Source organism: Shewanella sp. Sh95, assembly GCF_001308045.1.
GTDB classification, from domain to species: Bacteria; Pseudomonadota; Gammaproteobacteria; order Enterobacterales; family Shewanellaceae; genus Shewanella; species Shewanella xiamenensis.
Genome location: NZ_LGYY01000060.1, coordinates 1 through 57,671 on the forward strand (window position 1 = coordinate 1; position 57,671 = coordinate 57,671).

Genomic DNA, 57,671 nt, shown 5'->3' on the forward strand with positions numbered 1-57,671 from the left:
GGTCGAGGTTACGGATAGAGATAGCGGGAGCGGCCATGATGAATTACCTGCAAAAGAGAGTAATAGATCAGAATGACCGATCGCCGTCAAGTTTTTTAAATCGAAAATTAGGTGCGGAATGACGGATGAGATAGTTCAGCAAGGAATAGATTCTGAACAGTACGATATTTTTAATACCACGGGCATGAGTTATGAGCAGTGGAACCAGCAGATGACTGAGCTGTATCGTAAGGCGGCTCATACGGGCGTGTATCAAGGTAAGTTTGAAAGCACTCAAATTGATGGACTGGCTTCAACGCTGCTTGTTGATAATGGCGATGTCTCTGTTGCTATGGTCGGTGGGCTTGAATATGAAATGATTAAGTTTAAGCAAACCAGTGATCCAGAGTCCGCTTCGGGCATTATCTCAGGTGGCTCGGGTGGCGATGATGTGGATGCAACCCGTGATCGAAGTGCAGCTTATTTAGAATTCCAAGTTGGCTTACCCGCGAATGTTGAGTTATCGGCCGCCGTTCGGTACGAGCGCTATGAACAGGAAGGATCGCTCACTGGTGCCCAAGGGCAAGTAGTTAATTCATCAACTTTTGATGCCGTAGTGCCTAAATTTGGTATTAGTTGGCGCCCCGTGGATAGCTTGTTACTGCGTGCCAGTTACGGTGACTCCTTCCGCGCACCCAATATGGGTGAAATGTTCTCTTCACAATCTTTAAGTTTTGAAAAAGCCGTCGATTCGCTTTGGTGTAATGAGCCAGGTAATGTGGATGCGGTTTATTGTGCGACCAGTAATCAACACAAAACTTGGTATGGTGGTAATCCCGACCTTGAGGCCGAGGAGGGTAACTCCTTGACGTTAGGTGGCGTATGGAATGCTACTGATAATTGGAATATCGAATTATCCTACTTTTCGATTGCCTACGAGAATAAAATTGAGTCGATAAGTGTGAACGACATACTGCGTGATGAAATTAAAAATGGTTCATCACCCTATGTTCACCGTGGTGCCGATGGCAAGATTGAATATATTGAAGCGGGTGTGCGCAACTTAGCGACGGTTGAAACGTCAGGTATTGATTTTGTCACAGCTTATAACCTAGAAACGGGGATCGGTGATTTCAACTTCAGACTCGATTTAACCCATGTTTTGGATTTTAAAAAGCAAGATAATGCCGAATCAGAAATGATTGATTATGCCGGGCTTACTGATTCGCCTGATTGGCGTGGTAATTTTGCAACCAGCTGGAAATATGACGATTTTTCTGCGGCCTGGACCGTAGTGTATATTGGTCGTCAATCGGCTGATTACTACAATCAGTTAGAAGAAACCGATGTTTACGTCGATTATTCAAACTACTTTAAACACAACATCCAGTTTGCCTATAACCATGCTTACAATGGTTCAATCACAGTTGGGGTGAATAATGTGTTTGATGCCGATGCACCAAACTTTTATACCTATGCTGATTACCGTGATGTAAACGTTGGACTGTATGATGTGTTGGGCCGTACTTACTATTTGAGAATTAACCAGAAGTTTTAAGTTATCCTTCTCCCTGGATAACTCAAACCTCCGCTTGCGGAGGTTTTTTTGCTTGTGGAATTTTGCTTGTGGAATATAGAGACGCTGCTTAATGACTCAGGCGCAGCTCATGGCGATGCTCATGCTGATAATGCTCGGCGCAGCTGCTGCAACGTTGCTCAGTGGGATCTTGAGTTAAGCGCTCGGCTTCGATTTCGGTTTCGCAATCTGAGCATAGGCCGTATAAGCCTAAGTCGAGTTGACAGAAGGCGGCATCGAGGCGGTTTAAACGACAAAATAGCGGATGTTCTGCGAGGTGACTCTGTGCCAGGCGGTCAATTAACTCGCCTAGGCTGAGATTGGCATAATGCGCCCCAAGTATTTCAATAAACTGAGGGAGCGCGCCGATTTCCTTCCTTAGATTAGCTTCAAGCTCTGACAATTCTTGTCTGATATGGGTGGTGCTCACGTAAAATCGCCTGTTTTATCTGACTCTGGACATTCAGTCTAATAGTTCCACTATCAACGACTATGATAAAGATCAAGTATCTGTCCGATTTGCAGGGATTTAGTGGTGTTTTAAATAAAAATTCACCACTTTCTCATGGGATTATCCTATGCGCCATCCGTGGTTATTCGCCAAGGCGCTGCTGCGCCTCTTCCAGCACTCGCACAATTTCCTCAGTAGTCTTATAGATGCGCAGCTCCCTAAACAGGGTGTCCGCCTCAGGGTATTGGCGATTTAAGTAACTAAACCATTGCTTAATTCGCGCCGGATAATAATCACTCTTACGGCCACTAAGCTCCCTTTGGGTATAACTGAGCATTAATTGTAACGTGTCAGCCCAACTGAAGGGCGTGGCACCGGTTTTTATGGTGTCTGCAAGATTGGGGAGCGAGATCGCGCCACGGCCAATCATGATGCTGTCGCACCCCGTCACTTCCATACAACGTTTAGCGTCGTCACTATTCCAAATCTCACCGTTGGCAATTACCGGTATTGGCAAACGTTTGCGCACTTCAGTGATGTATTCCCAATAAGCGGGCGGTTTGTAACCATCAACCTTACTGCGGGCATGGATAGCAAGCTCAGTTGCACCCGCTTCATAAACGGCCAGCGCATTTTCCATAAACAGGGATTTGTCTTCGTAGCCTAAACGGATCTTGGCTGTCACCGGATGCTCAGCGGGCACTGCTTGGCGCATGGCGCGCACAATATCGTGAATGGTATTAGGGTATTGCAGCAACACCGCGCCGCCATTACTGCGATTGACCATCTTGGCAGGACAGCCAAAGTTTGCATCTACACCGTGGGAGCCAAGCTCAATTGCGCGCATGGCGTTTTCAGCCATGCAATGAGGTTCTTGGCCTAAAAGCTGTACGCGGACTGGGGTACCTGATGGCGTATAGCCACCGCTCAGTAGCTCTGGACAGAGTTTAAGAAAGACCTTTTCAGGTAAGAGTTGGTCAACGACGCGCACAAATTCGGTGACAAGCAAATCGTAAGGGTTAATCGACGACAAAATATCTCGCATTAAGTCATCAACCACGCCTTCCATCGGAGCCAAAATTACCCGCACTGCTACAAACCCATATAGAGGAACAAAGGGCGTGCATTCTATCCTATTGGCTTGCTGTTACAAAGTGCGCAGAGAGGCTTGGCAACAATGACAACTATTTATGGCTATTTAATTGGCTAAATTCAGCTTCCTATCAGCATATTTTGATAATTTCTGTGATTTGGTGATATTTTTTGAAATGAAACTAAAGCGGTGCAGGTCTTTTGCAGTAAGCCAACGATAACCCTATTGTTGGTCACCATTAATCAATAAAAGGAAGCAAGAATATGAAATCAGTTAAGCAAACCGCGGTTGCAGTGGCATTAGGTACAGTGGTGGTTGGTTCAGCGTTTACTGTTAACGCGCAAACAAATTTATTTGGTTTTGAAACCATGGAATCAGGATATCAACTCGTTGGTTCTGAAGGTAAGTGCGGTGAGGGTAAATGCGGTGCAGATATGAAAAAAGCGGCTGCAGAAAAAGCTAAAGAAGGTAAATGCGGTGAAGCAAAATGTGGCGCCGATATGAAAAAAGCGGCGGCAGACAAAGCTCACGAAGGTAAGTGTGGTGAAGCAAAATGTGGCGCAGATATGAAAAAAGCAGCAGACAAAGCTCATGAAGGCAAATGTGGTGAAGGCAAATGCGGTGCTGATATGAAGAAAGCCGCTGAAAAAGTTGACGCTAAAACTGAAGCCGTAAAAAAGGAAGTCAAATAAGTTCAGTTGTACTTAGTGAGGTACTGCCCTAGCACATGGCCAGCCTATGCTGGCCTTTGTTTAGCAGCATCCAAATTAAAGGGGTTAAAGCAATGCAAGATCGTGGATTAGTTGGATTAGGGTTACGGCGTGAAATGCTCAGTGAATTTTGCCAATCGCTGCCGAGTGCTATCGATTTTTTAGAGGTTGCCCCTGAAAACTGGATGACGCTAGGTGGAAAATACGGTAAACAATTTAGACAATTAACTGAACAACATACCTTTTTTTGCCATGGTCTGTCGCTCTCAATCGGTAGCCCTGAGCCGTTGGATCTTGAGTTTGTTCGTCGTATCAAAGCTTTTATGGACTTACATCAAATTGATATCTATTCAGAGCATTTAAGTTACTGCTCAGGAGCTGGTCATTTATACGATCTGATGCCTATTCCTTTTACCGAGGCCGCCGTTAAGCATGTCGCTCGGCGAGTTAAGCAAGTCGAAGATATTTTAGAACGACCGCTTATTTTGGAAAATGTCTCCTTTTATGCGGCGCCCAGTGCGCAGATGACTGAGCAGGCGTTTTTGACTGCAGTGCTGGAAGAAGCCGACTGCAAACTCCTGTTAGATGTGAATAATATTTATGTTAACTCGATAAATCATCAATATGATGCGGCGGCATTTTTAAAGGCGATGCCAACTGAGCGGATTGCCTACTTGCATATCGCAGGACATTTTAAAGAATCAGAAGAATTATTGATTGATACCCACGGCAGCGATATCAACGCCCCTGTATGGGCGCTCCTAGATAGTTGCTATGCCATGCATGGCGTATTACCCACCTTGCTCGAGCGTGACTTTAATCTGCCGGCAACGGCGCATTTATTGGATGAAATTAATCAAATTCATACTTACCAAGCCCAGGCCAAAAAAAATCTAGCGAAGAGGATTGCCTAATGGATTTTAAGCAAGTACAGCAATCCTTTATCGATTATATTCGTGATCCTAACAATTCCGTGCCGATCGGTGTACCCATTGAGCGGATGCAGGTTTACCGAGAGCTATTTTTTAATAACGTGATGGGTTTTGTCTCTAATGCTTTCCCCGTACTCAAAAGCTTATACACTGATGCGCAGTGGCAAACCTTAGTGCAGGCTTTTTTTAGTCGACATGATTGTAAATCACCGATTTTTATCGATATTGCTGGGGAGTTTTTACAGTTCCTGCAGTTTCAATATTCTCCAATAGACATTGATCCGCCCTTTATGTTGGAACTTGCGCACTATGAATGGCTTGAACTAAGAGTGGCAACTGCGCAGCAAGATAGCCGCCAAGTCCTGATTGGTAAAGAGGGAATTACGCATCAAAATCTATGTTTAGCCGCAACGGCAACCGTGGCGCAATACCAGTATCCTGTGCAGCAAATACGGCAAGATTATCGCCCAGAAGATCCTCTGCCGCAGCCAGTGTTTTTTTGCCTGTATCAGGATGAGGCAGGTGAGGTAGGCTTTTTGCAATTAACACCTTTAAGCGCACAAGTACTGGGTTATTTAGCCGAAAAGGGGCAGAGCACCTTTGATGAAATGATTCAATGGTTGGTGTCGACTTATCCGCAAATGCTAACAGAGACCTTAACTCAAGGTTGTTTACAGTTACTCGAGCAACTAACCGCTAAAGGTATCGTACGCGGAACATAGAAAGACATGGTGCTTAAGTACGCAAAATAATTGTAATAACCATACAGAAAAAGGGTTTTTGTTGGTGTGGCAAACCGCTACAATGACGCCCGTTTTGTGATCTTAATCACTGTATGATTCCCGCGCACTTATCTACGCACACATTTGAGGAGCTGTAATGAGCAGTCAGCCATTTAAAGACCCATTTAACGTTATGTATTTTATTGGTTTTATTTTAGTCTTACTGTTGCCGACACTACCAGCAAGCCTGACTTGGTTAAAGCAATTAGGCTTAATTTAAGCAGGTTTTAATCTCAAATTGAGTATACTACTGGCCACTCTGAGAGTGGCTTTTGTTTTTGAGGTTCGAGGCATTTACACACTATGATTATTTACAAACTATGATTATTTACACGCTATGATATTGAAACGCGGTTTGTTTTTATTGATAGGCTGCCTTGCGCTGGGTCTTGGACTGCTAGGTATTATCGTGCCACTGTTACCGACGGTGCCGTTTATTTTACTCGCCGCTTTTTGCTTCGCCCGTTCAAGCACTCGTTTACATCAGTGGTTAATGACACACCCTTGGTTTGCTGATGCGCTCACCCAGTGGCAAGAGCACCGAGCCATGCGCCCAGGCCTTAAACGCAGAGCTATGCTACTCTCTGGCCTCAGTTTTAGTGTCAGTATTCTTGTTGTGCCAATCCTATGGGTAAAATTGTTGCTGTTAACCATGGCAATCGGGCTTCTCTGGTATCTGAAAACGATTCCTGAAATCGAATCCTAAGTACATTTGATCTAAGGCACAAATTGATAACCAATTCGTCACTTGAATACGCTGCTAGTTGCAACTCAAACCAAAGCGGCATAAGCTTTGTGCGAATTATTAAAGCTCGTCCACACTCGCTGTGGACGTTTTGTTTTTACTGCCAGCAATAAGCGTGGCGAAACGATTAAGTTAAATTAAATGGCTATGAATACAGAAACCTTATCCTTGATAAAGAAAAGCATTAAAACCATTCCTAATTATCCTAAGGAAGGGATTCTATTTCGCGATGTGACCAGTCTGCTGGAAAATGCTGCAGCCTATAAAGCGACTATTGATTTATTAGTTGAGCATTACCGCAACAAAGGCTTTACCAAGATTGTGGGTACCGAAGCCCGTGGTTTTCTGTTTGGTGCACCTTTGGCGTTGGAATTAGGTATTGGTTTTGTGCCAGTTCGTAAGCCAGGTAAACTGCCACGCGCGACGATTAGCCAAAGCTATGAGCTGGAATATGGCCACGATAGCCTTGAAATCCATACCGATGCGATTACCGCTAACGACAAAGTGCTAGTGGTTGACGACTTGCTGGCCACGGGCGGTACTATCGAAGCCACGGTAAAACTTATCCGCCAACTCGGTGGTGAAGTGCAAGATGCCGCCTTTGTGATTTCGTTACCTGATTTAGGTGGTGAGGCTCGTTTAACAGCCTTAGGTCTTGAGTTGGTTAAACTTTGTGAGTTTGAAGGCGAATAATTCTTCAGCCAAAGGCGCCTAGGGATAGTTTAATGGCATGTCGTTAATTGACATGTTATCTTGCAACTATCTCGGGGCGCGATCCCCTTTTTTGTACCAACATTCTTGTCATGCACATTGGGGAGTTCCATGTCATATCAGGTGTTAGCCAGAAAATGGCGCCCTGCCACATTCGAACAGATGGTCGGCCAAAGTCATGTGTTGCACGCATTAACCAATGCGTTAACCCAGCAACGTTTACACCATGCGTATCTTTTTACTGGCACGCGCGGAGTGGGCAAGACCAGTTTGGCGCGTCTCTTTGCCAAAGGTCTTAACTGTGAGAAGGGCGTAACGGCTTCCCCCTGTGGTGTGTGTGGCAGCTGTGTCGAAATTGCCCAAGGCCGTTTTGTTGACTTAATTGAAGTCGATGCCGCCTCGCGCACTAAAGTCGATGACACTCGTGAACTCTTAGATAATGTGCAATATCGTCCGACCCGAGGCCGTTTTAAGGTTTATCTGATCGACGAAGTACACATGCTTTCCCGCAGCAGTTTTAATGCGCTGCTAAAAACCCTTGAAGAACCGCCAGAGCATGTGAAGTTTTTGCTGGCGACCACCGATCCGCAAAAGCTGCCGGTGACTGTGTTATCCCGCTGTTTGCAATTTAATTTAAAGAGTTTAACCCAGCAGGAAATTGGTACTCAGCTTCAGCATATTTTAACCCAAGAGCAATTGCCCTTTGAGCACGAAGCCCTAACTCTGCTCGCCAAAGCGGCCAATGGCAGCATGCGTGATGCTTTAAGCTTGACCGATCAGGCCATTGCATTCGGTGGCGGCACGGTAATGCTTAACCAAGTGCAATCTATGCTGGGCAGCATCGATGAGCAGCATGTGCTGGGCTTACTTAAAGCCTTAACCGATGCCGATATTGGCGTATTGATGCAAAGCTGCGCCCAGGTGCTCGCCTATGGCGCGGACGCCCAAGAAGTGCTGCGTAGTTTACTGGAATTACTGCATCAGATTACCCTGACACAATTTGCGCCAGCCGCCGCGCAGCAATCCCTTTATAGTGCTCAAATTCAGGCCTTTGCCGAGCAGTTAGCGCCTGAACAAGTGCAGCTGTATTACCAAATTTTACTGACTGGCCGTAAAGACTTACCCCATGCGCCGGATCCTAAATCGGGCCTCGAAATGGCGCTGCTGCGAGCGGTGGCATTTGTTCCCGAAAAGCCAGTAAAACGTTGGCAAGTCGAAGACCCAGCTAAGGTAAGTTTGCCTTCTCAGCAGCCAATGTCTGCTTCGCCCACATCAAATATGCCCGCGGTAGAACAGACGGTTAATCAGGCTGTGGCTGAAAAAAAAACTTCGCTAACTTCCGCCGTTGATTCCCTAGCTTTGCCACAAGTTGCAGCAACGTCTGCGCTTGCTACGGCTTCACTCGTCGAAGCATCGCAACAAGCTTTATCCGATGAGGATGTTTTAGCTGTCGATGAGGATGCGGTTGATGAAGCGTTAGCACTCAATGCCGCATTGATTGCCGAGCAGAAAGTGATTTTAAGTCAAGCCCAAAGTCAGGGCTTTGGCGCAAATGTGGATGTTGTATCGAATACTGAGACAGAAGTAAGTGCTGTTTCTATGCCTGCATCAAATACTGATGCTGAGCATCATCAAGCCGCGGTTGTTGATACCGTTAGTGTTAACCTTAAGCCTTACGCCAACCAGTTAACAGAACCTACAGTGGCATTATCTAATGAAAATGATGTCGAGGAAGAGACTCAAACGAGTGTTAACGAAAGTGTAGATAAGTTAACGCCTGATGCTTATTCAGCTGAGTCTTACGGGCAATACGATTATGCCGCCGCGCCGCTGGATGCATATCAAGATGATTATGCGCAATTTATATCTGAGGAGCAGGGCGCATTCTCTGATATAGAAGATAATTCGTTTAATCGCGACAGTGCTCAGTCTATTGATCATAGTCATGTTGTGCATGAGTCCGCTGTTCATGGACATGCCGCTCAAGCGTCTGCGACACCAGCGCAAAAGTCGCAGTCTATTGCCGAAAGCTCTGCTTCAACAAGCCCTCTGGCTTCAACAACTCCTCCGGCTTCAACTACAGTATCCCTCGATGATGACGATATTTTATCGGCGGTATTAGCGGCGCGCGACTCTTTGTTATCCGATCTTGATGCGCTCAGCACCAAGGAAGGTGATGGAAAAAAGCTGGCAGCGGAAGTTAAGGTTAACCCCCCGAGTCAGAATGGCCATACTGCGCCAGTCTCTCACGCGCCAACACATAAAACGCCTTCAGTTGATGCTTCTATCGAGCCGCAAGTTGTCAGTAACGAGTCCGATAACGACTTTGAGCTGCCCTTTGACGACGATTTCGAGGCCGAGATCCATCTTGAGTCACTATCCAATGTCACGCCGACTCCGCAGTTTGAGCCAAACGATCGCCCGCCATGGGAAGAGGCGCCTGTCGTGGCAATGGATGAGGCAAGCCCATTGGCTGCTAGCTCACACCTACAAAGTGGCGTGAGCGCGCCGCAAAAATCAGTTGGTGCGGCAGTATCTGGGCATGCTTCGGCTCAAACCTCGACAATCGATACCGAAGTGGAAGAGATTAAGACTGATCTGCAACGCACTGAAGCAAATACCGTGCTGCAACCGTCTCAGACACAGGAATTATCACAGACGCAGCAACGGACCCAACAGTCACCGCCAAGCGAGACGGTTTCATCGGCGTCATCCACCGCATTAGCACTGGCGCAATCGATTACCGGTCATCCGCTCGATTTGCATTGGTACAAGCTCATGGCGAGCCTCGATATTGGCGGACGTGTGCGTCAGTTAGCGGTCAATTCGATTTGTCAGCAGCAGGCTAACCCTTTGCCATTACTGTTAAAACCCGATCAGAAACACTTGGCGGCGCAGGTGGCCATTGAGCAACTCGAGCAAGCCTTAACCGCAGCCCTTGGGAACCCAAGGCAGGTTGAGGTGGTCATAGGAACCGATCCTACGCGGGAGACGCCCTTAGAGATGCGTAAACGTTTTCACCAAGAGTTACTGCAACAGGCGCAGCAGTCGCTAATAATGGATGACAATGTGCAATGGCTGATTAACCGCTTTGGGGCTGAGCTTGAGAAGGATAGCTTGCTCTATCCGCCTGAACTGTTAAATCAGCGCAGCGGGCTTATTCCTGCGTTACCTGAGCCCGAGTAATATTTCCTCTATGTATATGCTGCGTGGAATGGCAGAGTTTGTTAAAAACGCGCTATCAAGATCATAAGTTTATCGATGGGATCGCGGCATTGATTGCCAATCCCATTTATTTCAGTAAGATTAGCCAGCTTAAAAGCTTGCGACTAACCCTAATAGAAGAGAAATGACTATGTTTGGAAAAGGCGGTATGGGCAATCTGATGAAACAAGCCCAGATGATGCAAGAAAAAATGGCAAAAATGCAGGAAGAAATTGCCCGCATGGAAATGGTCGGTGAGTCAGGTGCTGGTCTGGTTAAAGTGACCATGACAGGCGCACACACAGTGCGTAAAGTCGAAATCGACCCAAGCTTGATGGAAGACGACAAAGAAATGTTGGAAGATTTGATCGCGGCAGCCTGTAACGATGCAGCACGTCGCATCGAAGAGAATCAAAAAGCTAAAATGGCCGAAGTGACTGGCGGTATGCAATTACCACCAGGCATGAAAATGCCATTTTAATTGAGATAGACAATGAAATTTAGTCCACTGCTAGACGAGTTAATTCAGTCCCTACGTTGTTTACCAGGGGTTGGGCCTAAATCGGCGCAACGTATGGCGTTTCAATTACTTGAGCGAGACAGGAAAGCTGGGCTTAAATTAGCCTCTGCCCTGTCGAGTGCCATGAGTGATATCGGTCATTGTCAGTCTTGCCGAACCTACACTGAAGAAACGTTATGTCCGATTTGTGCTAGCCATAAGCGCGGCTCGTCTTCGACAATTTGTGTGGTCGAAACGCCAGCCGATGTGTTAGCCATTGAAGCAGGTGGACATTTTACGGGTCGCTATTTTGTTTTGCTGGGCCATTTATCCCCCCTCGATGGCGTGGGGCCTGAAGAGTTAGGCTTGGCGCTATTAGAGCGTCACTTAGCCTCTGGCGATGTTGCTGAGCTGATTTTAGCGACCAATCCTACGGTTGAAGGTGAGGCCACAGCCCACTTTATCGCCGATATGGCAAGGCGCCACAAGGTGCTGATCAGCCGCATTGCCCACGGCGTACCCGTGGGTGGCGAACTGGAATATGTCGACAGCACCACCTTAGCGCTGTCCTTCAATGGGCGTATCCCGCTGTAGCCTGTGATGGCCTAAAGAGTAAACCCGCTGGCCCTGTGCTCGCGGGTTTTTATTTTATGGCTGTATTTGTTTAGCGAACATGCCCTAGCGTGTCTAGGTCTAACATTCCTTTCTTCATTCTGACATAGGGATAGCGTAATTTCGGTTTGATACTGCCTTATTTTTCGCCATTTGATCTGTGATTTTATCTCCCCCCTTGAAAAGTGGATTTGCAGCCCCATTTTATAAAGCACTGAGCGTTTGCTTTAACCAAATTGCGTAACAAATAAGGAAAATTTCATGTCACAACAAGAAACTCATGGTTTTCAAACTGAAGTCAAACAGCTGTTGCATTTGATGATCCATTCTTTGTATTCCAACAAAGAAATTTTCTTGCGTGAACTGGTCTCTAACGCTGCGGATGCGGCCGATAAGCTGCGTTACCTTGCGTTGACCAACGACGCGTTATACGAAGGTGACGGTGAGCTACGTGTGCGTATCAGCGCAGACAAAGAAAAAGGCACTGTGACCATCGAAGACAACGGCGTGGGTATGACCCGCGATGGCGTGATTGAGCATTTAGGTACGATCGCCAAATCGGGCACCGCTGAATTCTTTAAAAACCTCTCTGGTGAAGCCTCAAAGGATTCGCAGCTAATCGGTCAATTTGGTGTGGGCTTCTATTCCGCCTTTATCGTAGCGAAAAAAGTCACCGTTCGTACCCGTGCTGCCGGCCATAAGGCCGATGAAGCCGTATTGTGGGAATCGGAAGGTGAGGGTAGCTTCACCGTTGAAACTATCACCAAGGCGAGCCGTGGTACTGAAATTACCCTGCACCTGCGTGATGAAGAGAAAGAGTTTGCCGATGAGTGGCGCCTACGCTCCATCATCACTAAATACTCAGACCATATTTCAATCCCAGTAGAAATGTGGCAGGAAGGCACCCCTGAGCGCGATGGCCCAGACGGTGAAAAAATTCCTGCAACCGAAGGCTATTGGAAGGTCATGAACAAGGCGACTGCGCTGTGGATGCGTAATAAGTCTGAGATCACTGACGAAGAATACCAAGAATTTTATAAGCATATTTCCCACGACTACACAGACGCTCTGCTGTGGAGTCATAACCGCGTTGAAGGTAAACAGGAATACACTAACCTGTTGTATATCCCTTCAAAAGCGCCGTGGGATCTGTGGAACCGTGACCGTAAGCATGGCCTGAAACTCTTTGTGCAGCGCGTGTTTATCATGGATGACGCTGAGCAGTTTATGCCATCTTACCTGCGTTTTGTGCAGGGTTTGATTGACTCAAACGATCTGCCGCTAAACGTGTCCCGCGAGATTTTACAGGACAATCACATCACCAAAGCGATGCGCACCGGTATCACTAAGCGTGTGCTGGGTATGTTGGAAAAACTGGCAAAAGACGATGCGGAAAAATACCAAAAATTCTGGGCCGAATTTGGTCAAGTGTTGAAAGAAGGTCCAGCGGAAGACTTTGCAAACCGTGAGCGTATTGCAGGCTTACTGCGTTTTGCGTCTACCCATACTGGCAGCGCGGCACCAACTGTGTCACTCGACGACTACATTAGCCGCATGAAGGAAGGCCAAACCAAGATTTACTATATCGTTGCCGACAGCCACGAAGCCGCGGCCAACAGCCCACACTTAGAACTGCTGCGTAAGAAAGGCATCGAAGTGTTGCTGATGTCAGAACGTATCGATGAGTGGTTAATCAACCACTTAACTGAGTACAAAGAAAAACAATTGCACTCAGTCACCCGTGGCGAGCTGGAATTAGGTGAGCTGGAAGATGCGGCCGAGAAGGAAGCACAGGAGAAACTCGCTGAAGAGTCTGCACCACTGATTGAACGCATTAAAGCGGCATTAGGCGCTAGCGTGGCCGATGTGAAAGTCACTTCACGCTTAACCGATACCCCAGCCTGTGTGGTCACGGGTGAAGGTGAAATGTCGACCCAAATGATCAAACTGATGCAGGCTGCCGGCCAGCCAGTGCCAGAGGTCAAGCCGACGTTTGAGATCAACCCTGCGCACCCATTAGTGTCGCGCCTTAATGATCTTCAGGATGAAGCCGCCTTTGCCGATTGGTCGAATCTGTTATTGCAACAGGCGCAATTGTCGGAGAAGGGCAGCCTAGCGGACCCATCTGCCTTTATTAAGCTGATGAACCAAATGTTATTGGCAAGCCTGAAGTAACACATTCGGGGCACTTGAGTAGAGACACAAGTGCCCCGATTCCGTTTTAGGCACCGCGAGTCGCATTATCCTAGGGCATTTCCCCGTAGAGGTGCCAGATTGGGAGTAAGGAAAACCATGGACAATATCCTCGATCTAACGAAAGACAATATTCAGCAAGTGGTTGATGCTTCGATGCAGCAACTGGTGGTGATGGTGTTTTGGGCCCAGCCACAGCCGCAGAGTGTTGCCATGGTGCAAACACTCGAGCAACTTGCCACCCAGCATGCTGGCCGTTTTGTGCTGGCGAAAGTGAACTGTGAAACTGAGCTGGAAATCGCGAACTATTTCCGCATTCAAGCACTGCCGACCACTTTAGTGCTCGATAAGGGCCAACCAATCGATGGCTTTGCGGGCATGCAGGAGGCGGCGCAGGTCAACACTATGCTGGAGAAACACTTGCCTCCGTTATGGCAATTGCAGCTTGAGCAAGCCAAAGCCTTGTTAGCCTTAAGCCAAGTATCGGCGGAGGATTTAACCACTGCGGCCGTGTTGCTGAAAGACGCCTATAGCGCCTCAAATCATGCTGCTGAGGTGAGTTTGGTGCTCGCCGATGTGTATTTGATGCAGGGTGAACTGGCTCAAGCGCAGACTTTACTCGAACAGATTGGCCTTGCCGATCAAGACAGTTATTACCAGAGCTTAAAGGCGAAATTAACCCTTGCCTTGGATGCGGCGGACACACCTGAAATTCGTGATTTACAGCAGAAGTTTGAGCATAATCCGCAAAATTTAGTGTTATTACTCGAACTTTGTAAAGCCTTGCATTCGGCTCACCGCGATGAAGAAGCACTTGCGCATTTATACGGTGTGTTATCTAAAGACTTGAATGCTGAAAATGGCAAAGTAAAACAAGTCTTTATGGAGATTTTAACCGCCCTTGGTCAAGGTAATAGTCTTGCTAACCAGTACCGTCGCAAGCTGTATACCTTGCTCTACTAAGGATAAAATTTGCCACAAAACTGCGATTTATTTGCGGTTTCTGAGGCTAAAGTCGAAGCTAAAAGCCTTCTCAATGGCGGTCAGATGTGCGAAGATCGCCGCCCTAAGAAGAATATCAATGCGAAAAAGAGGACTCTTGAGATGCGCATTATCCTATTGGGCGCCCCAGGTGCCGGTAAAGGTACCCAGGCCCAGTTCATTATGGAACAGTATGGTATCCCACAAATTTCTACTGGCGATATGTTACGTGCTGCTGTTAAAGCCGGTACTCCGCTGGGTTTAGAAGCGAAGAAAGTGATGGATGCAGGCCAACTGGTTTCTGATGATCTGATCATTGGACTGGTTAAAGAGCGTATCGCACAGGACGACTGTGCTAAAGGTTTCCTGTTAGACGGTTTCCCACGCACTATCCCGCAAGCGGATGCGATGGCAGCAAACGGTATCAGCATTGATCACGTGATTGAAATCGATGTGCCAGACGAAGAAATTGTTAAGCGCATGAGCGGTCGTCGCGTTCACCCAGGTTCTGGCCGTGTTTACCACGTGGTATTCAATCCACCTAAAGTGGAAGGCAAAGACGATGTGACTGGCGAAGACTTAGCGATTCGTCCAGATGACGAAGAAGCCACAGTGCGTAAGCGTTTAGGCATTTACCACGAACAAACTAAGCCATTGGTTGAATACTATGGCAAAGTGGCTGCTGCGGGTCACACTCAATACCATAAATTTGATGGTACTCAGTCGGTTGCGGCTGTGAGTGAACAGTTAGCCAGCGTGCTGAAATAAGCATCATTCGCTAAATTCGAGAACAAGTTCTCATATTAAGAAAAAGCCTGCGATTGCAGGCTTTTTTTATTGGCAACTGAATGTTAGCCTGCCGAGGTATTAGGCTGATAAAAGGTAACACATTGACTTCTCCCTCTCCTGCGTTTGGCGTGTTATTGGTCAATCTCGGCACGCCCGATGAACCCACTCCCAAAGCGGTTAAGCGATTCCTCAAACAGTTTTTAAGTGATCCTCGGGTCGTCGATTTGTCCCCTTGGCTGTGGCAGCCGATTTTGCAGGGGATAATCCTTAATACCCGACCCGCCAAGGTGGCCAAACTATATCAGAGTGTATGGACAGAGCAGGGCTCGCCGCTGATGGTGATAAGTGAGCAGCAGGCACAAAAGTTAGCCACGGATCTGAGTGCGACCTTTAATCAAACTATTCCCGTTGAACTGGGCATGAGCTATGGCAATCCTTCGATTGATAGCGGCTTTGCCAAACTCAAAGCCCAAGGCGCCGAGCGTATCGTCGTACTGCCGCTGTATCCGCAATATTCCTGCTCAACTGTCGCTAGTGTGTTCGATGCGGTGGCGCAGTATTTTGCTAAAGTGCGCGATATTCCTGAGCTGCGCTTTAGCAAACAGTATTTTGACCATGAAGCCTATATCGCGGCTTTAGCGCATTCGGTTAAGCGCCATTGGAAAACCCATGGGCAGGCCGACAAGTTGATTTTATCCTTCCACGGTATTCCGCTGCGGTATGCCACTGAAGGCGATCCCTATCCTGAGCAGTGTCGCACTACCGCCAAGTTACTGGCACAGGCTCTGGGATTAACCGATGGACAATGGCAGGTGTGTTTCCAATCCCGCTTCGGCAAAGAAGAGTGGTTAACCCCTTATGCTGATGAACTGCTGGCCGATTTACCCCGCCAAGGCGTGAAAAGCGTTGATATAATTTGCCCAGCCTTTGCCACTGATTGCCTCGAAACCTTAGAGGAAATTTCGATTGGTGGTAAAGAGACTTTCCTGCATGCGGGTGGTGAGGCCTATCACTTTATTCCCTGTTTAAATGATGATGAGCTCCATATCGAGCTGCTCAGGCAATTGGTACAAGAACAAGCTCAACCTTGGATACGCGCAGAGTGACGGTAAATTTCTCCCGTTGAAACCTAAACACGGCCTAGTTTCATGCTGATTTTATGGTAGAATCTGCGCCCTTTGTGGCTCGGGAGTGGATTTTTTATCTCTCTAGCCTAGACTCATTATTTTTAGGACACGATGAGCCAACGCTCGTTGTAATGCCCATTAGCATGGATGCCAGGAAAAGAGAGCCACTATGAAGTTTCCCGGTCAGCGCAAATCGAAACATTATTTTCCGGTCAAAACCCGTGACCCATTGCTTGAGCAATTAACGCAGCAACCTCAACCTTTTGCGACTTATATCAGCGGTATCGATCAAACCTTAGTGGATATCGAAGCCAAGGTAGAGGATGAGTTGCTCGGGCGTTATGGTTTACCCAAGGGTAATTCGACGCTTATCAATGATGAGCAAGCGCACGCCCTGTATACCGAGCTGAAACAAAACGGTTTGATCAGCGATGAGTTTGCGGGCGGCACTATTGGTAACACAGTGCACAATTATTCTATTTTGGCCGATGACCGCTCTGTGTTGTTTGGGGTGATGAGCCAAAATATCGAAGTCGGCAGTTACGCCTACCGTTATCTTTGCAACACCTCCTCTAAAGTAGACCTTAACTTCCTGCAACCCGTCGATGGCCCCATAGGTCGTTGTTTTACGCTGATTTCTGATTGCGGTGAGCGTACCTTCGCGATCAGTAAAGGGGCGATGGATAAGTTAACCCCAGAATACATTGATAAAGACGTAGTACAGGGCAGCTCTGCCTTGGTATTAACCGCCTATTTAATGCGTGCCAGCGGCGGCGACAGGATCACCGATGCGGCCATGTGCGCGATTGAATATGCCAAAGCAGCCGAAGTCCCTGTGGTATTGACCTTAGGCACACGCTTCTTAATCGAAGAAGATCCGGTTTGGTGGCAAAACTTTATCCAAGAGCATGTGACCATTTTGGCGATGAACGAAGATGAAGGCGAGGCGTTAACTGGGTTTCGCGATCCACTGCTTGCCAGCGAAAAAGCCCTCGAGTGGTGTGATATGGTGTTAACCACCGCAGGTCCCATCGGGCTTTACACCGCAGGTTATACCGATGATGCTGAAAAGCGTGAGACTAGCCATACACTGCTGCCCGGTGCTATCCCCGAATTTAACCGTTATGAGTTCTCGCGTCCTAAGCTCAAGAGTGACTGTGAAAATCCGATTAAAGTCTATGCCCATATTTCCCCTTACATGGGCGGCCCTGAGAAAATCGGCAACACCAATGGTGCGGGCGATGGTGCGTTGTCGGCGTTATTGCATGACTTGGCGGCCAATACCTTCCACAAGACCAACGTGCCAGGCTCAAGTAAGCATAAGCGTGATGGCTTATGTTATTCATCCTTCTCACAAATTTGTAAGTACGCTAACCGCGTGGCCTATGAGGTATTAGCGCAGCACAGTCCGCGTTTGTCCCGTGGGTTACCCGAGCGTGAAGACAGCTTAGAAGAATCCTACTGGGAAAGATAAACCAGCATAGGTTTCAGTTAATAAGGGCAATAGCGGCAAACCGTTATTGCCCTTGTTGTTTTTAGGCGCAAATAAATGATAACGTTAGGCGGTTTACCGCTCCCAATAACAGCGAATATTTAAGGTGGAATTTTCGGTGAAAGCGCAGATCTTAAGAGAAATGAAGGTACTCAAGGCGATTGAGCCTGAGTTTGAAGTGCAGCGCCGCGTGGCGTTTATTAAAACCAAGCTCAAAGAGGCCCGCAGTAAGGCGTTGGTATTAGGGATCAGCGGAGGTGTGGATTCATCGACGGCGGGGCGTTTATGCCAGTTGGCCGTTGATAGCCTCAATAGTGAACATCCCGAGGGCGGTTATCAGTTTATTGCGGTGCGTTTACCCTATCAAATTCAAAAAGATGAGCATGAAGCTCAGCAAGCGTGCCAATTTATTCAGCCATCCAAATTAGTCACAGTAAATGTGCACCAAGGTGTTGATGGCGTGCATCAAGCCACCTTAAGTGCGTTTGTTGAGGCGGGACTGAGTATGCCGGATGAGGCGAAAGTGGATTTTGTTAAGGGCAATGTTAAAGCGCGGATGCGCATGATTGCCCAGTATGAGTTAGCGGGATTAGTCGGCGGCTTAGTGGTGGGGACTGATCATAGCGCCGAAAACATTACCGGTTTTTATACCAAATGGGGCGATGGTGCCTGTGATCTCGCGCCTTTATTTGGCCTCAATAAACGCCAAGTGCGCCAATTAGCGGCCTATCTCGGTGCTCCTGAGTCATTAGTTTACAAGGCACCAACGGCGGATTTAGAGGACAACAAACCGCTACTCGAAGATGAAGTCGCGCTCGGGCTGACCTATGAGCAAATTGATGATTTCCTCGAAGGAAAGGTCGTTGATAAGGCTGTGGAAGAGAAGCTTATCAATATCTATAAGGCCACCCAACATAAGCGCCAGCCCATTCCAACCATCTACGACTGATTTTTATCACTAACCTTGGCATAGGCAATGCTATCTAAGTTTTCTTTTAAAGCACTCGGCTTATCTGGGTGCTTTTTTATGAAATTTTATCAAGCAGATACGTTTCGTAGATGCGAGCGTGTAAGTGCAATCAGGGCATTAGAGTATTGGCGGTAATCTAAGTAGGGCGTGAGTAGCACTGATATCGAGTGGGAAGATTGAGTCTGCATTATTGTCGTGATGTCTTGCAGTTTACCTTGGGAGGCTTGCATCAATTGCAGTACTGTTTGCTGGTTGGCGCTTTGCTGAGGGCCTGCGGCGATATGACTCTCGATAGCAATTCCTAATGCCGTCGCGGCAGCTTGCCCACACACAATATGAATATTGGCATGGGGCGATAGGGCACTAGCACCTATCAAGAGCATTTGGTGTTTTTTGAGTAATAAGTTGTCGCGATAGTGGCGCCAATCCTCACTGGGGGCGCAAATTTTGGCCATAATGGTGAAGATCTTACGCCAGTGGTTACCGTTTAAGGCGATGAGTTCTGCTATCGCGTTATCCTGCTCCCAATGCCAATATTCAGGCATGAGTGGGGGATTAGGGAGATAAAACGCATAGGACGCTGTGGCTGGACCAATATGCATAATAAGTAAAATTTGCGAATATCGAATAAAAGTAGAGCGGATATTAACCTAAATAGGGTAAACCGCCGAAACTAAAATGCCATCAAAACAAATCTTAAATATGAATATTGAGGTTTATTTTTATCTAACCGTATAATCTGCATGCGTATTTTATCGGAACCATGGGGCAGTAATGAAAGCCATTATCATAGGCTCAACTAAACATTTATTTTTCGCTGCCTTTTATGGCTGTTTAGGGATTGCTGTTGCCTTATTAGTGACTGGAATCTATTTTCTCAATGCTAAACCCGATCTGTCCCTCTGGCACACGACTGAGTTAAAACACGAATTCCACTACAACACTAAACTCGATAACTTTCGTGATTACATTGCCTTAGAAGATAAACTCTTTGCCGAGGTTGATAACAAAGTACTCAAAAAAGTGTCGGCGACAGATGCATCGCCCGTCAATCGTTATGTTAAAAACAGCCTTGCCGATCCCGCGAGATGGCCACAAAACTGGAATCGCAGTTTTGAATGGCCTAAAGCCAATGCGCCTTTTGGCGTATTGTTGCTCCATGGTATGTCAGATTCACCCTATGCCATGTCGAACGTGGCAGCACATTTTAAGGGCAAAGCCCATGTACTTGGATTAAGACTCCCAGGCCATGGCACCATTCCTAGTGGTTTGACGAGCCTGTACTGGCAAGACTTAGCCGCCGCAGTTAATTTGGCAACGGCGCACATCAAACAAGAGCTTAAAGGTAAGCCGTTATTCGTTATTGGCTTTTCAACGGGCGCCGCAGTGGCACTTAACCATGAACTTGAACTGATTAATCAAGATAAAGCGCCCGATTATGCAGGGATGATTTTTATGTCGCCAGCTATTGGGCTTGCTCCAATTGCGGCCGCGGCTCGTTGGCAAAGTTGGATAGGTCGTCTGCTCGACTTAGATAAGTTGCAATGGAATAGTATTCAGATGGAATACGATCCCTTCAAGTACATGTCTTTTGCCGTCAATGCCGGGGATGTCGTCTACCAATTGGCATTACGTAATCAGAGTTTGTTAAGCGGATTAACGCCTTTGCAGCGTGAACAAATCCCATCGATTTTAAGCTTTCAATCTGTTGCCGATGCAACGGTATCTAGCGCAGCTGTTGTGAGTTTGTTGTATCAAACGCTACCGCAAAAGGGCCATGAATTAGTGCTATTTGATATGAATCGTACCGTTATCAACAGTAAGTTAATGACTAATGATCCACTACCCGCCTTGTTACCTATATCCACAGACAACATTCATTACCGTGGCACGCTGATTGAAAATATCAATAGCGAAACGACTCAGGTCCAAGCACGGGAATTTGGATTGAGGCCACAGGATGAGTCGTTATCTCAGATTGAACACCTCCCGCTTTATTGGCCGGCGGGCGTGTATTCACTCTCCCATGTTGCGTTACCTTTTGCTGAAAATGATGGACTATATGGCATGTCAAGCAATGAGAAGCTAACCCGCATACAAATAGGCGCAGCCGCTTCCCGTGGTGAGCGAGGCGTTTATAGTGTGCCTGCTTCAGAAATGTTACGTCAAAAATGGAACCCCTTTTTCCCCTATATGATGGACCGAATTGAACAATATCGAAGTGCACATATGCCGAATGAGGCACACTGAAAGGTATAATAGTTTGAAAATGTAGTCATTCAGGCCAGAAACTAAGCAGTTGATCAAACAGACTTCACTAAGCACTTGCGTTGATTGAATCCAATTGCTAAAGTCTGCGTCACTTAAGGTGAACCCCACTCGATAGCATCTTAAGTAATAAGTACTTAAGCTGATGTCGTACAGTTCTATTAAGTACAATATTTCGGTATGTAGCGCAGCCCGGTAGCGCACTGTCATGGGGTGTCAGGGGTCGGAGGTTCGAATCCTCTCATACCGACCAAATTCATAAACAATAAAGCCTGCAATCTTAATCAGTTGCGGGCTTTTTGTGTCTGCTTGTTTATGTAAGGGTGGACTAACGGGGGACTAACGGAATTCAAAAATTCTTTTTCCAATTAGTGCTTTGCCTTAGTTTTATTAATGGCTGAATTTAATCTCAGCGTGTGGAACTTCGGTCCATTGCAGGTGATCCCGCACATAGATTTTGGTGGACTTGGCATCGGTGTGAGCCATCCGACCTTGAGGGTCAACACCCATATCCGAAAACAATCTGGCAGATAGCGCACGTATCTCGTGGAAGGTTGGGCGCTGGCTCATTTCTAAATGGTCGCACAGACCTAACTCATCCCTTAATGCCGAAAAGGCTCTGCTAAGGTAATTAGGATCAAGCTGATAGCGGTGGTCTGTGGCCACACTTTGTTTATTCTGTTTGTCTGGTCGGCGATGAACCACATAAGGGCAAAGGAACCCATCGCGACTCTTATCGATAATGCGGGATTACCATTAGCGAGACGGCCGCCCCATGGCCGCTCTTTGGCATCCATGCCATCGCGGCATTCGTGAATCCATTCACATCAGACGGGCGAGCATCCACGGATGGACTTGAACAACATCCGTGTTTAACGGCCAGTTCGCCATCTGATAGGCAGGACGCCTGAATGTCGTACAATGCAGGGACGCATGAGAACGACCATGGCTCTCGTTCATAAGCTTAGAAACCCTAGGTTTCTATTCACCGTGTCGATGATCAAATACCATGGCTCATCATAAGCCAATACCAGCAAAACAGTTCTAATTCCTAACACGTAATCTCCCACTCAGCTTTATTTTAATCCTGTCAGTTATTCAACGCATTTCTAGCTTTGAATATTTCTACTACTTAAAAATCATATTCTTACAAAATAGGGGAGTGCGATAAGGGCGATGCCGATGGCGATAAGTAGCGCGAGATTGGTGACAAAATAAGGATAAATCATCAGGGTGAGGCCGACGGCCAGAGGGATGGGGGCGGCTTGGCGTTTGCCGTAGGTGAAAAAGCCAAGACCAAAGAGGCCAAAGACTAAACTCCATAACAATATTGCTGGATTATCAAACACCTTGAGTTCCTCAATGATTAGCGGTTGGTAAGCGCAGCCCTGTTACTGTGCCGTATTGGTCAAACGATGAGCTAGTGCTGCGCCGCTGAATTGAGTCTACTGCTAAATATCCCTTGGCGTAATTAAGCTTTATTCATCTTATTCGTTGCGTGAATCCACTATTTTAGTGCGCTGTTTTATTTACATTTTTAATACAGTGAGGATTCAGGTTATAGCTCATATAACTCTAAGGGTAAGCCGTCGGGATCGCTAAAGAAGCTGAACTTTTTACCAGTGTATTCGTCAATGCGGACAGGTTCGACGGCGATATGATGGGCCGTAAGATGCTCGATCGCCGTTTCAATCGATGCGACGCGAAAGGCAAGGTGCCTAAGACCGCAGGCTTCGGGATAGCTAGGGCGCTTGGGAGGATTGTCGAAGGAAAACAACTCGATTTGGCTCATATCGGGCAGTTGTAAATCGAGTTTGTAGGACTGGCGTGCCTCACGATAATGCTCTGCCAGCACGCTAAGGCCAAGAATCGTCACATAAAAGTGTTTGGACTTTTGATAGTCACTGCAAATAATCGCTGCATGGTGAATGCCGAGTAACATGGCTTGCCTCTGTGCTGTTTAACTGATGTTTACGCTAGTGTGTGTTAAAAAAGCCAGAGTCACAACTAAGTGTGACTCTGGCGCTAACCTAAGAATTTTTCTTACTTCGCAAGCGGGCTAATGGACGAGTTCAAATATCGCGGAGGAGAGAGGTGCAAGCTGCAACTGAACTTGACCTTCACCTCGCTCGACAATTAACTGCGCCGTATGGTCTTCCAGTAAATCCTTAAGCGAATAGCTTGCATCGGTTAACTGCCATTGCGCAATCAGAGATTGGGGTAGTTTAAGTGAAAATAACTTGGCTTGGGTTTGACTAAAGTTACTGACAATAATCAGCTTTTGGCCTTTGCTATCGGCGGTATGGGCCTCAAAGCGGACAAAGGCGAAGGTTGAGTCATCATAACCCGTCGCGTTACCTTTGATTGTCTTTTTGTTAGCCTTATTGCTAGGCTTTGCGGCCGATACCGCGCTACGGTTGGCTGCATCTAGCGAGTCATATTGCCCTAAGAGCGCGGGCGCATTCTGCCCCGTACTGAGGTTCAATAATTTTTGGTAATAGGTGCGCAGCGCGACTTCTGCTGGAGTAGATTGGCCGCCATCAAATTTACCTTGATTCATCCAGCGCTGATGGGCGGGGACGCCCGCATAATCAAAAATACTGGTGCGCGAAGCATGGCCAAAGCCTAGGTTTTGCGTCGCCGCTTCTCCTACTTCTTGACCAAAATAAATTAAGGTGGGTGAGGTACTTAAGGTTGCTGACACCACCATGGCGGGCAGGGCGTAGCGGGGATCGACCGCATCTGTCGAGGAGTTACCAGTTATGGCGCCTAAAAAGGCGGCATTGGCGATGCGCTGCTCGTCGTGATTTTCTAAAAAATGCAGCATATGCGAGTCGATATCTTGCACTTTGGCCTGATCTGCGGCGATCTGCGCGGTACTTTTTTGCCCTGCCATAATGGCTTTGAGGGTGTCGTAAAGATCGACCTTGTCGTAGAGGTAATCCATTTTGCCGAGCTGAATATAGTCGCGATACATCGCTGGGTTATAGACCTCAGCTAAGATAAAGGCTTCGGGATGGCTATGTTTTATATGACTATTTAAATAGCTCCAAAACTCGACGGGCACCATTTCGGCCATATCGTAACGAAATCCATCGACTCCCATCGCTAACCAATACTGGGCAATTTGATTGAACTTGATCCAAGAGTTAGGTAATTCACGGGTTCGTTGTTGCCAGAAATCGTAGTGCTGCTCGGCGCCGAGGGTGGCATAGCGTGGCGGCAGTGCGGGGAAATCATGGCTGCCATCGGGGCGGACACCGTAATTGATTTTAACGGTTTCATACCAGTCGTTCATATCTGGCTTGGCAAGGCGTGAGCCATTGCCCGTCGATTTGGCGGGGATCTCTTCAAATTGACCATCACTTAGGGGATGCGATTCGCCGCCTAACGGTTTGAGGCTCTCTGGTAAATCTGGCACTTGAAAGCCAGAGGATTGCTTTTTATCAGTCACATAGTAAAAGTTATTATGCTTTGCATATTCAAGGGTTTGGTTATCGTCTTCACCAAAATCGCGCACGCCCTCGGGCTTAGTGATGGAATGGTAATTACGCGCCACATGGTTAGGGACTATATCGATAATCACCTTTAAGCCTTGCTTGTGGGTGCGCTCGATAAGTGCCTGAAACTCCTGTAAACGCTTGGCGGGATCGACCGCTAAATCGGGGTTTACGTTGTAATAATCTTTAACCGCATAGGGCGAACCAGCGCGGCCCTTAACCACATCGGGATCATCGTGACCTACGCCAATCGCACTGTAATCGCCAATTAAGGCGTGGTGGGGTACACCCGTATACCACACATGGGTAACGCCTAAGTCTTTGATACTTTTGAGCGCTGTGTCATCAATATCATTAAATTTACCCACACCGTTTTCGCTAATCGTGCCCCAAGGTTTATTGGTGGTGTTTTTATTGCCATAGAGTCGGGTAAAAATTTGATAAACCACGGGTTTGTACTTGTTTGCTTGCTCGGCATTGTGATGGACAGGTTGGATATCACCTTCGTTGGTATTTGAATTTGCAGGCACAGTTTTAGCCGCCACTGCATTCAACGCCGTTACTTGAGTGTTGATTGCTGGTGCAGCCATGGCGTAAAAGGCGGTAATGCTGCTGAGGGCCAGTACGCTTAATCCCTGTTGCCAGCGATAAGCGCGACGTTTGCTGCTGTTAGATAATAGAAAATTCAACCTAGGTTCCTTTACTGACTTGGCGGCCAAACTATGGTTTGGCCGCGTTGTTAGCTAAGCATGCTTAGCTGCTTCATTGAGTATGGGTTATTGATGATTGAGTTCAAGCAGCATAACGCCAGCATGCGGCAGAATAACTGATTGATTAAGCTTGAACTTATCCCCTGTGAAGACTGAATTTGCCGAGCTATTGCCTGCCAATACCTTGCTAAAGCGGCTTAACTCCAGCGTTTGTGCTTGGTCATTCTTGTTGTAAATCACCATCACTTTATCCGCATCGGCTTGATAGCAGGCATTGCCCGCGATGGCATGTTTTGCCGCGCATCGAAATTGCACATAAATGCCGTTTTGCGGCACAAAGTGCAGTAAATCGCCTGTTTGCAGCACGGCTGAATGTTTACGGTAATTGAGTAGGGTGCGCACAAACGCAAGTGCTTGCTGCTGTTTTGCGTTTAGCCCTTTACCGCTAAAACCGTTGACCTTGCTATTGGCAAAGCCACCCGGAAAATCGCTACGCACTACACCGTCGTGGCGGCCTTCGGTCGGGCTGGTCATCAACACTTCGGTACCGTAAAACAGCTGTGGAATGCGTTTGGCCGTTAACACATAGGTGAGGGCCATTTGATACAGCGGCAGGTTTTCTTTAAGCAGACTATAAATCCGATTGGTATCGTGGTTGCCTTCAAAGAGGACTAACTGGCTTGGGTTTGCATACACCACATCATTAGCTAACATCTCGTAAAGCTTGATAAAACCCGTGTCCCAACCTTCGGGCTCGTTCAGGCTTTCAACCAGCTTTTCATAAAGTGGAAAATCCATCAGGCTCGGTAAATCCGAGCGATAGCCATCGGCATTGATTTTGCCTTTTTGCCAATAGGAGACGGTAATGGGATTGGCGGTCCATTCTTCTCCGACAATATTAAAATGCGGGTATTCGGCCATTAAGGCTTTTGACCATTGGGCTAAAAAGGCTTTATCGGCGTAGGAGTAGGTGTCTTCGCGAATGCCCGAAAGCCCCGCGTATTCCACCCACCAAATGCTGTTTTGAATAAGATAAGTCGCAAGCTTCGGGTTGCGCTGATTAAGATCGGGCATCGAATCGACAAACCAACCGTCGACAAAATCCCGTTTATCCTGCATGTCAGCGTAGAGGTCTTGCACTGTGGTGCGTCTATGGCTGGTAAAACTCGGACTGGTAAAGCTCGGGCTGGTAGAACTGGCCGCAGGAGACGTTGTGGCGTTTTTTGCATCGGGATGCTGCGTGTAATTGAGCCAGTCACTGCTCGGTAAATCCTTTAGCCACCAATGATTTGAGCCGATATGGTTAAGCACCACGTCTTTAATTACTCCAAGGCCATGTTGTTTGGCCTCAGTGACTAACCTTTGGTAATCCTGATTGCTGCCAAAACGCGGGTCGAGCCGATAAAGATTGGTAATGGCGTAACCATGATAGGAGTATTGGGCTTGGTTATTTTCAAGCAGTGGGTTGATCCACAGCTGAGTGACGCCCAGTTTGGCTAAGTAATCTAAGTGCCGGCGAATACCTTCGATATCGCCGCCATGGCGACCATCGGAATTTTCTGGCACCGCATGCTCGAGCATATCGGCTTGATTATCATTGCTTGGGTTGCCATTGGCGAATCGGTCTGGGGTGATAAGGTAAATCACATCTTTATTGCTAAAACCTTGGCGCTCTCGGCTGCCATCTGCCCGCGCAGCTAAAGTGTAGGGCAGTTGGAAGAGCTGCTTGTCGCCAGCGAGAATGCGGATGTCAAAGGTCTGCGGTTTGGCTTGTCGCAAGTCTAAATTGATAAACAAATAATGGGGATTATCCGTCTGTTCAATCCCTTCAAACACCACATCTTTGCCAGCAATCTCAACCTTAAGCTGCGCAGCATCCGCGGGCAGTGCATCACTGTGGAGCATTAATTGCAGCTTAGGATTATGCATCCCCGCCCACCAAGAGAGCGGTTCGATAGTTAAAGGGGCTGTTGAATTGACTTCACTAGCACTGAGATTGGCTGATAATAACGCTGTAGAATCGATTGTCCCTGCTTGAGTATTCCAACTGATTAAAAAGCTAATACTGAGTAGTAGATGTCGTCGTGTGAAGATCATAATTGTTCCTTATTCAGTGCCAAGTAAGTCAAGTATTTACACTTTTAGGCTTCTTTACTTGATGATGCTTAAACTAGCTGTGCGAGATACTGTTCATGGGTTGGCATATTACTTACGGTGTTTTTGATTATCACTTTGATATTGCTTAAAAATTCAGTTAAAGCCTCAGGGGCGACTGTGTTTGCGAGTGGATTATAATCTGTAGGGATGATTCCCTGTCCTAACATCACTTGAACCCAAGCGGCTTCCGTAAAGAGTTCATCCTTGTGCCTAAAAATAGCGCCCGTTTCGCTAAAAAGGCTAATCTTCTGTTGCAAGCTTTCAGGTATCTGCATTTGCTGACAGGCGCTCCATAGCGTGTCGGTATCAGAGTCTGAACGTTGGTTGAGACAATAATGCAAGATAATAAAATCGCGGATTTGTTCGAATTCTAGCTGGGATTGCCGGTTAAACTCATCCACAGTTGCTTGGACTACACCTTGGTGGGGAAACAGTTTAGTTAAGCGAATGATGGCCGATTGCACTAAATGAATGCTTGTAGACTCAAGAGGTTCTAAAAAACCACTTGAGAGACCTATAGCAACACAATTATGTTGCCACTGTTTAAGCCTACGGCCAGGGATAAAGGATATTTTTTTCGGTTCAGCGAGAGGTTTACCTTCAAGTGTCGATAGTAGTTTTGCTTTCGCCTCTTCGTCTTTCATATAGCGGCTACTGTAAACAATGCCATTTCCTGTTCTATGTTGCAGCGGGATCCGCCATTGCCAACCCGCCTCATGGGCGATAGCACGAGTATAAGGTTTTATTTCGCAGGCCTTTTCGCTTGGGACAGCGTATGCACTGTCGCACAGTAACCAATCTTGGTAACTCTCATAGCCGACATTAAGTGTTTTTCCAATCAATAGGGCAGCAAAGCCTGAACAATCAATAAAAAAATCACCGTGAACAGATTTACCAGACACCAGTGTCAGATTGGCAATATGGCCATTATCTAGGCAATTTACCGCTTCAATTTTACCCTCAATGCGTTTTACTCCTGACTTTTCACTGTATTGTCGTAAAAGCAAAGCGTAGCGTGCGGCATCAAAATGGTAAGCGTGGGTGAGACCAGAGAGAGGCGAATGGGGAATTTGTTCAAGAGATTGAAATTTATTGTTTAAGGCGGCTTGGTAATTAAGTGAATAATCCCAAAATGATGCCATCAACTCGGGTTGAGTACTGAGCCAGTACTGGTGAAACTGTGTATACCCAATATCTTTTCCTATATTACCAAAAGCGTGCATATAGCTATCACCCTGTTTACCCCAGTGTTCAAATTGAATACCGAGTTTAAAGGTGGCATGGGTTGCTTCAATAAATTCGTTTTCCGGGATCCCAAGAACACTGTTGAATAACTGCAGTGGTGGAATAGTGGCTTCTCCAACACCAATGGTGCCTATATCTTCTGACTCTACGAGAGTAATGTTAAGGGTGTGTTTAAATAATTTCGCTAATAATGCGGCCGTCATCCAGCCCGAAGTGCCGCCACCTACAATGACAATATCTTTGATTTGACTCATGATCTAAGCCCTTTAGTTGATGTTTAAGGCTGATGACTAAATGGGAAATTACTGATAGTGGAACAATAAAGAGAAAAGCCTCTGCAATAGATTGCAGAGGCTTGGTACGTAAACTATTAGAACTTATAGTTAGCGCCTAACATAAAGTTACGGCCATAGTTTTGATAATCGCGAACTAAACGTTGATCCGAACCTGTGTATGATGTGAAAGGTTCATTGGTTAAGTTGTTGACTTGGAAAAGAATCGATAATCCATACAGTGATTCAATTCCACTTTCGCTAAAGTCATAACTCACTTGGGCATCAACTACTGTTTCGGCTTTAATGTTCACGTTTTCACGTTGCAAACTGATCTTAGTCACTTCACCAAGGAAGTCACTGCGGTAACGTGAGCTGATACGTGCTTCAAAGCCTGAATTTTCATAATAAACGGTTGCGTTTAAGGTTTTTTCAGACAAGCCTGGCAACGTTGTTGGTTCGCTTGTTGGTGTTTCTTTTACTTCACTGTCAGTGTATGAACCACTTAGCACTGTACCAAAGCCACTGAGTACATCGGCAAACATACCAAAGTCTAAGGAGACGGCGGCCTCAACCCCTTGAACGTAACCACCTTCACCATTTTGAGGTTGTGTGATTACGCCGATTGGATTACCTGGTACACCTGGGAATAGGGTGCTGAAGTCGAAATCGACTTTTTGATCGTAAACATAGTTCTCTAGGTCTTTATAAAACACTGCAACAGAGAAATAGCCTTGATCACTAAAGTAGTTCTCGTAACTTAAATCATACTGACGTGCTAACCAAGGACGAAGTTCTGGATTACCTGCGTTTCCTGTCCAGTTTACGCCATCATTTGGATTTTGGTTATAGCTGTAGTTCAGGTTGGCATTCATTTTATCCATGCGTGAACGGGTTAATGTTCGCGCAGCTGCAAAACGCACCACTTGGTTTTCAGCTACTTCAAAGTTTAAGTTTAAGCTTGGCAGCCATTCTACGTAGGAGTCTCCCGCGGTACGCGGAGTTAAAATCACTTTGCCAGCTTCTACTGTGGCAACAGTACCATCTGATGATTGATCGGTATAAACCGCCTGTAAGCCAGCATTACCAGTGAATGGAATACCGAATACTTCAGACTCTAAATTTGCTAACACATAGCCTGTTGTGACTTCTTCCTGTACTGCCCAAGAGTTGGTCGCGCGGCTTAAATCCACATCGGCGACGTCGGTTTCTATATAGTTGCCGTCGTTATAGAAAGCTAAAGAGTCATAGCTGAGTACATCGCCCATGCCAAAGAAGGCGAGGGAAGTAGGATCAAGTAAGTACTGATCCGGTACTGTCATAGTGTAATCGGCAGAACCATCATAGCCTTTAAGGGTTAAATAGTAGCCCTTGTCAACTTTGGTTTTGTCACGATCAGTCCGGTTAACACCAAATTCAACACTACGAATTGCGCCACCGTCGAGCACATATTCGGCACTGAGACGGAAAGATTTTAGTTCATCTTCAATTTCAGGTTTATTAATAAAACCGTCCTGAGTGTTGGCGCCAAGTGGACTACCCCAACCGAGAGGATCACCGAGTTTTATTACATTTTTATCTGCATAATCAAGATTATGATCAAAAACATATCCGCCTTTACCATTGTAGGCAAAGCTTAAGTCATCAACAGCGCCAACACCTGTACCGCGACCAGTGCCTGAGTAGCTCTCCATACCGATGTCGGTACGATTTGCCTTAGAGAGTGACACGTCAGCTTCAAGGTTCCAACTATCATTGACGCTGAATTTGTTGTTCCAACCGAGGGATAAAGAGTCCGCGTCACGTTTGTTGACATCGTTACGTACAACCACTTCAGCGCCTTTGATTACACCTTCAGTCACCAGACCATCGACAGTCGTAGTGGCAACAACGCCGCCATTGGTGCCCCAAGCAGCAGGGATTTCAATACCACGCAAACGTTGGTCATCTACAAATTTTGAGTAATAGACATCCAATGTAGAATGGAATCGGTCGTTTGGTGCATACTCAACCACAGCCAGTAGGCCATCACGCTCTAATTCACTCGAGCGAACAAAGGGTTTTGCACCACCTAATACACTGTCACCATTAGCATTATCTGGATAACCCCAGGCTTGCCAACGTTCTTCTTGGTTGGGAGACATCATGCGGGCATAACCAATGGCGACACCTAAGGTATCATCGGCAAATTGGTCAATATAAGAAATACTTCCGCGGTAACCTTTGTCGTCGGAGCCACTGTTGAGTGCGCCCAGGTCGTTCATTTCACCGCGCACTGCTACCGCAATCGTTTGTTCACCATGTGAAAGAGGGCTAATGGTTTGCATATCAACGGTACCGCCAATAGCTTGTGCCATTACCGATGCATCTGGTGTTTTGTACACGACGACACGGTTAAGTAATTCGGATGGATATTGGTCAAACTCAACACTGCGGTTATCGTTAACTGAGGCTTGTTCACGACCATTGAGTGTTGCTGTGGTAAAATCGGGTCCCGTTCACGACCATTGAGTGTTGCTGTGGTAAAATCGGGTCCCATTCCGCGAATCGAAATCACGTTTGCACGACCATCTAAACGTTGTGCAGATACACCAGGAAGACGGGCAAGCGATTCGGCAATACTCACATCAGGTAACTTACCAATATCTTCAGCAGAAATCGCTTCAACGATAGAAGAAGAAGACATTTTTAACGATTGGGATTCTTGCAAGCTACGGCGAATACCAGTCACCTGAATGACTTCTATATTTTCGTCTTTGGTTGCTGTCGATTGTGCAGTAGTATCATCTGCTGCGTAGGAGTGCATACTGGCGCCTGCAGCAACAAGTGCTAAGGTCAGCAAGCTGGGTTTAAATCGCATCATTTCTATCTTCCCCTTGAAGTCGCTTTTAACCGCTTATGTAGAGCGTTTTATCGTTATTACCGCATTGTTTTTGCGGCCTTTTTTGGTATTCGGCGCTTAATTGACTGCATAAGTGCTGCGTTTATGACCAAATTGTTATGCAACGGTGAAGATACTACTCCCGCTAATCTTGGGGTCACAATATAGTGCATACGTATTCAATAGCTCATGCACCCGCTAAAACTGGGGTTATGGGGAAAAAAAGTCCAATTTTATCTCCAGCAAATTTAGTATAACACAATGTTAATAAAGGGTTATTTTGTTATTGGTTAGACAGGTCTGATGATAGTGCGCTTTGCATACGTATGCAGGTGTATTGAACCTTATTTCCTTCTTCACGTATGCTCGCTGTCACAAATACAAGCCGTAGCGCCTTTACTCCGCAGTAACATTACTGTAACTGCCTGTTAGTGAGTTTTTGGGTTAGCTCGCTGAAGAATAAGGATAAAGGGGCATTATGAGTGAGTTAACCTGGTGGCGTGGCGCCGTAATTTATCAAGTCTATCCACGCAGCCTTTTAGATACCAATGGTGATGGCGTAGGCGATCTTCGCGGGATCATCACTAAGTTGGATTATATTGCCAGCCTGAATGTGGATGCCATTTGGATTTCACCCTTCTTCAAATCCCCCATGGCTGACTTTGGTTACGATATCAGTGATTATCGCGAGGTCGATCCCTTATTCGGTTCGATGCAGGATTTCGATGAGCTGATTGAAAAAGCCCATCAACGCGGTATTAAAGTCATTATCGACCAAGTGTTAAGCCATACCTCGGATCAACATGCGTGGTTTATCGAGAGTCGTGAGAACCGTACCAATCCTAAGGCCGATTGGTATGTGTGGGCGGATCCGAAGGAAGATGGTACCGCACCCAATAATTGGTTAGCGATCTTTGGTGGTTGCGCTTGGGAGTGGGAACCGCGCAGGCAACAATATTATCTGCACAACTTTTTGCGCAGCCAACCCGACATAAACTTCCACAATCCTGAAGTTCGTCAAGCCGTGTTAGATAATGTGGAGTTTTGGCTGAAGAAGGGTGTCGATGGTTTCCGCTTAGATGCCATTACCTTCTGTTATCACGATGAGCAGCTTCGAGATAATCCGGCAAAACCCAAGGATAAACGCCAAGGGCGGGGATTTAGTGAAGATAATCCCTATGCCTATCAGTACCATTATTACAATAACGATCGCCCACAAACGATTCAGTTTATTGAAGAATTACGCCAACTTATCAATCGTTATCCAGGCGCTGTGACCTTAGGTGAAGTTTCTGCTGAAGACTCACTCGCTGTAATGGCTGCCTATACCAAGGGCGAAGATCGGTTACACATGGCTTACAGTTTTGAGTTGCTGACCGATGACTACAGTGCCACTTATATTCGCCAAACGGTAGAAGCGCTGGAAGGCAGTATTGGCGATGGCTGGCCCTGCTGGGCAATCGGTAACCATGATGTGCAGCGGGTAGCGAGCCGTTGGGGGCGCGGTAAGCAAATACCCGATATGGTGAAAATGCTTAATGCGATGCTTTGTTCGCTGCGTGGCAGTGTCTGTAGTTATCAAGGGGAAGAGCTTGGCTTAACCGAAGCACCAATTGAATTCCACGAGTTACAAGACCCTTTCGGCAAAACCTTCTGGCCGATGTTTAAGGGGCGAGATGGTTGCCGTACTCCCATGCCATGGGAGCAACATGCAGATTTTGCAGGCTTTAGTCAAGTAACCCCTTGGTTACCAGTGACAAGCGAGCATCGAGCTCTGGCTGTTGATGTACAAGAAGCTGACCCCGCATCTATGTTACATAGCTATCGTCAGTTCCTTGCATGGCGCAAAGGTTATCCTATTTTGATTGAAGGGGAGATTGAGTTTCTCGATGCGCCAGAGCCGTTATTGGTGTTTGTGCGTAAACTTGGGGAACAGAAGCTATTGGTTTGCTTCAACCTATTAGACTCTGAGACTCAGTTGTCGCTAGCAGGGCTTAAGTTACAGCAAGAATTAACCGGACATGGTTTAAAAACCGCACACTTGCAGGGTGATAACTTGATATTTTCAGCCTATGCCAGCTTCTATGCACTATTGGTCTAGTTGGTTGTATAAGTTAGCGGTCTTCCTGCTATGGCCTCAAACAAGCAGTGACAACTCGATTGTTACTGCTTGTTGTTTTACGCAAACGCCTAAGGGACATACCCTTTAGATAATAAAAACATGATTAGAGAGCACAACTATGGCGTCATCTATTAACACCAGCAGCCACACGACCAGCGTCAGCGGATCGGATAATGGCAACTACCGTTTTGCGCTAGTATCACTGACTTCACTGTTTTTTATGTGGGGATTTATCACTTGTTTAAACGATATTCTGATCCCCCACCTAAAAGCTGTTTTTTCACTCAATTACACCCAAGCGATGTTGATCCAGTTTTGTTTCTTTGGGGCTTATTTCTTGGTGTCTATTCCAGCTGGCCAACTTGTTAAACGACTTGGCTACCAAAAAGGGATTGTCACAGGCTTAGTGATTGCCAGTATCGGCTGTGGCTTGTTTTATCCTGCCGCATCCCTTGCAACCTACGGTTTATTTCTCGGCGCACTTTTTGTGCTTGCCTCAGGCATCACCATTTTACAGGTGGCGGCCAACCCCTATGTCAACGCCCTTGGTAGCGCAGAAACTGCATCGAGCCGTTTAAACCTGACACAAGCTTTTAACTCACTCGGCACCACAGTTGCGCCGTTTTTTGGGTCTATTTTGATTTTATCGGTGGCGGCAACGGCGTCTTCTGAATTAGCGCAAGCCAATGCCGAGGCTGAAGTCGTTAAACTGCCTTACTTGTTGCTCGCCGCAGCTCTTGCCGTACTTGCCATCATTTTTGCTAAGTTAGATTTGCCAGTGATCCGTGAACATACTGAAACAACTGGTGGGGTTCAAACCCATTTAGGTAAAACCAGCGCACTACAAAGCACGCATTTAGTGCTGGGCGCAGTGGGGATTTTTGTCTATGTGGGCGCAGAGGTTTCTATCGGTAGCTTCTTAGTCAACTTCCTTGGTGAATCACACATAGTCGGTATGCCAGAAGAACAAGCGGCCCATTACATCGCCTATTACTGGGGCGGCGCGATGGTCGGACGTTTTATCGGCTCGGCTGTGATGCAAAAAATCCCCGCAGGCACAGTGCTTGCCTTCAATGCCTTTATGGCGGCATTGTTAGTGTTGGTGGCCATGACAACCAGTGGCAGCATTGCCATGTGGGCGATTTTGGGCGTGGGATTATTTAACTCAATCATGTTTCCGACCATTTTCAGCTTAGCACTGCGAGATTTAGGTCCCCATACTTCTCAGGGCAGCGGTATCCTCTGTTTGGCCATTGTGGGCGGTGCGATTGTACCATTATTGCAGGGCGTGTTAGCCGATAACTTAGGCATCCAACTGGCATTTATTCTGCCTGTGGTGTGCTACGGTTTTATTCTATTCTATGGTGCTCGGGGCTCTAAAATGTAAGAGCATTTGAGTGTTTTATGAAAGCGATCCCTGTGGATCGCTTTTTTATTGGGCTTTTGCGGTGCTTAATAGCAACTGATCATCTGTTTACTTGCGTATTCGTGCCTGACCTCCTATGATCCCTCGGTTTTATTACTCACGGTGACCTGTAAATGTTGAATTCTCCGCTTTCTGCCAGCTCGAATGAATTAGTGATCAATATCTTAGCTATGGTGCTAAGCGAAGGAAAACCCTTAGACCGGGCTTATTCTCAGCATTTTTCAGGATTAAAGTTAGTACCCGCCGAGCAGGCGCGGATCGCGACTGTAACGGGCGATATTCTACGCCGCTTAAATCTTTACTGTTTCTTAGCCGACATCAAGCCGGAAGAAATGGCGCGTTTAGGCTCAAAGCTACTTAATGTATGGCACTTATTTCACGCGCTGGAACTGCCTAAAATGCAGTACTCACTGCCAGTGGATACTGATGATTTAGCCGCGCGTATTGAACAGGCTAAAACTAACCCCGTACTTTGGGACGGTTGCCCGGAATGGTTAGATACCATGGGACATGAGCAGTTGGGGGCTTCGTGGGAAAAAGAGCGCGCGGCCTTAAGCACGCCACCTAAACGTTTCCTGCGGGTTAATGGTTTAAAAGTCACCCGTGATGAATTAACGCAAAAATTAGCGGCCGAATTTGTCTCAACTCAAGCGGTCGAAAGCGTTGATTCTGCCCTTGAAGTGACATCGGATTCGGCACTGTTTCGTACCAATAGCTTTAAAGATGGCTTATTTGAGCAGCAAGATGCGGGCTCACAACGGGTAGCCGCAGCGCTCGATGCCAAACCGGGTATGCGAGTGATTGATGCCTGCGCCGGTGCTGGCGGAAAAACCTTGCATATTGCTGCACAAATGCAAGGTAAAGGGCGTTTGTTAGCGATGGATGTGGAGCAATGGAAACTCGACAATCTGAAAGAGCGCGCCCGTCGTAATGGTGCCCACAATATCGAAACACGGTTAATTGTCGGTTCTAAAACCATTAAACGCTTAAAACTTAGCGCCGATCGCGTCCTGCTCGATGTGCCCTGTTCTGGCCTTGGGGTATTAAAGCGTAATCCCGACGCCAAATGGCGTGATACCGCTGAACGTTTACCTGTGTTGATGGAACTGCAAAAGCATATTCTCAGTAGTTACAGTCGCATGGTGAAGGTCGGTGGCATTGTGGTGTACGCGACTTGCTCGATTTTCCCCTGCGAAAACCGCGGTCAAGTGGATGCCTTTTTAGCTGAAAATCCCAATTTCCGTTTACTCGAGGATGAAACGATCAGTCCAGCCGATACTGGTTTTGATGGTTTTTATCTCGCAAAGCTTGAACGCATTCAAGAATAAACCGCAGTATATTCGCCTAATTTCCTAGAGGGTTGACGCTTCGAGATTACATGAAGTGTGCCCTTGCTAGAGCATGCTCGCGAAATGCGCTGTGATGTATGGTTGTTCTTATGGGAGGTCGAGTGGTTTTAAAAGACTTTTAGTGTAGGGACTTGCAACCCAATTGCGGCAAAAATAACCCTTTAACGTCAATATTCCTTAGACTAAAGCAACCTTTGGTTACACATCGAAAGGTTGCTTTAGCTTGTTTATACTCCTAAAATTCACTTCTAATTTACAAAGGTTAATCACCTTAGTAATGTCGTTAACTTACACGCTAACTGACAAGGGTACTATGGACGAAGGAATGCAGGTTGTAGGTGCGGTTGGTAAGTTAAGTGTCCCGTTTAATCAAAACGTTAGCCTCGAGTGTTACAACGGTATTCTTTCAATGCTGCTCAATGGTGCGCCATTGGCAGAAATTCTCCATGCCTTAGTGTTAAAAATTGAAGATCAACGCCTTGGCACCCACGCCTCGGTCTTATTGCTCAGTGAGGACGGTAAAAGAGTGCTCATGGGGGCCGCGCCCCATTTACCTGATAGTTATAATCAAGCTATCCATGGCGTCGAAATTGGCCCTGAGGCCGGTTCCTGTGGTACCGCGGCCTATACGGGGGAAAGGGTGATTGTTGAGGATATCGAACATCATCCTTATTGGGCCTTGTATAAATCCTATGCACTTGTTCATGGATTAAGAGCTTGTTGGTCTGAACCTATTAAAGATTCTCAAGGTAAGGTGCTTGGCACCTTTGCAATGTATTACAAAGTCATTAAATCCCCAACGGCTGCGGATTTAACCTTAATCGCTGAGGCAGCAAGATTAGCGAGTTTAGCGATAGAACGTAGTCGATCGCTGGAGTTTCAGCGTCTTGCAGTGAAAATATTTGATCGTTTACCCCTAGCACTGGTGATCACTAATGAAAAGCATTCGGTACTTTATGCCAACGATGCTTTTAAACTGATGGTTTGGCCACAGCCTGAGCCTATTTTAGATTTTAATCCTGAGCTGTTTTTCTCTCCCTCTGAGCCCCATGAAATTGCTTCCCTCTTTAACCATCTCTCTGAGGGGAAGATGTGGCAGGGTGAACTGGTCGGTCTACGGAATAATGGTGAAACCTTTTATCTCGATTTAACCGTAACGGTTTTTCGTGAACCCCATAGTACAGATAATGGGTTTGCGTGGTTATTTTCTGACGTCAGTGAGCGTAAAAAAGCGGCTCAGTTAATCAAATATCAAGCGAATAACGATTCCCTAACGGGACTTGCTAACCGTAATGCCCTGTTTAGACAAATCCAAGAGCTTATTTGTGCCGATAGCCTAACGCCTGGCTTTAGCTTTATGTTGATGGATTTGGATAACTTTAAACAAGTAAACGATACCTACGGTCACGACAAAGGCGATGTCCTCTTAGTGCAGATGGTGGAACAGGTTAAAACTTGTTTGAACGAGCAGGCGGTGTTTGCACGCTTAGGTGGTGATGAGTTCGCCATCCTACTGCCAGGGGTTGTGACTCAAAGAGAACTGTCGCAACTCGCTGACAAGATCAATAAGCAGGTTTATCGACGTTATGAATTATCCCTCGATAAAGGCGTTTATAGCTCAGTGAGTATTGGTATTGCGCGATTCCCTGAAGATGCCCTCGATTTAGAGCAACTGTTAAACTGCGCTGACCAAGCGATGTATATCTCTAAGGCGAATGGCCGTAATAGATATCATTTTTTTACCGAACAAATGCAACAAAATGCAGAACGTATTGCTAATTTACACACGCTACTCAAGCAAGCATTAGAGCAAAAAGCTTTCGAGTTGTACTTTCAACCGATAGTCGATGCGACAACGGGGCTCATTGTGCGTGCTGAGGTGCTACTGCGCTGGCAGCATGAAGGACAGTTTATTTCCCCCGATGAGTTTATCCCCATTGCTGAAAACAGTGGTTTAATTGTCAATATTGGCCGTTGTGTGCGCCAAGCTGTGATGCAAACCATTATTGAAATGCAAGCGCTCGGTTGGCCGATGAGTTTAGCGATTAACGTGTCGACCTTTGAATTTTGGTCTCATGAGTTGCAGGATGAGTTTTGTGATTCGTTCGCCGATATTATTGAAGGTTTAGGGATAGAGGATTTTCCCTATGAGTTGATCACCTTGGAGATCACCGAATCCCTGTTAATGAAAAAACATACTCATTTAATTCAAGTGCTTAATGAGTTACGTGGTCGAGGTATTAATATTTCCCTCGATGATTTTGGCACGGGTTATTCTTCGTTGTCTTATTTAGCGAATTTCCCTATTGATCAAATTAAGATCGACAAGAGCTTTATTGACAGGCTCGCGGAAGGTGAGCGACATCTTGCCTTGATTGAAGCGATAGTACGCTTAAGTCATGCACTTAATCTGCGAGTCACGGCGGAAGGGGTTGAAACTCAAGAACAGCTTAAGGTAATGATGGATAACCATATTCAAGAAATTCAGGGTTATCTATTTTATAAACCCATGCCCAAGGCAGCGTTTTTTGAATTACTGGCGAAACAAGCGGCCATGTCGCCGCGTTGATCATCATCACTATGTATCATCTCAAACAATAAGAGCGCCATTGGCGCTCTTATTGTTTGATTAAGGTGGTTACTTTACCGCTAACTGACTGTTAATCACTAAACTTAAGTATTGGGTGAAATCATGCCCATGATTTTGCAGCATCTTAGGGAACATCGAAATGGGCGTCGAACCTGGGAAGGTATTGATTTCGTTCAGCAGGATTTCATTGTCCGCGGTTAAGAAAAAGTCGATACGGGACAGGTGACGTAACTTCATGCCTTTAAAGGCTTTAATCGCATAGGCTCGGATCTGATCGCTGATTTCAGTCGGTACATTTTGCGCGACGACATCGGTTCGCGCCTTACTGTTTTTCGCGTACTTTTCATCGAAGGTGTAGAAGGTATTGCTATCGCAGATGATTTCACCGGGTAGGGTGGCGATCACTTCACCTTGATATTCGTAAACGGCGACTTCAAGTTCACGGGCTTTAATGGTTTTTTCAACAATCACATAGGGCGCATAACCAAAGGCATCTTTAAGCACTTCACTCACTTTGCTAGCCTCATCCACCTTATAGCAACCGACCGATGAGCCCTGAGACGCAGCCTTGACGAAAATTGACCCCCAATTTTCAAGTGCCGCTTGAGTTTGGGCAATGGCTTCATCATCGTATTGATTTAAAAAGATATAAGGCGTGTTGGGAATGCCTAAGGCGCTGAACCACATTTTGGCGGTGATCTTGTTAAAGCAGTTACTGCTCGCTTCGGATTCGCAACCAAAGTAGGGCAGTTGGATAAGATTAAAGTAAGACTGAATGTCGCCTGTCTCACCTGGGTAACCGTGAATGCAAGGGATCACATAATCCACGGGCCAAGGGGCTTTGCTCTCGTCACGAAAGCGGATCTCACGGTTATTGGTCAGCTCGCAGTCATCGCCTGCGGCGGTTTGGTATTGGCCAAATTTATCCAGTACTACACGTAGTACATTGAACTGTTCTGATTTTGCTAACGAGGTTTCAAAATAATTAGCCGACAGTAGGGAAATATCGTGTTCCGCACTTCCACCGCCGCACAGCAAAAGTAAATTGATCTTTGACATTATGATTCCTCGATTGAGCAAAATGCTGTTGAGTTGCTTCGTGCAACTACGCCACTAACATGCAACTGGGCTATTCAGAAAATAACGACACTGTATTAGCCGCTGCCATCTTAGATTTCTTCGCCCCTAAAGCGCAAGGACTGAGGCGAAGGAGTTTGACCAAGTGATGCATTTTAAAGCATTTTTGAAGGGCAATAAAAAACGCGCTAATAGCGCGTTTTAAAGTCTTATCTCGAATAAATAAGATTAGAAGTTTGCGGTACGTGGCGCGCGTGGGAAGGGGATCACGTCACGGATGTTTGATACGCCAGTGACGTAAGACACTAAACGCTCAAAGCCTAGACCGAAACCTGCGTGTGGCACTGTGCCATAACGACGAAGATCGCGATACCACCAGTAATCCTCTTTGTTCAGATCCATTTCTTCCAAACGCATATCCAGCACGTCTAAACGCTCTTCACGTTGCGAACCACCGATGATTTCACCAATGCCAGGAGCCAATACGTCCATCGCGGCAACGGTTTTACCGTCTTCGTTAAGGCGCATGTAGAAGGCTTTGATATCTTTTGGATAGTTCTTCACAACCACTGGGGCTTTAAAGTGCTCTTCGGCCAGATAACGCTCGTGCTCAGAGGATAAGTCGATACCCCAAGACACTGGGAATTCGAACTCACGGCCACATTTTTGCAGAATATCTACTGCATCGGTGTAATCCACTTGGGCGAAATCGCTCGAGACGAAGGATTGCAGACGCTCAATTACGGTTTTATCCACGTGTTGGGCGAAGAATTGCAAATCGTCCATACGCTCAGCTAATACCGCGTTGAAGGCGTATTTCAGCATGCCTTCAGCGAGACTGGCGATATCGCTTAAGGTGGCGAAGGCCACTTCGGGCTCAACCATCCAGAATTCCGCTAAGTGACGGCTAGTGTTTGAGTTTTCAGCACGGAAAGTCGGGCCAAAGGTATAGATTTTTGACAGGGCGCAGGCGTAGGTTTCGCCGTTTAATTGGCCCGATACGGTTAAGAAAGCCTCTTTACCGAAGAAATCTTTGTCGTAGTCTACTTTGCCATCACTGGTGCGTGGCAGGTTTTCCATATCCAGTGTGGATACACGGAACATTTCACCTGCGCCTTCACAGTCAGATGCGGTGATCAGCGGTGTAGATACCCACACGAAGCCATTTTCGTGGTAGAAACGGTGAATGGCTTGAGATAAACAGTTACGTACGCGAGCAACGGCACCAATGATGTTGGTACGTGGGCGTAAGTGCGCCAATTCACGTAAATGCTCAATAGAATGACGTTTAGCCGCCATTGGATAAGTGTCTGGATCTTCAACCCAGCCAGTCACTTCAACTTGAGTCACTTGCAGCTCATAGGCTTGGCCCGCGCCTGGAGATTCCACAATCTCACCGGTTACGATCACCGAGCAGCCAGCAGTTAGCTTTAACACTTCGTTGTCGTAATTTTCTAAGCTATTTGGCACGACACCTTGAATAGGATTGAAGCAGGAGCCGTCATAGACTGCCAAAAAAGAGATGCCAGCTTTAGAGTCACGACGAGTTCTTACCCATCCACGTACGGTGACTGTAGAACCGACTGCGTGCTCACCTTTAAATACAGAAGCGACTGATGCAATACTCATTGTTGCTTAGTTCTCCAACGAAACGTTTTATATGAAAATTTTGGAGGTTTATATTACCTTGCTGGTGGCTTTTCTCAAGCTGAAAAAGGTATCCTGAGGTGAATATTACCGCTATTAAGCAATATATACCCAATCAACCACAATCCGACATCTTTAGGTTGTTTGGTTATCGTGCGTTAAACGTTCGGAGGCGATATGAGAAAAGTTAAAATATTCCAGCTCATCCTCGCGACATTATCTATTTTGGGTTGGACATTGGCGGTGTACGCGCTGATGGTGTTTGGCGAGGCTCGCCCCGAACGAGAGGTCGGGTCCTACTTGAGTCGCGGCGAAACCTTCAGGCACTATTGGGACCCAAGCGAAACCGAATTACTGCAATATATCATCTGGGGCTGTGGTGCGATAAGTCTGATAAGTCTGGCGTTTAACTACTATGTTGCCCACCACAGTAAACTGGGTTATTGGTTTAATATTCCCTTGCTGCTGTTAACGTCGTTAGTGGCGGGCTTATATGTACATTTTGTGATTTAAATTATCCAAAAGAGCAATGCGGCTTTACAGCATCTCCTCGGGCAGACTCACATGCCGACAGAGGTGATCGATGATCGCCGCTGTCGCTCCCCAGATAAAACGCTGTTGATACGGGATAAAGTGTACGCTGTAATAACGGCCTTTGCGTAAGAATGCGTTACGATGCCGATGGCTTGGTTCGATAAAAAAACTTAAAGGCACGGTAAAACAATCGGCAACCTCGCCTGGATCGAGCCTTAAGGTAAAATCTTGCTTGATGATCCCGACCACTGGGGTAATTTCAAACCCAGTAAAGGTATTGTGGGCAGGGAAAGTACCTATCACATCCACATTTTCTCTGCAAAGACCAATTTCCTCTTCGGCTTCTCGTAATGCCGCCATAATCGCACTTGGATCACTGGGTTCAATTTTTCCTCCCGGAAAACTGATTTGTCCTGGGTGCGCCCGAAGATGCATGGGTCTTTGGGTTAAAATCAGATTGAGCTCGCCACGGATTTCCTGCAAGGGAATTAACACCGCCGCTTTTCGCAGTCCTTGGTGAGGGAGCGCCGCCGGATCTTGCTTAGCTAATGGGTGTAGATTGAATCTGAGTCTAAATTCCGCTTGATCCATAGGTTTCCCACTCATTCCTGTCGATTATTGAGGGCTATCTAACAAGGGTAAGATTCGACTGACTTTATCAAAGCTTTCTTGATATTCGGCATCGACATTGGAGTCGGCGACGATCCCTCCGCCAGCCCAACAATAGAGCTTGCCGCGCTCGGCAACAATAGTGCGGATGGTAATGCTCGTATCCATTTGCCCATCTTGGCTGATATAGCCTATTGAACCACAATACAGACTGCGGCGTGAGGGTTCCAGTTCTTCAATAATTTCCATGGCGCGAATTTTGGGGGCGCCGGTAATTGAACCGCCGGGAAAGGCTGCCCGCAGTAAGTCACTGGCGTGGTATTGTGGATCGAGTTTAGCGGTGACGGTACTCACTAAATGGTGCACAGCCGGAAAACTTTCTATGGCAAATAAATGTGGTACTTGTACTGAGCCGGGCGCCGCGACTTTGCCGATATCATTACGTAGCAAATCCACAATCATTACGTTTTCGGCGCGATCTTTAGGGGAGTTGGCGAGTGTTTGTGCCACCTGTTTATCCCGCTCCGGATCGGCATGGCGTGGCAAGGTGCCTTTAATCGGTTTGGTTTGAATATCATCCCCGCGCAGCTGAATAAAACGCTCAGGCGAAATCGATAAAATCGCGTTGGCCTCAAGCCGCATAAAGGCAGAGAAGGGCGCCTGATTGGCACTGCGCAGTTTGCAGTAGGCGAGCCATTCATCGCCTTGATACTCAGCTTCAAATCGCTGAGTTAAATTAATTTGATAGCAATCACCGCTTTGTAGATATGCCTGTACTTGATTAAATTTTGAGGTGTACTGGGCTTTGGTGAGTTGCGCCGACCAAGGGCTTGTGAGACTAAACTCAGTCTGTTTTGTGGTGTTGGCTATTTTTGCTTCAATTATGTTCAATTGAGTATCGAGGGCGGCATCGCCTAAATAGTGCACCATAAACCAGCTTTGCTGCTGATAATCAAAAATCAGTGCCCAGTCGTAAAAGCCAATATTCATCTCGCCGAGGTGAATATCCTTAGCCGCTGTGCTGGGGAGCTGCTCAATTCGGCGGCCTAAATCATAACTAAAACTGCCCATAGCGCCACCACTGAAGGGCAAATCGCAGGCAAAGGATTGTGGATACCAATAGCGCAGCAGCTGTTTGATCAGCGAAAAAGGGTCATCCTGCGGGCTGAGGTGAGTCGGTTTGGTTAATTCAGGCTGATGAACTTGAATGTCAGTCTGCTCGCCTTGGGTGATCAGGGTGGCGATGGGGCCTGCGCAAATCATATCGAATTTAGCGTCCTGATGGGCCGCATTGGCCGAGTCGAGCAAGATGGCCCAAGGCTCGGCTGCAAAGTGTTCGAAGATTGCTGCAGTGCTGAATGTCCAGTCAAGTTGGCGTACTGCCAGCGGTAATGCCGCCCTATTTGCCATCTATTAACCCTATCTAAAAATGTGATGTAGCCCAAAAAGATGGGAAAGAGTATCATATTGGCCCAGAAAGAATTACACAAAAAACAAGTAAGGCCCTAAAGGCTGCTGGAGCGCACCTACTATGTCATCTCACCATGAAACGTCTGAAAATGTAGTGATTAAACAAGCCGACTTCATTGAAAGTGTGGCCGATGCCCTGCAATACATCTCCTATTACCATCCCAAAGATTTTGTCGATGCCATGAGCGAAGCTTATGAGCGTGAGCAAAGTGCGGCGGCGAAGGATGCGATTGCGCAAATTTTGATTAACTCGCGTATGTCTGCCGAAGGCAAACGTCCACTGTGCCAAGACACGGGTATCGTGACTACCTTCGTTAAGATTGGTATGGGGGTTAAGTGGGACAAAACCGATATGACCGTGCAGCAAATGGTCGATGAAGGTGTGCGTCGTGCTTATACCAATCCAGATAACCCACTGCGTGCATCGATTGTGGCCGATCCTGCCGGTAGCCGTAAAAACACCAAAGACAACACCCCATCCGTGGTGCATATCGATATGGTGCCAGGCAATCATATTGAAGTCGCTATCGCCGCCAAAGGCGGCGGCAGCGAAAACAAAGCCAAGATGGTGATGTTAAACCCATCTGACGATATCGCCGCTTGGGTTGAAAAAACGCTGCCAACGATGGGCGCGGGTTGGTGTCCTCCTGGCATGCTCGGCATCGGTATTGGCGGCACCGCTGAAAAAGCCGCAGTGCTCGCCAAAGAAGCTTTAATGGAAAGCGTGGATATTCACGAATTAATGGCGCGCGGCGCACAAACTACCGAAGAAAAACTGCGTTTAGACATTTTCGAACGTGCTAATAACTTAGGTATTGGTGCTCAAGGTCTTGGCGGGTTAACCACTGTGTTAGACGTGAAAATCAAATCTGCGCCGACTCATGCAGCATCCAAACCTGTGGTGATGATCCCGAACTGCGCGGCAACGCGCCACGTTCACTTCCATCTAGATGGAACTGGTCCTGCTGATCTTACTCCACCATCGCTGAGCGACTGGCCAGAAATCACCCGCGAAGTGGGCAGCGATGTGCGCCGTGTTAACTTAGACACTGTCACACAAGCGGATATCGAGCAGTGGAAGAGCGGTGAAACCATTCTGTTAAGCGGTAAAATGCTCACCGGACGTGACGCTGCCCATAAGCGTATCCAAAGCCTGATTGAAAGCGGCGAAGGTTTACCTGAAGGCGTCGACTTTACTGGTAAGTTTATCTACTACGTTGGTCCAGTTGACCCCGTCGGTAATGAAGTTGTAGGTCCTGCAGGACCTACAACCGCGACCCGTATGGACAAATTCACCGATCTGATGCTAGAAAAAACTGGCCTGATGGGCATGATTGGTAAGGCTGAGCGTGGTCCTGCGACCGTTGAATCTATCAAGAAACACAAAGCTGTTTACTTGATGGCCGTTGGCGGCGCGGCTTACTTAGTGTCAAAAGCCATTAAGAAATCCCGCGTTGTGGCTTTTGCCGATTTAGGTATGGAAGCGATTTACGAGTTTGACGTTGAAGATATGCCTGTGACTGTAGCGGTTGACTCAAACGGCGTGAATGCCCATGAAACGGGGCCAGCGGTTTGGAAAGTGAATATCGCTAACGCTAAAGCCTAAGCAAATGGCCTTCTTGCAAAAGTGTCGTTTTTTTAAGCGGGATTTGAGCAAGATAGCAAGGCGAGTGGTACTCAATCAGACTATTCTTGATTGACTGACAATTTGTCACAAAAAAATCCGCTCAAGTACGCCTTTTGGCTTGCTTGAGCGTTTTTGTTTCGTTAGTGTGGCAAACTTATCTTCATAGAGACGATTGATGTTCGTTTTGACCGTTCATTCGGTACAACTACCGAATGTGTTTAACAAAAGATGGATATAACAATGAAAATAGCTCCTCTCCTATTGGCGCTTGGCGCGGCAGGTTTGGCCTGCTCTGCCCATGCGGCCGATCCTAAGCCTTTTACTGTGCAACAGCTGGTTAAACTCAACAAATTGCATTCAGCCGTGGTATCTCACGACGGTACAAAACTGGTTTACGGCCTGAAAACCGTTAATGACAAGGGAGAGGCAAGCTCGGATTTATATCTTCTCGATCTGACGCAAGCAGACGCGAAACCGCTGCAGCTCACCTCTGCCGCCGGTACAGAGCACGATGTCAGCTTCGCAAACGATGACAAATCGATTTATTTCCTCGCCAGCCGCAGCGGGTCAAGCCAACTGTTCCAACTGCCATTAACCGGTGGTGAAGCGCAGCAAGTTTCTGATCTGCCACTGGATATCGATGGTTACAAACTGTCAAACGATGGCAAGCAAATCGTGCTTAGTATGCGTGTCTTTCCAGAGTGTAAAGACTTAGCGTGCTCAAAAGACAAGTTTAAGGCTGAAGAAGAGCGTAAATCGACGGGCCGTGAATACAAGCAGTTGATGGTACGTCACTGGGATACGTGGGAAGACCATGCCCGTAACCACTTATTTGTCGGCGCCCTCAACGGTGAAAAGCTGACTAAAGTGGTTGATATCACTCAAGGCTTAGACACCGAAACGCCGCCTAAACCGTTCTCAGGCATGGAAGAAGTGACTTTCACCCCAGATGGCCAATATGTGGTGTACAGCGCCAAGGCGCCAAGTAAAGATCAAGCTTGGACTACCAACTACGATTTGTGGCAGGTGAGTGTGAACGGTGGTAAAGCCACTAACTTAACCGCGGATAACATCGCTTGGGACGCCCAGCCAACATTCTCAAGCGATGGTCGTTATATGGCGTACCTCGCGATGACTAAACCTGGCTTCGAAGCTGACCGTTATCGCATTATGCTGCGTGATACTAGCACCGGACAGTCGAAGGAAGTCGCACCGCTGTGGGACAGAAGCCCAAGCTCGCTGATGTTTGCACCGGACAACCGCACTCTGTATGTGACGGCGCAGGATATCGGGCAAGTGTCTATTTTTAAAGTGAATACTCAATTTGGTGATGTGCAGTCTGTCTATAGCGACGGCAGTAATAGCCTGATTGCGATCGCCGATGATCAACTGATTTTCGACAGCAAAACCTTAGTTGAGCCGGGCGATCTGTATCGCATCAACACCGACGGTCAAGGCCTGAAACGTCTAACCGAAGTCAACAAAGACAAACTGGCCGAAATTAAATTCGGTGAATTCCAACAATTTAGCTTTAAGGGTTGGAACAACGAAGATGTTTACGGCTACTGGATCAAACCTGCCAACTACCAAGAAGGCAAAAAGTATCCGATTGCATACCTAGTCCACGGCGGTCCGCAAGGTTCATTTGGTAACGGTTTCAGTGGCCGTTGGAACGCCCAGTTATGGGCCGGTGCGGGTTACGGCGTTGTGATGGTGGACTTCCACGGTTCAACTGGTTACGGCCAAGCCTTTACCGATTCTATCAGCCAAGATTGGGGCGGTAAGCCATTAGAAGACTTACAAAAAGGTCTGGCTGCGGTGAGCCAACAACAAAAATGGCTCGATCCACAAAATGCCTGTGCCTTAGGTGGCTCTTACGGCGGCTACATGATGAACTGGATCCAAGGTAACTGGAACGATGGCTTTAAGTGCCTCGTTAACCACGCGGGTCTGTTCGATATGCGCTCCATGTACTATGTGACCGAAGAAGTCTGGTTCCCAGAGCATGAGTTTGGCGGCACTTATCAGGATAACAAAGCGTTATATGAGCAGTTCAACCCCGTTAACTATGTCGAAAACTGGAAGACACCAATGCTGGTTATCCATGGCGAGAAAGACTTCCGCGTGCCTTATGGTCAAGGATTAGCAGCATTTAGCTTTATGCAGCGTAAGGGGATTCCATCTGAATTGCTGATTTTCCCTGATGAAAACCATTGGATCTTAAAGCCAGAAAATCTAGAACAATGGTACGCGAATGTGTTCCGTTGGATGGACAGCTGGACGAAAAAGTAATCGAGGATGATGGACTTAAATTCGCAGTGTACTAAGTCCCATTAACTTGTTGCCAAAGCCAGAACCCTGTTCTGGCTTTTTAATTGTCTCCAGTTGAATGCGTAGTTAAACACACTCAGTTAAGGAATAAAGATGCTGATCAGAGCGGCGAGTACAACAGATATTGAAGCGATAAGCGTATTAATCACGCAGCTTACACAGGTTTATATCGCTCCCACTTGCACTAATATGGGCGCTGAAACCTTAGTCAACGCCATGTCGGTTGAGTCGGTGGCTCATTATTTTGCCTTGGGTTATCAATATCATGTTGCAATGAATGAGGCTGGCGAACTTGTCGGTGTGGTGGGGATGAAGGATAACAGTCATCTTTATCATCTATTTGTGGCGGATATTGCCAAGGGGCAAGGCCTGTCGCGTCAGCTGTGGGAGCATGCTAAAGCTGAGTGTCTTGCGAAGGGGAATCCCGGCACATTTACCGTTAACTCGGCGGTGAATGCGCTGCCTGTCTATCAGCGCTTTGGCTTTATTGCGCAAAGTGATATTCGTGAGCGTGGTGGGATCCGCGATATTCCGATGCAACTCGTGCTTTGAGCTATAACAATCTTTAACCATAAGACCAAAACATAAAATCAGAAGAAGAGAACCTATGGCGAATGTGAGTTTTTACCCAATCGGGACAGTCGGTGAAAAATGGGGCGATGCCGAAAAGGCCGCATGGTTTGCTAGCACGCAAATTAAGCGTTCTTACCAAGACAATGTTGTCACGCCACTAAAAGCGATAGAGTCACAACTGGCCGCATTAGGGCTGAATGTAGTGCAATATGGCGCTTTATCGATTGATCCAGCGCGTTACCCTTTATTTGCGGTCAAATCAGCAAGCTTTGATCCGAAAAAGATAACGGTATTAGTCACAGGGGGCGTACACGGCTACGAAACCAGTGGCGTGCATGGCGCCTTGGCTTTTTTGGCTAACAACGCGGCTCACTATGCTGAGCGGGTAAACTTAGTGGTGGCAGTGTGTGTAAGCCCTTGGGGTTATGAGACTATTAATCGCTGGAACCCGAAAGCTATCGATCCAAACCGCTCGTTTTATGCTAATAGCCCAGCAGAAGAGTCGGCAGCACTGATGGCACTGGTGGCAAGCGTTCCACAAGGTTTTGATGTGCATGTGGATTTACATGAAACCACCGACTCGGATGAGGATGAATTTCGTCCAGCCTTGGCCGCGCGTGACGGCAAAGACTTTATCCCTGGCACTATACCTGATGGTTTTTATGCTGTAGGCGATACCGAAAATCCGCAGGATGCGTTCCAAAAGTCGATTATCGATGGCGTGAGCAAAGTGACTCACATCGCGCCTGCCGATGACAAGGGCGAGATTATCGGCTCGACAGTAGTACAACACGGGGTGATCAATTACCCATTGAAAGCGCTAGGTTTATGCAGCAGTGTGACGGGGTGTATTTATAACACCACCACGGAAGTGTATCCCGACAGCCCATCGGCCACGCCTGCTGAGTGCAATTTAGCTCAAGTTGCGGCGATTACCAGTGCCATCGACTATGTGTTAGCACTGAATTAATTGAGTTTGTTACTTATTTGATATCAAGCTAGCAAGTCAATCGTAACGTTGTGTACTGTGTCATCAATTGATTTTGCTTAAGTTAAAACGATAAAAGCCCTCAAACGAGGGCTTTTGCATTTAACAATTTTTTATTGCTTAGATTTTATATCTATTGAGCACTATTGCTCGGTAAAAGGGCGGCCATAGTAGCTGTCGAGTAGTAGCTGTTTTAGCTCGCTAATTAGCGGATAGCGAGGGTTGGCACCAGTACATTGGTCATCGAAGGCATCCTCGGCAAGCATATCTACTTTGGCGAGGAAGTCGGCTTCGTTAACTCCGGCTTCTTGGATTGACGCAGGAATGCCCAGCGTCTTCTTGAGCTGCTCGATTTTCTCCAGCAATTTTTCAACTTTTTGCGCATCTGAGTTGCCACCTAGGGCTAAATGATCGGCAATGGCCGCGTAACGACACAGGGCTTTTGGTCTGTCGTATTGGCTGAATGCAGCTTGCTTAGTCGGTAAGTCCGTCGCATTAAAGCGGATAACGTTACTGATCAGCAGCGCGTTCGCTAGCCCGTGGGCTAAGTGAAACTCGGCGCCCAGCTTGTGAGCCATAGAGTGGCAGATCCCAAGGAAGGCGTTGGCAAAGGCGATACCGGCTATGGTGGCGCCATTATGCACTTTTTCACGGGCAATGGGGGATGCGGCGCCAAGCTGATAAGCATCAGGCAAATATTTGCACAGCAGGTCAAGAGCTTGCAGGGCTTGACCATCGCTGTACTCGTTCGCCATCACGCTGACATAGGCTTCGAGCGCGTGGGTGATCGCATCGATTCCGCCGAAAGCGGTTAAGGATTTCGGCATATCCATCACCAGATTCGGGTCAACAATCGCCATATTAGGGGTGAGTTGATAGTCGGCAATGGGATATTTTTTGCCGGTTTGTTCATCGGTGACCACGGCAAAAGGTGTGACTTCAGAGCCAGTACCGGAAGTGGTCGGTATCGCCACTATAGTGGCTTTGACGCCCATTTTAGGGAATTTATAGATACGTTTACGGATATCCATAAAACGCAGTGCTAAATCGGCAAAGTCGACATCTGGATGCTCGTACATCACCCAAATAATCTTGGCTGCATCCATGGGCGAACCACCGCCTAAGGCAATAATCACATCGGGTTTAAAGCTATTGGCCACTTTGGCACCTTGGCGCACTGTGGCCAGTGTGGGGTCGGCTTCCACTTCGTAAAACACTTCGGTTTCAAGACCTTGGGCTTTTAAAATCTTTAAGGTTTCGTCGCAATAACCTTGGTTAAACAGGAATCTGTCGGTCACAATGAGGGCGCGCTTTTTATCACTCAATTCTTCAAGCGCAATAGGTAAGCTGCCGCGGCGGAAGTAGATAGACGAAGGAAGCTTGTGCCACAGCATGTTTTCAGCCCTCTTAGCGACGGTTTTTTTATTGATTAAATGGCTTGGGCCGACGTTTTCGGAAATCGAGTTCCCCCCCCAAGAGCCACAACCTAAGGTGAGTGAGGGGGCGAGTTTAAAGTTGTACAGGTCGCCAATTCCGCCTTGTGAGGCTGGAGTGTTGATTAGAATTCGCGCGGTTTTCATTCTAAAACCAAAGGTTTTGACCCGCTCGGTTTGGGTATCTTGGTCGGTATATAAGCCTGATGTGTGGCCAATCCCGCCTAAGGCGACCAAAGCTTCAGCCTTATCGACGGCGTCATTAAAATCGGCTGCGCGGTACATACCAAGTAAAGGAGAGAGTTTTTCGTGGGCAAAGGCTTCGGCCTCTGTAATATCGGTGACTTCACCAATCAAGACCTTAGTGGTGTGGGGGACATCAATGCCCGCCATTTGCGCTATGGTCGCGGCGCTTTGGCCGACGATATCGGCATTTAAGCCGCCATTTTTAAGAATGACTTGTTGCATCGCAGCGGTTTGCGCGGCATTTAAGAGATAACCACCATGGGTGGCAAAGCGCTCTTTAACTTGCTCGTAGATGCTATCGACCACAATCACCGCTTGCTCTGATGCACACACCACACCGTTATCGAAGGTTTTAGACATCAGAATCGAGCTAACCGCACGTTTTATATCGGCGGTTTCATCAATCACAATTGGGGTGTTACCTGCGCCTACGCCAATGGCAGGTTTGCCTGAAGAGTAGGCGGCTTTCACCATACCTGGGCCGCCCGTAGCGAGGATAAGATTCACTTTAGGATGGGTCATCAATTGATTCGAAAGCGCCACACTGGGCTCATCAATCCAACCGATAATGTCCTTGGGCGCACCGGCGGCTATGGCGGCATCTAACACCAGTTTAGCCGCAGTAGTGGTCGAGACTTTTGCCCGCGGGTGAGGGGAGAAAATAATCGCATTACGGGTTTTAAGGCTGATCAACGCTTTGAAAATGGCGGTGGAGGTGGGATTGGTGGTGGGGACAATCCCACAGATAATGCCCACGGGCTCGGCGATAGTGATGGTGCCGAAGGTGGGGTCCTCGGACAAAATTCCGCAGGTCTTCTCATCTTTGTACTTATTGTAAATGTATTCTGAGGCAAAGTGATTTTTAATCACTTTGTCTTCAATCACCCCCATTCGGGTTTCAGCGGCGGCCATTTTCGCGAGCGATATACGCGCATCGGCGGCGGCCAGAGCTGCGGCGCGGAAAATGGCATCGACTTGGGCTTGGCTAAAACTGGCATATTCAGCTTGCGCTTTGGCCACGCGCTCGACCATGAGATCCAGTTCTTGGGCATTGGTTACTGTCATGATTAAAACTCCTAAAAAGATTTAGGGAATGCACGATTCGCTAACTCTTCTTTATGGTGAAAAATTACACCTAAAGCCTAAGCTAAAGTGTGATCTTGCAGTCAATTTAGGGTTTTTATGTAATAAAAATACGTCAATTGCGATCTTATGTGTCTTTTGTGTCTAAAATAAGCCGAGTACAGTAAACAGATATTACTCAAACTTGTGATTTAACCTCAAAAATCTCATTTTTCAGTCATCTGTGCTTAAGCTACTATACTTGCCCTTAAGTTTAGTTTGATGAAATTGGCGTGACACGCTCAATAAGGATAGTCACTTGGAGTTAACACTTTACGTTAAATTTTTTCTTGGCCTGGTTGCCATTATCAACCCTATTGGTTTGTTGCCAGTGTTTGTGAGCTTAACCAGCCATCAAACTGAAGCCGAGCGTAACCATACGGGTAAAGTGGCTAACTTTGCGGTGGTGGTGATCCTGTTGGTGACCATCGTCGCGGGACAACATATTTTGAATATGTTTAGCATTTCACTTTCGGCTTTCAGGATTGCCGGCGGCACGCTGATCGCGATTATTGCGATGTCGATGTTGCAGGGTAAATTGGGCGAAGTAAAACGTAACCAAGAGGAAGACCGCGAATCTTCGGCTATGGAGTCCGTGGCGGTTGTGCCGTTAGCCTTGCCGTTAATGGCTGGTCCTGGGGCGATTAGCTCGGTGATTGTGTTTGCCGCTGAGCATAATTCATTATCCAATTTTATTGCGATGTTTATTACCGTGATTATTTTTGGTTTGGTGAGTTTCGGCCTGTTTCGAATGGCATCTATTATCTATAAAATTTTAGGTAAAACAGGAATTAACGTGATTACCCGTCTTATGGGATTATTAATGCTCTCGATTGGTATCGAAGTCATTGCCGCTGGGATTAAAGGCTTATTCCCACAACTTTTTAGCTAAAAATCGGAATGCGGGAGGCCATTTCCTCCCGCTGTTGCGGTTGCAGTTTTCATTTGTTTTTATCACACGAAATTTTCTCCCTTGGCCTTATTTATAGCCTTATCTCGAAAAGCCGTTTAGCCTTGTATTGTCGCAACCATTTGTTTTTATAATAATTAGTATTTTCTAAATTAGCGTTATTCTATCGTTATCATTAACATCCTGTGCTATATAATAGGTTAACAATTTAGCCCTAAGTCGATTAAGGATATCCCTATGAAATGGCAATGGATTGGCAACCTCAGCTTAAAGCAAAAATTACTCATGGTTGTATTGCCCCCTTTATTTGCGTGTTTTTTATATGGCGCGCTATTTCTCATCGAAAAGTATGAATATCGTCAAGAGCTGAAAGTCGTCGTGCAGCTAAGCGAATTGGCGGTGACAAACAGTAACTTTGTCCATGAGTTGCAAAAAGAACGGGGCATGAGTGCCGGATTTATAGGCTCAGCGGGCAAGGCATTCGCAGGCAAAATACCCAGTCAAAGGCAATTGACAGATACTCAGCTCAAATATTTCCAATCTTTTATTGAAAACCACAATTTACCCGCAGTGTTTGCGCCGAAACTGCGCGATCTAAATACTCAACTCAGTAAATTAGCTTCAATTCGCTCGCAGGTTGATAGCCTGTCAATCAGTGTTGCCGATGAAGTAGCCTATTATACGGCGCTCAACCGAGAGCTACTTGCGATTGTTGATGAGACCGCTAAAACGGGGGCTAATCAAGAAATTGCCATCAAAGCGGCGGCATTTAGTGCCTTCCTACAAATGAAAGAACGGGCAGGGATTGAGAGGGCAGTATTAAGTTCGACATTTGGACAAGCAGGGTTTAAGCCTAAGGTTTACGCAAAGTTTATTACCCTAGTTTCTGAGCAAAATAGCTATTTAGAGCGTTTTATTGCATTGGCAACACCTAATTTGGTTGATGCCATTAACCGCATTCAAAATTCTAATGAAGTCAAAGACGTTGAATCGCTAAGACAAATTGCATTTGACCAAGATAACCAGAAAATTCAACAACAAAATCCAGAAGACTGGTTTGCTAAATCTTCAGCTCGGATTGACAGCTTGCGGGATTTTGAGCAGCAAGTTTCAGCTGATCTTTTGAATATCACCCATGAACGCCTTGCATCTGCCAATCAACAAATGTTTTTTGTGTTGGCGACGTTAAGCTTGGTGCTGATCATTGTACTTTTGCTCAGTTTATCGGTGATCCGATATTTACATACGAGTGTTCATCATCTTTATTCTACGGTTACACAAGCACGAAAACACTACGACCTCAGTGTTCGGTTAAACCACAACAGCCAAGATGAATTTGGTGAACTTGCCTTAGCTTTCAACGAGATGATGAGTGATTTTGAAAACGTTATCTTACAAGTGCGTGCCAGTGCTAGCAAATTACAGCAGGCGGTTGAACAAATGGATGTTTGCACCCATGCCATGGAGCAAGATGTGATGGCAGGCCACAGTGAGGCTGAGCAAGTGGCATCGGCAATGACCGAAATGAGTGCGACCGTTGCCGAAATTGCGAGTAATGCTGTACAGGCATCAGAAGCATCAAATTCGGCTAACCAAGAGGCCAAAACCGGTAACCTTGAAGTTGGCAGAACCAGCAAAGCAATAAAAGCACTAGCGGATGATATTAATGGTGCTTCACAGGCCATCAATGAACTCGATAGAGAAATTCACGGTATTGTGGTGGTATTAGATGTAATTAACAGCATTGCAGAACAAACTAATCTGTTAGCACTTAACGCCGCAATTGAGGCCGCCAGAGCTGGTGAGATGGGTAGGGGTTTTGCCGTGGTAGCCGATGAGGTCAGAAGCTTAGCGCAGCGTTCGCAGACATCGACGTCTGACATCAAGAATATGACTGACAGATTAAAGTCCAGCGCTAATTTAGCGGTAAAAGCCATGGATCGCGGATTAGCACAGGCCAATACCAGCGTCCAAGAAGCGGAGCAAGCAGGTATCGAACTTAAACGTATTGTTGAACAAGTCGATATCATTAACCGCATGAATGAGCAAATTGCGACAGCCACCCATGAACAATCCGCAGTGTCTGAAGATGTAAATCGTAATGCGTTAAAGATCAGCGATATTTACTTAAACACTCAACGTATCTCCGATGAGCTAAGGGAATTGACTAAAGCATTGACCTATGACTCCGAACTCATGTCTAAAGAAGTCCATAAATTTACAGTAAAATAGTGCATTGGTTAATTTTAGCGCCTTGAACGAGGGCGGTTTGTCTAGCAATTGTGCAACCGCCTGAAATCGATTCTTTTTTACTTGACCATACAAAGGCTTTTGCGTACAGTACCGCTCCGTTAACGATGAAAGCTTACACGTTAAGCACTATTCAACTCGATTAACCGTGTTCATTGACACTTAAAAGCTAATGACAACAATCTGGTGAGATGTCCGAGTGGCCGAAGGAGCACGCCTGGAAAGTGTGTATACGGAAACGTATCGAGGGTTCGACTCCCTCTCTCACCGCCACATTCAAGTTTAAAGACGTCCTAGGACGTCTTTTTTCTTACCTGTATTTTATTAAAATCAATAACTTATCATCCTATATTGTTTGATGACATCCTACTGCATCCGAAATTTTTAGTAATGCCCAAAGTAATGCCAAGAAAATTTGGTAAATTTTGGCATTACTTTTGGCTTCAAAAACACCCTTTTTTTATGCCGTTTTTTAACTTGATTTTCTCGATTTTATGGCCCAGATTTAACTTGGCAATATCCTGATTTGTCTGAATTTATTCAGTGATAAGTAATGCTTGATTTTCGAGTAAAAAATGATGCCAAAATCAAGCATTACTTTTGGGTTTAATTTGAGAGGGTAAAACGGTATGGGAAGGAGTACAAATAAGCTGACTGCAAAAGCGGTGCTCAATGCTAAAGCGGAAGCAAAGCCCTATAGATTGTCAGATGGTGGCAATCTCTATCTCTATGTGCGCACTGCAGGGAAAACTTGGGAATTTAGATACATACGTCCCTCCACCAGCAAACCCACCTATTTTGGTTTAGGCTCATATCCTGACGTATCCTTAGCTGAGGCGCGAGATAAAGCGCTAGAAGCGCGAAAAAACTTGGCCGAAGGCATCGACCCTCAATTACTTAAAGTTGAAAACAAATTAAAAGCGGCAACAGAGAACGCTCAAACGCTCAAGCATATTGCACAAATGTGGATGGACTCAAAGCAAGGAAGCATCAAGCCTAAAACCATCGAAGGCAATTGGCGAAAGCTTGAGCTGTATGCCTTCCCTAAACTGGGGAGTATTGCGATTAGCAGACTCACGGCTCCCATAGCCATTGCCGCGCTCAAGCCCCTAGAGCAGAAGGGGCATCTTGAAACGGTTAAACGTACCGCTCAGTTGCTGAATGAAATCATGAACTTTTCAGTTAATTCTGGTTACATTCATGCTAATCCGTTGTCAGGTATTCGAGAAGTATTTAGAAAGAGCAAAGTAGAACATCTGAAAGCATTAAAACCAGCAGAGCTAGCTGAGTTGCTGCAGACTATTGCAAACGCCAATTTATTGTTAACGACCCGGTGTTTGATTGAATGGCAATTGCACACAATGACCAGGCCAAATGAAGCGGCCGGAGCCCGTTGGGAAGAAATCGATTTTGATGCCAAACTTTGGACTATTCCTGAATCACGCATGAAAATGAATCGTGAGCATATTATCCCGCTTACAGAGCATA

43 protein-coding genes, 2 tRNA genes and 1 pseudogene (1 of these 46 running past the window's edge) are annotated in these 57,671 nt (G+C 46.7%); 31 read left to right on the top strand and 15 right to left on the bottom strand.

Annotation, left to right across the window (positions count from 1 at the left end; all coding sequences use genetic code 11):
• Positions 1–118 precede the first annotated feature (118 nt).
• Positions 119–1,537: a TonB-dependent receptor gene (locus tag AEA42_RS04765; RefSeq protein ID WP_231640354.1), complete on the top strand. Its 1,419-nt coding sequence runs from the start codon at positions 119–121 to the stop codon at positions 1,535–1,537.
• Positions 1,538–1,625: 88 nt separating this feature from the next.
• Here AEA42_RS04765 and AEA42_RS04770 read toward each other — a convergent pair whose 3' ends face one another.
• Entirely contained in the window at positions 1,626–1,985 is a 360-nt protein-coding gene (locus AEA42_RS04770) for a TraR/DksA C4-type zinc finger protein (RefSeq protein ID WP_011717378.1), read from the bottom strand.
• A 163-nt stretch (positions 1,986–2,148) separates the two neighbouring features.
• Positions 2,149–3,096 carry a tRNA-dihydrouridine synthase gene (locus AEA42_RS04775; protein WP_055647115.1) on the bottom strand — a complete coding sequence of 316 codons (948 nt, stop codon included), beginning with the start codon at positions 3,094–3,096 and terminating at the stop codon, positions 2,149–2,151.
• Positions 3,097–3,362: 266 nt separating this feature from the next.
• Here AEA42_RS04775 and AEA42_RS04780 point away from each other — a divergent pair, with 266 nt between their 5' ends.
• The 15 genes from AEA42_RS04780 to nadE all read left to right on the top strand — a co-directional run bounded on the left by AEA42_RS04780 (position 3,363) and on the right by nadE (position 18,825).
• Positions 3,363–3,791, top strand: coding sequence for a hypothetical protein (locus AEA42_RS04780; protein ID WP_037417772.1), 429 nt, complete (start codon positions 3,363–3,365; stop codon positions 3,789–3,791).
• Between the two features lie 92 nt (positions 3,792–3,883).
• Positions 3,884–4,723 carry a DUF692 domain-containing protein gene (locus AEA42_RS04785; protein WP_055647144.1) on the top strand — a complete coding sequence of 280 codons (840 nt, stop codon included), beginning with the start codon at positions 3,884–3,886 and terminating at the stop codon, positions 4,721–4,723.
• Positions 4,723–5,463: a putative DNA-binding domain-containing protein gene (locus AEA42_RS04790; protein WP_055647116.1), complete on the top strand. Its 741-nt coding sequence runs from the start codon at positions 4,723–4,725 to the stop codon at positions 5,461–5,463. Before AEA42_RS04785 ends, AEA42_RS04790 begins: the two co-directional genes overlap by 1 nt.
• Before the next feature lie 157 nt (positions 5,464–5,620).
• Positions 5,621–5,743, top strand: coding sequence for a hypothetical protein (locus AEA42_RS23020; protein ID WP_011072094.1), 123 nt, complete (start codon positions 5,621–5,623; stop codon positions 5,741–5,743).
• Between the two features lie 117 nt (positions 5,744–5,860).
• The gene (locus AEA42_RS04795) at positions 5,861–6,229 is read left to right on the top strand and encodes a YbaN family protein (protein WP_055647117.1); all 369 of its coding nucleotides are present in this window, start codon (positions 5,861–5,863) and stop codon (positions 6,227–6,229) included.
• Between the two features lie 180 nt (positions 6,230–6,409).
• Positions 6,410–6,961 (top strand): adenine phosphoribosyltransferase, encoded by a 552-nt coding sequence (gene apt, locus AEA42_RS04800; protein WP_055647118.1) that lies wholly within the window; start codon positions 6,410–6,412, stop codon positions 6,959–6,961.
• Positions 6,962–7,090: 129 nt separating this feature from the next.
• Complete coding sequence (dnaX, locus tag AEA42_RS04805) at positions 7,091–10,165, top strand: DNA polymerase III subunit gamma/tau (protein WP_055647119.1); 3,075 nt, start codon at positions 7,091–7,093, stop codon at positions 10,163–10,165.
• A gap of 169 nt (positions 10,166–10,334) precedes the next feature.
• Positions 10,335–10,664 carry a YbaB/EbfC family nucleoid-associated protein gene (locus tag AEA42_RS04810; RefSeq protein ID WP_007648738.1) on the top strand — a complete coding sequence of 110 codons (330 nt, stop codon included), beginning with the start codon at positions 10,335–10,337 and terminating at the stop codon, positions 10,662–10,664.
• Between the two features lie 12 nt (positions 10,665–10,676).
• Complete coding sequence (recR, locus tag AEA42_RS04815; protein ID WP_055647120.1) at positions 10,677–11,276, top strand: recombination mediator RecR; 600 nt, start codon at positions 10,677–10,679, stop codon at positions 11,274–11,276.
• Between the two features lie 279 nt (positions 11,277–11,555).
• Positions 11,556–13,469, top strand: coding sequence for a molecular chaperone HtpG (gene htpG / locus AEA42_RS04820; protein ID WP_037425271.1), 1,914 nt, complete (start codon positions 11,556–11,558; stop codon positions 13,467–13,469).
• Positions 13,470–13,586: 117 nt separating this feature from the next.
• Positions 13,587–14,450 carry a tetratricopeptide repeat protein gene (locus tag AEA42_RS04825; protein WP_055647121.1) on the top strand — a complete coding sequence of 288 codons (864 nt, stop codon included), beginning with the start codon at positions 13,587–13,589 and terminating at the stop codon, positions 14,448–14,450.
• A gap of 141 nt (positions 14,451–14,591) precedes the next feature.
• A complete protein-coding gene (gene adk / locus AEA42_RS04830) occupies positions 14,592–15,236 on the top strand; it encodes an adenylate kinase (protein WP_037417813.1) in 645 nt (214 codons plus the stop codon).
• Positions 15,237–15,316: 80 nt separating this feature from the next.
• Positions 15,317–16,363, top strand: a complete 1,047-nt coding sequence (gene hemH, locus AEA42_RS04835; RefSeq protein ID WP_055647122.1) for a ferrochelatase — start codon at positions 15,317–15,319, stop codon at positions 16,361–16,363.
• A gap of 190 nt (positions 16,364–16,553) precedes the next feature.
• Positions 16,554–17,858, top strand: coding sequence for an inosine/guanosine kinase (locus tag AEA42_RS04840; RefSeq protein WP_055647123.1), 1,305 nt, complete (start codon positions 16,554–16,556; stop codon positions 17,856–17,858).
• A 136-nt stretch (positions 17,859–17,994) separates the two neighbouring features.
• Positions 17,995–18,825, top strand: coding sequence for an ammonia-dependent NAD(+) synthetase (gene nadE, locus AEA42_RS04845; RefSeq protein ID WP_037425381.1), 831 nt, complete (start codon positions 17,995–17,997; stop codon positions 18,823–18,825).
• Positions 18,826–18,914: 89 nt separating this feature from the next.
• On the opposite strand, the gene AEA42_RS04850 is transcribed toward nadE, so the two are convergent.
• Complete coding sequence (locus AEA42_RS04850) at positions 18,915–19,448, bottom strand: hypothetical protein (protein WP_055647124.1); 534 nt, start codon at positions 19,446–19,448, stop codon at positions 18,915–18,917.
• Between the two features lie 172 nt (positions 19,449–19,620).
• Here AEA42_RS04850 and AEA42_RS04855 point away from each other — a divergent pair, with 172 nt between their 5' ends.
• Positions 19,621–21,096: an alpha/beta fold hydrolase gene (locus tag AEA42_RS04855; protein ID WP_055647125.1), complete on the top strand. Its 1,476-nt coding sequence runs from the start codon at positions 19,621–19,623 to the stop codon at positions 21,094–21,096.
• Between the two features lie 194 nt (positions 21,097–21,290).
• Positions 21,291–21,367: transfer RNA gene (locus AEA42_RS04860), tRNA-Pro, on the top strand.
• A 137-nt stretch (positions 21,368–21,504) separates the two neighbouring features.
• Here the strand turns inward: AEA42_RS04860 and AEA42_RS22565 are convergent.
• The 7 genes and pseudogenes from AEA42_RS22565 to AEA42_RS04900 form a co-directional block, all read right to left on the bottom strand.
• Positions 21,505–21,780 carry an integrase gene (locus AEA42_RS22565; RefSeq protein ID WP_082458947.1) on the bottom strand — a complete coding sequence of 92 codons (276 nt, stop codon included), beginning with the start codon at positions 21,778–21,780 and terminating at the stop codon, positions 21,505–21,507.
• Positions 21,781–22,253: 473 nt separating this feature from the next.
• On the bottom strand, positions 22,254–22,463 hold the full coding sequence (locus tag AEA42_RS04875; RefSeq protein ID WP_011622901.1) for a hypothetical protein: 210 nt from the start codon (positions 22,461–22,463) through the stop codon (positions 22,254–22,256).
• Positions 22,464–22,672: 209 nt separating this feature from the next.
• Positions 22,673–23,056 carry a VOC family protein gene (locus AEA42_RS04880; RefSeq protein WP_055647128.1) on the bottom strand — a complete coding sequence of 128 codons (384 nt, stop codon included), beginning with the start codon at positions 23,054–23,056 and terminating at the stop codon, positions 22,673–22,675.
• A 117-nt stretch (positions 23,057–23,173) separates the two neighbouring features.
• Positions 23,174–25,303 (bottom strand): alpha-amylase family protein, encoded by a 2,130-nt coding sequence (locus AEA42_RS04885; protein WP_055647129.1) that lies wholly within the window; start codon positions 25,301–25,303, stop codon positions 23,174–23,176.
• Positions 25,304–25,390: 87 nt separating this feature from the next.
• Positions 25,391–27,421, bottom strand: coding sequence for a glycoside hydrolase family 13 protein (locus AEA42_RS04890; RefSeq protein WP_231640355.1), 2,031 nt, complete (start codon positions 27,419–27,421; stop codon positions 25,391–25,393).
• Between the two features lie 68 nt (positions 27,422–27,489).
• A complete protein-coding gene (locus AEA42_RS04895) occupies positions 27,490–28,980 on the bottom strand; it encodes a tryptophan halogenase family protein (RefSeq protein ID WP_055647130.1) in 1,491 nt (496 codons plus the stop codon).
• Positions 28,981–29,096: 116 nt separating this feature from the next.
• Positions 29,097–31,861, bottom strand: a pseudogene (locus AEA42_RS04900) (TonB-dependent receptor).
• A 496-nt stretch (positions 31,862–32,357) separates the two neighbouring features.
• On the opposite strand from AEA42_RS04900, the gene AEA42_RS04905 reads away from it, so the two are divergent.
• The 4 genes from AEA42_RS04905 (at position 32,358) to AEA42_RS04920 (ending at position 39,345) form a co-directional block, all read left to right on the top strand.
• Positions 32,358–33,980 (top strand): alpha-glucosidase, encoded by a 1,623-nt coding sequence (locus AEA42_RS04905; RefSeq protein ID WP_055647131.1) that lies wholly within the window; start codon positions 32,358–32,360, stop codon positions 33,978–33,980.
• A gap of 139 nt (positions 33,981–34,119) precedes the next feature.
• A complete protein-coding gene (locus tag AEA42_RS04910) occupies positions 34,120–35,388 on the top strand; it encodes a sugar MFS transporter (protein WP_037418202.1) in 1,269 nt (422 codons plus the stop codon).
• A 152-nt stretch (positions 35,389–35,540) separates the two neighbouring features.
• Positions 35,541–36,755: an RsmB/NOP family class I SAM-dependent RNA methyltransferase gene (locus AEA42_RS04915; protein WP_037418205.1), complete on the top strand. Its 1,215-nt coding sequence runs from the start codon at positions 35,541–35,543 to the stop codon at positions 36,753–36,755.
• 334 nt (positions 36,756–37,089) lie between these two features.
• Complete coding sequence (locus AEA42_RS04920) at positions 37,090–39,345, top strand: EAL domain-containing protein (RefSeq protein ID WP_055647132.1); 2,256 nt, start codon at positions 37,090–37,092, stop codon at positions 39,343–39,345.
• Positions 39,346–39,414: 69 nt separating this feature from the next.
• Here AEA42_RS04920 and AEA42_RS04925 read toward each other — a convergent pair whose 3' ends face one another.
• Complete coding sequence (locus AEA42_RS04925) at positions 39,415–40,425, bottom strand: D-alanine--D-alanine ligase (RefSeq protein WP_055647133.1); 1,011 nt, start codon at positions 40,423–40,425, stop codon at positions 39,415–39,417.
• A gap of 246 nt (positions 40,426–40,671) precedes the next feature.
• Positions 40,672–42,072: an asparagine--tRNA ligase gene (gene asnS / locus AEA42_RS04930; RefSeq protein ID WP_037418214.1), complete on the bottom strand. Its 1,401-nt coding sequence runs from the start codon at positions 42,070–42,072 to the stop codon at positions 40,672–40,674.
• A 195-nt stretch (positions 42,073–42,267) separates the two neighbouring features.
• On the opposite strand from asnS, the gene AEA42_RS04935 reads away from it, so the two are divergent.
• A complete protein-coding gene (locus AEA42_RS04935) occupies positions 42,268–42,603 on the top strand; it encodes a hypothetical protein (protein WP_037418216.1) in 336 nt (111 codons plus the stop codon).
• A gap of 24 nt (positions 42,604–42,627) precedes the next feature.
• Here AEA42_RS04935 and AEA42_RS04940 read toward each other — a convergent pair whose 3' ends face one another.
• Together AEA42_RS04940 and pabB are read right to left on the bottom strand one after the other, a co-directional pair.
• Entirely contained in the window at positions 42,628–43,215 is a 588-nt protein-coding gene (locus tag AEA42_RS04940; RefSeq protein ID WP_037425228.1) for a CoA pyrophosphatase, read from the bottom strand.
• Between the two features lie 24 nt (positions 43,216–43,239).
• The gene (pabB, locus tag AEA42_RS04945) at positions 43,240–44,643 is read right to left on the bottom strand and encodes an aminodeoxychorismate synthase component I (protein WP_055647134.1); all 1,404 of its coding nucleotides are present in this window, start codon (positions 44,641–44,643) and stop codon (positions 43,240–43,242) included.
• Positions 44,644–44,764: 121 nt separating this feature from the next.
• Here pabB and AEA42_RS04950 point away from each other — a divergent pair, with 121 nt between their 5' ends.
• From AEA42_RS04950 to AEA42_RS04965, 4 genes are all read left to right on the top strand, one after another.
• Complete coding sequence (locus tag AEA42_RS04950) at positions 44,765–46,309, top strand: fumarate hydratase (protein WP_055647135.1); 1,545 nt, start codon at positions 44,765–44,767, stop codon at positions 46,307–46,309.
• Between the two features lie 261 nt (positions 46,310–46,570).
• Positions 46,571–48,622: a S9 family peptidase gene (locus tag AEA42_RS04955; protein ID WP_037425219.1), complete on the top strand. Its 2,052-nt coding sequence runs from the start codon at positions 46,571–46,573 to the stop codon at positions 48,620–48,622.
• A 132-nt stretch (positions 48,623–48,754) separates the two neighbouring features.
• The gene (locus tag AEA42_RS04960) at positions 48,755–49,213 is read left to right on the top strand and encodes a GNAT family N-acetyltransferase (RefSeq protein ID WP_055647136.1); all 459 of its coding nucleotides are present in this window, start codon (positions 48,755–48,757) and stop codon (positions 49,211–49,213) included.
• A gap of 55 nt (positions 49,214–49,268) precedes the next feature.
• Entirely contained in the window at positions 49,269–50,204 is a 936-nt protein-coding gene (locus AEA42_RS04965; RefSeq protein WP_037425214.1) for a M14 family metallocarboxypeptidase, read from the top strand.
• Between the two features lie 161 nt (positions 50,205–50,365).
• Here AEA42_RS04965 and adhE read toward each other — a convergent pair whose 3' ends face one another.
• Positions 50,366–52,966, bottom strand: a complete 2,601-nt coding sequence (adhE, locus tag AEA42_RS04970; protein ID WP_055647137.1) for a bifunctional acetaldehyde-CoA/alcohol dehydrogenase — start codon at positions 52,964–52,966, stop codon at positions 50,366–50,368.
• Positions 52,967–53,282: 316 nt separating this feature from the next.
• On the opposite strand from adhE, the gene AEA42_RS04975 reads away from it, so the two are divergent.
• From AEA42_RS04975 to AEA42_RS04990, 4 genes are all read left to right on the top strand, one after another.
• Positions 53,283–53,915: a YchE family NAAT transporter gene (locus AEA42_RS04975; protein WP_011072194.1), complete on the top strand. Its 633-nt coding sequence runs from the start codon at positions 53,283–53,285 to the stop codon at positions 53,913–53,915.
• A 255-nt stretch (positions 53,916–54,170) separates the two neighbouring features.
• Positions 54,171–56,165, top strand: a complete 1,995-nt coding sequence (locus AEA42_RS04980; RefSeq protein WP_055647138.1) for a nitrate- and nitrite sensing domain-containing protein — start codon at positions 54,171–54,173, stop codon at positions 56,163–56,165.
• 203 nt (positions 56,166–56,368) lie between these two features.
• Positions 56,369–56,456 (top strand) — tRNA-Ser (locus AEA42_RS04985).
• Positions 56,457–56,812: 356 nt separating this feature from the next.
• A protein-coding gene (locus AEA42_RS04990; protein ID WP_037425208.1) for a tyrosine-type recombinase/integrase crosses the window boundary here: on the top strand, positions 56,813–57,671 show its 5' portion. Its footprint extends 377 nt past the window's final position; only the first 859 of its 1,236 coding nucleotides appear in the window; it begins with the start codon at positions 56,813–56,815; the stop codon falls past the right edge of the window.

Excerpts from the sequence above, each read along its gene's own strand:
- AEA42_RS04765 (WP_231640354.1), top strand. The coding sequence starts at position 119 with ATGACGGATGAGATAGTTCAGCAAGGAATAGATTCTGAACAGTACGAT.
- AEA42_RS04780 (WP_037417772.1), top strand. The coding sequence starts at position 3,363 with ATGAAATCAGTTAAGCAAACCGCGGTTGCAGTGGCATTAGGTACAGTG.
- AEA42_RS04785 (WP_055647144.1), top strand. The coding sequence starts at position 3,884 with ATGCAAGATCGTGGATTAGTTGGATTAGGGTTACGGCGTGAAATGCTC.
- AEA42_RS04790 (WP_055647116.1), top strand. The coding sequence starts at position 4,723 with ATGGATTTTAAGCAAGTACAGCAATCCTTTATCGATTATATTCGTGAT.
- AEA42_RS23020 (WP_011072094.1), top strand. The coding sequence starts at position 5,621 with ATGAGCAGTCAGCCATTTAAAGACCCATTTAACGTTATGTATTTTATT.
- AEA42_RS04795 (WP_055647117.1), top strand. The coding sequence starts at position 5,861 with ATGATATTGAAACGCGGTTTGTTTTTATTGATAGGCTGCCTTGCGCTG.
- apt (WP_055647118.1), top strand. The coding sequence starts at position 6,410 with ATGGCTATGAATACAGAAACCTTATCCTTGATAAAGAAAAGCATTAAA.
- dnaX (WP_055647119.1), top strand. The coding sequence starts at position 7,091 with ATGTCATATCAGGTGTTAGCCAGAAAATGGCGCCCTGCCACATTCGAA.
- AEA42_RS04810 (WP_007648738.1), top strand. The coding sequence starts at position 10,335 with ATGTTTGGAAAAGGCGGTATGGGCAATCTGATGAAACAAGCCCAGATG.
- recR (WP_055647120.1), top strand. The coding sequence starts at position 10,677 with ATGAAATTTAGTCCACTGCTAGACGAGTTAATTCAGTCCCTACGTTGT.
- htpG (WP_037425271.1), top strand. The coding sequence starts at position 11,556 with ATGTCACAACAAGAAACTCATGGTTTTCAAACTGAAGTCAAACAGCTG.
- AEA42_RS04825 (WP_055647121.1), top strand. The coding sequence starts at position 13,587 with ATGGACAATATCCTCGATCTAACGAAAGACAATATTCAGCAAGTGGTT.
- adk (WP_037417813.1), top strand. The coding sequence starts at position 14,592 with ATGCGCATTATCCTATTGGGCGCCCCAGGTGCCGGTAAAGGTACCCAG.
- hemH (WP_055647122.1), top strand. The coding sequence starts at position 15,317 with ATGTTAGCCTGCCGAGGTATTAGGCTGATAAAAGGTAACACATTGACT.
- AEA42_RS04840 (WP_055647123.1), top strand. The coding sequence starts at position 16,554 with ATGAAGTTTCCCGGTCAGCGCAAATCGAAACATTATTTTCCGGTCAAA.
- AEA42_RS04850 (WP_055647124.1), bottom strand. The coding sequence starts at position 19,448 with ATGCATATTGGTCCAGCCACAGCGTCCTATGCGTTTTATCTCCCTAAT.
- AEA42_RS04855 (WP_055647125.1), top strand. The coding sequence starts at position 19,621 with ATGAAAGCCATTATCATAGGCTCAACTAAACATTTATTTTTCGCTGCC.
- AEA42_RS04880 (WP_055647128.1), bottom strand. The coding sequence starts at position 23,056 with ATGTTACTCGGCATTCACCATGCAGCGATTATTTGCAGTGACTATCAA.
- AEA42_RS04890 (WP_231640355.1), bottom strand. The coding sequence starts at position 27,421 with ATGATCTTCACACGACGACATCTACTACTCAGTATTAGCTTTTTAATC.
- AEA42_RS04895 (WP_055647130.1), bottom strand. The coding sequence starts at position 28,980 with ATGAGTCAAATCAAAGATATTGTCATTGTAGGTGGCGGCACTTCGGGC.
- AEA42_RS04905 (WP_055647131.1), top strand. The coding sequence starts at position 32,358 with ATGAGTGAGTTAACCTGGTGGCGTGGCGCCGTAATTTATCAAGTCTAT.
- AEA42_RS04910 (WP_037418202.1), top strand. The coding sequence starts at position 34,120 with ATGGCGTCATCTATTAACACCAGCAGCCACACGACCAGCGTCAGCGGA.
- AEA42_RS04915 (WP_037418205.1), top strand. The coding sequence starts at position 35,541 with ATGTTGAATTCTCCGCTTTCTGCCAGCTCGAATGAATTAGTGATCAAT.
- AEA42_RS04920 (WP_055647132.1), top strand. The coding sequence starts at position 37,090 with ATGGACGAAGGAATGCAGGTTGTAGGTGCGGTTGGTAAGTTAAGTGTC.
- AEA42_RS04925 (WP_055647133.1), bottom strand. The coding sequence starts at position 40,425 with ATGTCAAAGATCAATTTACTTTTGCTGTGCGGCGGTGGAAGTGCGGAA.
- asnS (WP_037418214.1), bottom strand. The coding sequence starts at position 42,072 with ATGAGTATTGCATCAGTCGCTTCTGTATTTAAAGGTGAGCACGCAGTC.
- AEA42_RS04935 (WP_037418216.1), top strand. The coding sequence starts at position 42,268 with ATGAGAAAAGTTAAAATATTCCAGCTCATCCTCGCGACATTATCTATT.
- AEA42_RS04940 (WP_037425228.1), bottom strand. The coding sequence starts at position 43,215 with ATGGATCAAGCGGAATTTAGACTCAGATTCAATCTACACCCATTAGCT.
- pabB (WP_055647134.1), bottom strand. The coding sequence starts at position 44,643 with ATGGCAAATAGGGCGGCATTACCGCTGGCAGTACGCCAACTTGACTGG.
- AEA42_RS04950 (WP_055647135.1), top strand. The coding sequence starts at position 44,765 with ATGTCATCTCACCATGAAACGTCTGAAAATGTAGTGATTAAACAAGCC.
- AEA42_RS04955 (WP_037425219.1), top strand. The coding sequence starts at position 46,571 with ATGAAAATAGCTCCTCTCCTATTGGCGCTTGGCGCGGCAGGTTTGGCC.
- AEA42_RS04960 (WP_055647136.1), top strand. The coding sequence starts at position 48,755 with ATGCTGATCAGAGCGGCGAGTACAACAGATATTGAAGCGATAAGCGTA.
- AEA42_RS04965 (WP_037425214.1), top strand. The coding sequence starts at position 49,269 with ATGGCGAATGTGAGTTTTTACCCAATCGGGACAGTCGGTGAAAAATGG.
- adhE (WP_055647137.1), bottom strand. The coding sequence starts at position 52,966 with ATGACAGTAACCAATGCCCAAGAACTGGATCTCATGGTCGAGCGCGTG.
- AEA42_RS04980 (WP_055647138.1), top strand. The coding sequence starts at position 54,171 with ATGAAATGGCAATGGATTGGCAACCTCAGCTTAAAGCAAAAATTACTC.